The sequence below is a fragment of the Flavobacterium cauense R2A-7 genome (genome assembly GCF_000498475.1).
GTDB lineage: Bacteria > Bacteroidota > Bacteroidia > Flavobacteriales > Flavobacteriaceae > Flavobacterium > Flavobacterium cauense.
The window spans coordinates 173,014-229,500 of the sequence record NZ_AVBI01000012.1 but is presented as its reverse complement, the minus strand read 5'-3'; the positions used below and the strand labels follow the sequence as shown (position 1 = coordinate 229,500).

Here is a 56,487-nt window from a genome sequence, read left to right as displayed (position 1 = left end):
CGGCAACATCGTAGGCCTGGCGGTCTTCTTCGTCGTTGAAATCCACAAACAAAGACGATTTTTTCTTTCGAAGCATGTCGATGTGAACGTTTTTGGCAATAGCAATCAACCATGTGTTAAATCCGAATTCCGGATTGTAGGTGGCGATTTTATCAAATGCTTTGGCAAATGTTTCAATGGCGATGTCTTCGGTATCGGTTTCGTTTTCGGTACGTTTGAGCATAAAGCCGTACACCTCGTTCCAGAAAAAATCCAATAAAAAAGTAAAGGCTACCTGGTCGCCCATTTTAGCCTTTTCGATATTTTTCTGTATGATTTCCGAAGTTATTTCCAATGTACCGGTTTTGAAATTAAATTAGTAAAAAACACATTCAACTGTGTGAAGATAAGGATTATTTCGATGATTGGGAACCAATACATTACGTCTTTTTCTTTTAGTTTTCCTGCGGCATATCCTAAAGTCGTCCAAGTGAAAATGTATCGGAAAACAATCAGTCCGCCCACAATCATCCATTGAAATTGAAACGCCAACAGTAAAATAGCTAAAAGGATAAAGCTTAATTGTGAAAAATAGTATACGCCCAATTGAAATTTATCAAATCCTTTGTACAATTTGGCAGTTGATACATGACGACGTTTTTGGCGGAACCAGTCTTTCCAAGTCAATTTAGGTTCTGATATTGTAAAACTGTCTGGCGTATAGCAAACGGTGGTGTTGCTTCCTTTTGCGGCTTGGTTGATAAACAAATCATCGTCACCTGAGCGCACGTTCATGTGGTCGATAAATCCGTTTACTCTGAAAAACTCTTCGCGTTTGTAGGCTAAATTTCTTCCGACACCCATATACGGTCGGCCCATTTTTGCCCATGAAAAATACTGTGTAGCGGTAAGCAGGGTTTCAAAACGGATGATTTTATTTAGGAAAGAACCTTTGATTTTTTCGTAAGCGCCATAGCCTAAAACAATGGTTTTGTGCATGGTAAACTGTGCACTCATATTTAAAATCCAGTCTTTGGAAGTAGGATAACAATCCGCATCGGTAAACAATAAATATTCTTTGGAAGCAGCTTTGATTCCTAAGGTCAAAGCGAATTTCTTATTACCCCAAAAGGCTTCGTTATTTTGTACTTTAACCAGTTTAATGTTGGAGTATTGGCGTTCGAAAGCTTCGAATATTTCTAAGGTTTCATCGCTGGAGGCATCGTCAATTAAGACAATTTCGAAATCAGGGTAGTTTTGTTCGGCCAAAAGCGGAACAAATTTCTTTACGTTTTCCTCTTCATTTTTTGCGCAAACAATTACCGAAATCGGAATGCGTTTCGGAGTGATTTTTTGAGCTTTTGCAAATGCAAATTTTCCAAAAACCACTAGGTAGTAAAAAATCTGAAGGGCAATAATTCCAATAAAAATATAAAGTAAAATTAGCAGCATACGTAAGCCTGAATTGTGTTAAATTCCAGCGCAAATTTAGTGAAAAGTGTTTATTAAAACGGAATTAGTTTTTAACAATCCGGCAATTGTTTTCGTTGTTTTTTCATTTCCTCGGCAATGGCATGCGCATTTTCGTTTGGGCATTTTTTTAGTTCCGTAATAATAGCAGCATGGTTTTTATCGTCTCGGTTTTGAGAAAGTTTGTTAACGGCTTGGATTTCCGTGATTTCGATTTCAAAAGCCACAAATCCATTGGTTTGTCGCATGGTTTCTTTTGATAAATTTTCGATTCTCACCGGATTTTCGGAAGCGGATTCGTATTTGTCGACCAGTTTTTTTAAGGCGAAAAGCATTTCTTCTCCTTCAATGATTTTGATTTTTCCATACACGTGTACGGCAATGTAATTCCAAGTAGGAACATTCTCGTGATCGTACCAGGAAGAGGAAATATAACTGTGCGGACCCGAAAAAATAGCCAGCACCTCACTGTTGTTTTCAAAAGCCTGCCATTGCGGATTTTCTTTGGAAACATGCCCGAACAACACTTCTTTTCCTTGTGTATTGGTTTCCAGTTCCAACGGAATGTGGGTACCCCAAAGTTTACCTTCGGTTTGATTTACCAGAATACCGAAACTGTTGCTTTTCAGAAAATTTCTGATTGCTTCGGCGTTTTCGTTTTTGTAAAGTTCGGGAATGTACATGGAATAGTGTTTAGAAACCGTAATTTATTGCGGATTTATTTTTAGAGTGTCATTTCCAATAATTACGGCCAAGGTGTCTTTGATGTTTGCTTCACCGTTTTTAATTACTGTGGAGTCTATTTTTATATAATTCTGGTTCTCTATTTTGTAAAAATCGGCTTCTTCTTCTCTAGGTTGTGAAAAATAAGTATCATGAATTAGAAAGCCTGAAATTAAGAAAAAGAGGAGTGCAGGGAAACAAAGTAGCAGCATCAGGAATTTTTTGAGTTTTGATTGCGGGTAAGTGGTTGTATCGCTGTAAAACTTGTTAATCGATAAAAAAAAGTAGAAAAAATAAAAGATTGTCAGGAACCAAAACACTTCCAATACGATTGAAATTCTAAAAAATATCGATAAGCTTAACACGATCGACAGGGTGAAAACCTGAACGAATAAACTGAAATAGGCCAGATGTTTTAAATTAAGTTCCGATATTTTCATCTACGGTTGTTTAGTATTAAATAATATTGACTTCCGCTTCTATTGCAATCCCGTATTTTTCGAAAATGGTTTTCTGAATGTCTTTGGAAACATTTAAAATTTCCTGTCCGGTCGCGTTGCCGTAATTTACCAAAACAAGAGCTTGTAATGTGTGAACACCAGCGTCACCAAAGCGTTTTCCTTTAAAACCGGCTTGTTCAATCAACCAACCTGCAGGTACTTTGACTTCGTTTTCGCCAACCGTATAATGTGGCATGTCTGGAAATTGCGCGTGTGCTTTTTCGTAAACTGCTCTCGGAACAATCGGGTTTTTAAAGAAACTGCCACTGTTGCCCAATTCTTTCGGATCGGGTAATTTACTCTGACGGATTGTAATTACTGCATTACTGACGTCTTTTATAGTCGGATTGCTGATGCTGTGTTTGGCCAATTCCCCATCAATCGCACCGTAAGACGTATTGATTTTATGATTTTTCTTGGTCAGTCTAAAAACAACTGATGTAATCACGTATTGGTTTTTTGCTTCGTTCTTGAAAATGCTTTCGCGGTATCCGAATTTGCATTGTTCATTGGTAAAGGTTACGATTTCCTGGGTTTTGATGTTCATCGCCTCGCAGGAAACCATCGTGTCTTTTATTTCGGCGCCGTAAGCTCCGATGTTTTGGATGGGTGTCGTACCGACATTACCCGGAATCAACGACATGTTTTCGATTCCTCCGAAATTCTGGTCTAAATTCCACAACACAAATTCATGCCAGTTTTCGCCGGCATTGCCCTGAACCCAAACGAAATCATCGTCTTCTTTCAGGATGGATTTACCTTTCAGATTGACGTAAATTACCAAAGCATCGATGTCCTGCGTTAAAAGCATGTTGCTTCCACCGCCCAAAATGAATAATTTTTCGTTTTGATGTTCTTTCAGGATTTGAGCCAATTCGGAAGTATTACTGACTTCCACAAAAGATTTTGCTTTGGCTTCGATGCCGAAGGTGTTGTAGTTTTTTAAGGAGAAATTGTGTTTGATCTGCATAATGTTTTTGTTTTCCCGCAAGGTTTTTTAGAGCCTTGCAGGTTTTGTTTCCAGACAAAGAAATGGTTTATCTAATAGTCCCGATTGGAGGGGAAATCAGCTTTGTCAAAGTTCAAAACTTTGACAAAGTTGATTGTAACGGAAAGCGGGAACAGGGTATGCAAAAATGCCCGAACCATTCGCTCTAAATTATTTCAATTGCGCTTTTAGTTCTTCTTCAGAAACAAATCCGGTTTTTTTCCATACTTCTTTACCGTCTTTAAAAACGATTACCACCGGAAGTTCGCTGTAGCCTAATCCGTTAAAAAGGACTTTATTTTTATCGGCATCCACGCGTACGATTTTGGCTTTGCCTTCGTATTCTTTTTCCATTTTAGTCAGGTAAGGCGCCATTTTTTTACAAGGACCACACCATTCGGCGTAAAAATCGATTACCACCACTTTGTCGGAAGCAATCAGTTTTTCGTATTCTGATTTGCTCATGCCGATGTCGGCATTTTTTTGTGTGTTCGGGTGGGCTGCGCTCCATTTCATGTAACCGCCTTCCATGTCATACACCGTTGTGAAGCCTAACTCTTTTAGTTTGTTAGCCGCTTTTTTACTTCTTCCGCCGGCAAGGCAGTATACGAAAACCGGTTTCGATTTGTCCAGTTTTTGAACTTCGGTTTCAAACGAATTTCCGTTCCAGTCGATATTTTTGGAATTGTCTAGATGGCCTTCCGAATATTCTCCGGCGGTTCTTACGTCAAGCAATTGTGCGTTTTCAGTAGCTTTTAATTTTGTTTCAAATTCGGGAACCGCAATGGTAGCCACGTTTTGCCCTTTACTGCAATTGCTGAATAACAATGCGATGGTAAGGGTTGCTAAAATTCTAAGTGTTTTCATTTTTTTAAAATTTTTGTTGTGTAAAATTACAAATTAAATAGTTTGTAGGATTGATGCGTTGACTTTACGATGTTTTCGGTGCGTTCCGGATGCGTGTCGGAAATAAACAACTGTCCGAAAGTCTCGTCGTTAACCATTTCCACGATTTTGCTCACGCGGGTTTCGTCGAGTTTGTCGAAAATATCATCGAACAATAATATAGGTAAAACCCCGCTTTGTTTTTTGATGAATTCGAATTGGGCAAGTTTTAAAGCAATCAAAAAGGATTTTTGTTGGCCTTGAGAACCGAATTTCTTTATTGGAAACGTACCGATTTCAAACGACAAGTCATCTTTGTGAATACCGACACTGGTGTATTGTAAAACGCGGTCTTTGGCTAAATTTTCATCAAAAAGTTGTAATAACGGTTTTTCGGAAAGCTGGCTTTCGTAGACAATCTGCACCGTTTCGGCCGAATTGGTGATGGATTGATGGTGTTTGTTGAAAATCGGAATAAAATCTTCCAGAAACTGTTTTCTTTTTTTGAAAATCGAAGTACCTAAATCGTGTAACTGTTCGTTGTATATGGAAAGGGTGTCGCTTTCAAATGTTTGATTGGCGGCAAAATATTTCAGTAAAGCATTGCGTTGCGCGATGATTTTCTGGTACTGAATCAATTGCTGCAGATAGGTGTTGTCCAATTGCGAAATGACGCTGTCGATGAATTTCCGGCGGGTTTCACTGCCTTCAATGATCAAATCCTGATCGGAAGGGGAAATAATCACCAAGGGAATGAATCCGATATGATCCGAAAAACGCTCGTACGGTTTGTTGTTGCGTTTCAGGATCTTTTTCTGGCCTTTTTTGAGACTGCAAACGATTTGTTCGTCGCGGTTTTCTTTTTCAAAAACACCGTCTACCACAAAAAACTCTTCGCCGTGTCTTATGTTTTGTACGGCAAGCGGATTGAAATAGCTTTTTCCGTACGATAAATGATAAATGGCATCCAGAATATTGGTTTTTCCGATCCCGTTTTTCCCTACAAAACAATTGATTTTTGTGTCGAAGTCAAAATTGGCTTCGGCAATGTTTTTATAATTAAAAAGGGAAAGACGCTTTAGATACACGAGAAATCCGAATTATTTCAGAGAAATTAAATCATTTTTTTAAAGTGGGTGCAAATTATTGAAAAATATCGACAAAAAGGATTTCCATATATGAATAAAAATTTTATTTTTGCCGTTCATTAAATTAAAAATAGATGGCAACATATAACAAAAGAGGATATAAAGCTCCAAAACCAAAAGACGAAGCAGTTGAGAATCAAGTTGAAGTTGATGAGTTAGACAACATTCAGGAAGAAGACAGTGCTACGGCGGGGGTATTCAATACTTTGGATGAAAGCGCTAATAAACTTGAAGACTGGGTTGCTAAAAATCAAAAATATATTTTCGGGTTCGTAGGCGCTATTGCAGTTGCGGCAGCCGGATATTTAATGTACGATAAATTTATTGTTGAGCCGAAAGAGGATGAGGCGGCGAACGAAATGTTCCAGGCACAGCAATATTTCCAACAGGCAGTAGACGGTCAAACCGCTAATGATTCTTTATACAACCTTGCTTTAAAAGGAGGTGAAGGAAAATTAGGTTTTATCGGAATTGCTGATAACTATTCTGGCACTAAAGCGGCTAATCTTGCACATTATTATGCAGGTATGGCGTATTTGAACACCGGAAAATTCAAAGAAGCGGTGCAACAATTGGAGCAATTCAAATCAGAAGACATGTTCCTGAAAGCGATTGCTACCGGAGCTATCGGTGATGCTTTCTCTGAATTGGGTCAGAAAGAAGACGCTTTAAGCTACTACCAAAAAGCGGCAGAAGCTAATGCAAACGATTTTACTACGCCAAGATATTTATACAAAGCAGGTCAAATGGCTTTAGAAATGGGTAAAAAAGCAGAAGCGTTGAAATTCTTCACCCAAATTAAAGAGCAATACGAAACTTCTCAGGAAGGCGTTACAATTGACGCAATGATTGCAATGCTTGACTAATGAAATTAGAATTCAGAAATTAGAGTTCAGAAATCTGAAGGCTACTTCAGTTTTAAAAACAGTAACTTCTAATTTCCAACTTCTAAATTCTAAATTTAAAATATGGCAACAGCTAATAAAAATTTATCCAATTACGATAAAAACACAATCCCAAATGCGAAAGATTTTCGGTTTGGGATTGTTGTTTCAGAATGGAACGATAAAATCACCGAAGGATTGTATTCCGGAGCCGAAGCAGCGCTTTTAGACTGTGGTGCGTTACCGGAAAACATTATCCGTTGGAATGTTCCCGGCAGTTTTGAACTGGTTTACGGTGCACAACGCATGATTGTGACTCAGGAAGTGGATTGTGTGATTACTATCGGATGTGTGATTAAAGGCGAAACGATGCATTTCGAATTTGTTTGTGAAGGAGTTACGCAAGGGATTAAAGATTTGAATGTACAAACCGATGTGCCGGTAATCTTCTGTCTGTTAACTGATAACAACGAACAACAGTCTATTGATCGAAGTGGAGGCGTTCACGGAAACAAAGGAACCGAAGCGGCAATCGCAGCGATTAAAATGGCCGATTTACGCAGAAAAACAGCGCAATAAAGACCGCAAAATTTATAATATTAAAAACCTATTCGAAAGAGTAGGTTTTTTTATTTTTTATGATTTCTTAAACTATAAAAGCCAAGAGTTTTTCGTTAAATTTGTAGGCATTCGTTTAATAAGCCACAAACCCTAAACTTTTTTAATGTCAAGCATTATTCAATTACTACCCGATCACGTTGCCAACCAGATAGCTGCCGGAGAAGTCGTACAACGACCTGCTTCCGTGGTGAAAGAGTTGGTGGAAAACGCGGTCGATGCAGGTGCTACCGAAATCAAACTTATCGTAAAAGATGCGGGAAAAACTCTGATTCAGGTGATTGACAACGGAAAAGGAATGTCGGTTACCGATGCGCGTTTGTGTTTTGAGCGTCATGCGACTTCCAAAATCCGTCAGGCCGAAGATTTATTTTCATTGCATACTAAAGGGTTTCGTGGTGAAGCTTTGGCTTCCATTGCGGCGATTGCTCATGTGGAAATGAAAACCAAACAAGATCAGGAAGAGTTAGGCACGCACATTATCATTGAAGGAAGCAAATTTGTTTCTCAGGATGTGGCGGTGTTGCCGAGAGGCACTTCTTTTTCAGTTAAAAACTTATTTTTTAATATTCCGGCGCGTCGTAATTTCTTAAAATCCGATACGGTGGAATTTCGTCATATTGTTGATGATTTCGAGCGCGTGGCTTTGGCGCATCCCAATATTCATTTCATGTTGTATCATAACGGTAGTGAGATGTTTAATTTGCCGCAATCCAATCTGCGTCAGCGCATTGTGAATGTTTTTGGAGGAAAGACCAATGAAAAACTGGTTCCGGTTACAGAAAGTACTGAAATAGTCGGAATTCAGGGATTTGTGGGGAAACCCGAATTTGCCAAAAAGAATCGAGGCGAACAGTTTTTCTTCGTGAACGACCGATTTATCAAAAGTCCGTATTTGCACCACGCGATTATGGCAGCTTATGAAGGATTGTTGAAAGACGGAAGCCAGCCGAGTTATTTCTTATACCTTGATGTGCCTCCGCATACGATAGACATCAACATTCATCCGACCAAAACCGAAATCAAATTTGACGACGATCAGGCGATGTATGCGATTTTGCGCTCTTCAATAAAACATAGTTTAGGACAGTTTAACGTAGCACCGATATTGGATTTCGAACGTGATGCTTCGTTGGATATTCCTTACGAATACAAAGAAAAAGAAAGCGAAACGCCCTTAATTCAGGTCGATTCCAATTTTAATCCGTTTGCTGCCGAAATCCCTTCACGCGCATTTTCATCGTCATCGGGAAGTTCCCATTCTTTTGGTTCCGGCTATAAAAAGCAAGATTCTAATGCAAGTTGGGAAAGTCTCTATGTTGGTTTGAAAACGGCTGCCGATGAAATCGACGTAAGCGAAATTCAATTTGAAAGCGAAGAAGTCACCGGTTCTCTTTTCGGAGAAAGCGAAGTAGAAACCGCCGGAAACCGTACCTATCAGATTCAAAAAAAATACATCGTCAGTCCGATTAAATCCGGAATGATGATTTTATACCAGGAACGTGCGCATCAGCGTATTTTGTACGAGCAGTTTCTAACCAACATAACAATGCATCACGCCGCGAGCCAGCAATTATTGTTTCCCTTGGAATTGCATTTTTCGCCTTCGGAAATGGTTATGATAAAGGAATTGCAATCATCATTGGAAAATACCGGTTTTGTTTTCGACGCGATGACCACCGAAATTCTCGTGATTTCAGGATTGCCTGTAAATGTGGTTGAAAGCGAAGTGAAGGTGCTCCTGGAAGAATTACTGCATGATTTGCAGGGCGAATTGCCGGAGAACAGTTTCAGTCAGAGCGACCGTATTGCCAAGTCGATGGCGCGCAGTCTTTCGGTGAAAACCGGAACCTATTTAACCGAAAAAGAGCAGGAAAGCATCGTAAATTCGTTGTTTGCCTGTAAAGATCCTAATGTTTCGCCTTTTAATAAACCAACTTTCATCACCATGGGTGTGGAAGATTTAGACAAACGTTTTGCCTTATGATGAACATGACCGAAACTGTAAAACAGTTAATTATAATCAATGTGATTTTTTTTGTGGGTGCGATGTTTGTGCCTGCAGCTCAGGAATATTTAGCAATGTATTATTTCGAAAACCCAAATTTTAAAGTTTGGCAGCCCATAACGCATATGTTTATGCATGGTGGTTTGATGCATATTTTCTTCAATATGTTTGCGTTGTATTCCTTCGGAAGTACTTTGGAGCATTTTTGGGGCGGAAAAAAGTTTCTGTTTTTTTATATTTCATGCGGTTTGGGATCGGCATTGTTGCATACTGTTGTGAATTATTTCAGTTTTCATGACGGATTGAATTTCCTGATGGAAAACGGGTTTCAGAAACAGGAAATAATTTCGGTTTTAGCAGAAGGCAAGTTTAATCCCCGTTGGCAGGAAGTCATGGGACTAAATAACTTTAACGGGTTCTTACAAAGCTATATTGTTCCGGTTGTTGGTGCTTCCGGTGCTATTTACGGACTTTTGGTAGCCTTTGCATTCATGTTCCCTAATGCCGAATTGGCGTTGATGTTTATACCCGTACCCATAAAAGCAAAATATTTTGTGCCCGGATTGTTAATGGTCGATTTGTTTTTGGGAATTTCCGGAAAATCTATTTTTGGCGGAAGCAGCGGAATTGCGCATTTCGCCCATATCGGAGGTGCTTTAGTCGGTTTTTTTATGATGTGGTACTGGAAAAAGAATCAGTTTAATAACAATCGCTGGAATTAATTATGAATATTTTAGACGATTTTAAATTACAATACGCTACCGGAGGGATTGCCCAGAAACTCATTTTTTGGAATGTGGGTATTGCAATCCCATTCTTTATTTTAAGTGCTTTTGCGCCATCTTTTTTTCAGAATGTACTTGATTGGCTGAGTTTGTCTTCACCGGCTGTTACGGCTGTAATGAAACCCTGGACATTCATTACCTACGCGTTTTTGCATGCCGATTTCTGGCATTTGTTGTTCAATATGATTGTGCTGAATTTCTCCAGCCGTTTGTTTTTAACCTATTTCACACAAAAACAATTTTTTGGATTGTATTTATTGGGGGGGATTTTCGCGGGAATGGTGTTTGTACTGACAGATTTGTTTCTTCAGAATAATACCATTTTAGTAGGAGCATCCGGCGCGATTATGGCAGTTTTGATTGCTGCGGCGACCTATTCGCCTTTGTCGGAAATCCGCCTGCTGTTAATCGGAAATGTAAAATTATGGCATATTGCATTGGCTTTGTTTGTATTGGATCTGATTCAGATTCCGATGAACAATACCGGTGGACATCTGGCGCACATTGGCGGCTCGCTTTTCGGATTTTTGTACATCAAATTGCTGCAAAACGGAACTGATTTGAGTAAAATAGTGTCGAATATAATCGATTATTTTGTTTCTTTGTTTTCCCCAAGAAAATCTACCCCATTCAAAAAAGTTCATAAAAACGTGAACTCGCAACCGAAACCTGCCAAGCCGGTCGTTGAAAAAGACAGTACCCAAAAACAAATTGACGAGATTTTGGATAAAATCAGCAAGTCGGGTTATGACAGTTTAACGAAAGAAGAAAAAGAATTTTTGTTTAAAGTAGGGAAGTAGCAATATCGCGTGAAGAATTTATCAATCATCAATAAAATAGCTTTTTTTCTTAACATCGTTTTGGCGGTGCTGACAATCGTGGCTTATTTATTGCCTTTTCTTGCGCCTAAAATGTTTCCGTTTCTTTCGGTGTTAACATTGATTTTGCCGTTAATGCTGATTTTAAACCTGATTTTTTTGTTTTATTGGTTATTGCAGCTTAAAAAACAGGTGTTGTTGTCGGCATTTGTATTTTTAATTGGCATCACTTTTTTTAATAAATTTTATAAATTTTCCGGAAAAGATCTGATTGTGGAAGAGAATGACTTTACGGTGATGAGTTATAACGTTCGTCTTTTTAATGTTTTCGAGTGGATGAGCAAACAGAACATCACCGAAGATATTGTCGATTTTGTGGCTTCTCAGAATCCGGATGTGTTGTGTATTCAGGAGTATTCTACTTCTGCCGATGTGAAATTTGAGGGTTACAAATACAAATACATTCTGATGCAGGGCGACAATATTCGTACAGGTCAGGCTATTTTTTCAAAATTTCCCATCATCGAAAAAGGCGAAATTGATTTTCCGGGTTCGGATAACAATGTAATATTTGCCGATATCAAAATGCGTCGTGATACCATTCGGGTGTACAGTATTCACTTGCAATCGACGAAAATCAGTCCGGATATTCATGAAAAAATCGATGAAGCCAAATCAAAGAAAATTTTCCGCAGGATGAGTGAAGCTTTCGCCGAACAGCAATCGCAATCCGAATTAATTAAAGAGCACAAAACAGATTGCCATTACCCGAAAATCATTTGTGGTGATATGAATAACAGCGCGTTTTCCTATGTGTACCGAAACATTAAAGGAAATATGAAAGATACGTTTGAAGAAGCCGGAGAAGGTTTCGGAAAGACTTATGATTACGAATTCTATCCGGCCCGTATCGATTATATTTTGGCCGATAAACAATTTGAAGTGAAAAACTTTAAGAATTTTGACAACTTCGTCAATTCGGATCATTTTCCAATTACTACCCGATTAGCTCTAAAGGTAGAGGAATAAGCTTATAACTGCTGTTGTTTTAAATAATCGACCGCATAACGTCCTTCGTTAAACAGTAAATCCAAGATGCTCAGGTTGTTGATAAAACCGTGTTTGTCGTCGAAAACCTGCGTGTAGGGTTCAAAAAGTAAAGTGTCTTTTTTTCCGTTTGCCAAATGACGGAAATCCGTGAGTCCTTCCACTTCATGAAAATATTCTGTGGTTTTTTCGATTTCGAATTTCACGCCTAAACAGTCGGTAACCAATTCGATGGTTTCAAAATTCAGATCCATCATGAATTCGTGTTTTTTGCTGAACAACGCCCGGAAATCGTCTTCGAAATATTCAAAGAATGGTGAGGTGCGGTAGGCGGCTTCCAACGATTTAAAATGGTTTTTACGCCAATCGAAATCGTTTTCAATACGAACCTCTTTAAACTTTTGGTGCCCGTCTTTATTGTGTTTGATTGGGATGTTCAGCATCTGAATACCGTTCGGGGAATAAATATACATCCGGTTGCGATTGGTTTGTTTCTGGAAATTGTCTTCCATTTCAAAGGTAATCGAATCAGCTTGTACCATCGCTACAAAATGACTGATGGAAGAGAAGTAGGTGGGATGTATAATTATGTTCATTTCGTTGTTTTTTGCTCTGAAAGGATTAGATAATCGCCATTTGTTATGTCATTCCGACGTAAGGAGGAATCTCATAATTTAGGTTTCTAAATGGGATTCCTCCTTACGTCGGAATGACAAAATGATCTTAATCAATTTAATATTCTATACCGGTGTTGTTTTTAGCGATAGCGAAAGTAAAAAAGATACAAACTATGCTTTCTTCTTAGCTTGTCTTTTCTTGTAAAAATTATACCCAAAATAACCTAAAAGTGCTATAAGGAAGTATTTGAAATACGAAACAGGTTCGCCTTCTCCGCTAACGGTAGTAAATAATCTTTCCCATCTTATTTTGTCGATAGCTTTGCTCCAAGGAACGTCTTGGTCTAAACTCATCCAGATGAAAATCGGTTTTCCGACGATATGATCGGCAGGAACATAACCCCAATAGCGTGAATCTTCTGAACGATGACGGTTGTCTCCCATCATCCAGTAATAATCCTGTTTGAACGTATAACTTTTTGTAATTTGTCCGTTAATACGGATTTCGTCTCCGCTAACTTTTAAATCATTGTGTTCGTATTCTGTAATGGCATATTCGTAGAACGGCAACGTTTCTTTTGTAAGCGCCACTGTTTTTCCGGCTTCCGGAATGTAAATCGGTCCGTAGTTGTCGATACTCCAGTCTTTTGTGTGAGGGAAGCAATCGGTGTTTTTAGCGTCTTTCGGAAGAATCACGCGTACGATAGAATCATAAGCCTTACTGTTGCGTAATTCTTCAGCACCTTTCAGTGTCAAATTTACATCAGCTTTAGTGTCATAAAGTTCTTGAGCATATAACCCGATATTTGTGGTTACCGTCGATGGTAATCCTTGAGCATAAGTTACGACTGTCAAAGAGTTGTCTTTGTTTTGTGTAAAACTGGTAACATAAGGTTGAATGGCGTTTAACTGCTCCTGGCTGGTCGGTTTTACTATATATTTTCTGGAAAATTCCGTTGACCCTGTCTTTTTAATCAATTCCATGTTAACCCCGTTTTTAGCATAAACCATGTGCATAAACTGTGGTTTGGCTCTTTCGGGTAAAATCGATTCTTTTCCGTTGATGAAAACGATGCCGTCTTTAATGGAAAGACTGTCGCCCGGAATCCCCACGCAGCGTTTTACATAATTCGATTTTTTATCGATTGGTTTTTCGGCTCTTCTTCCGGATCGGTCAAAAAACTGATACACGGTGTCCATCGGCCAGTTGAAAACCACAATGTCGTTGCGTTGGATTTTCTGAATTCCCGGGAAACGGAAAGACGGTAATTGTGGAAATGTAGAATAAGATTTGGTTTTAACTAGTGGAAGACTGTCGTGAACCATTGGAGCTGCAACAGTAGTCATCGGCGTTCTTGCGCCATAATGAAACTTACTTACAAATAAGAAATCACCAATTAATAATGATTTCTCCAAGGAAGAAGACGGAATGGTAAACGGCTGAATGAAATAAGTATGTACCAAAGTTGCCACCACTAAAGCGAAAAGTAAGGCACTTACCGTATTTTCTGTTTTAACCGCATTCTTATTTGGAATATAGGTTACTTCCTGCGTGTAATTGATGTAGTAAATGTAGAAACCAAGTGTTACGATACCTAACGTGGTATCCATCTCTGATTTTTTGCCAAAAGCTCTCAAGGTTTCCACCCAAACTACCGGAAACATAATCAGATTCACCACCGGAACGAATAATAAAATGGTCCACCAGGTTGGACGGTCAATGATTTTCATCAATACAATGGCATTATAAACAGGAATAGCTGCTTCCCATCTTTTTCTGCCCGCTCTTTCATATAATTTCCATGTTCCTAAAAAGTGTACCACTTGAATAATCAGGAAAAAGATAAACCATTGTACTAGTGTCATATTGCTATTTTTTTAATCGTCCTTCGACAAGTTCAGGATGGACTAGTTATTTGTATTTTTAATTTTTTATTTCAAATTTAGAACGTCTTTCATTGTAAAAACGCCTTTTTTATTCTGAAGCCATTCAGCTGCAATAACCGCACCTAAAGCAAAACCTTCGCGACTGTGGGCCGTATGTTTGATTTCAATCTGATCCACTTCGGAATCGTAAAAAACAGTATGCGTCCCCGGTATGTTTTCAATGCGTTTTGCTTCGATGTGAATTTCATTGTCAGTTGGTTTTTCTAATGTCCAATTGGTGTACTTGGAATTTTCGATAATTCCGTTGGCCAATGAAATAGCTGTACCGCTCGGTGCATCCAGTTTTTGCGTATGATGGATTTCTTCCATTGAAACGTTATATTGTTCCAGATTTGCCATCATTTTTGCCAGATAATTGTTTAATTCAAAGAAGATGTTCACTCCCAAACTAAAATTTGATCCGTAAATGAAAGCGCCGTTTTTGGCGTTACAAAGCGCAACCATTTCGTCATAATGCTCCAGCCAACCGGTTGTTCCTGATACTATTGGTATGTTAGTATTCAAACATGCCGAAATGTTACTGACTGCCGCAGAAGGTACACTGAAATCAATGGCCACATCGGCTTTTTCTAACCCTTCATAGCCCATATCATGGTCTTTTCGCAGCACAATTTCATGACCTCTTTCCAAAGCAATGCGTTCGATTACTTTGCCCATTTTTCCATAGCCTAATAGTGCGATTTTCATGATATTCGGATTAGAAATTATAATTCAGTGTCAGCCCTACATTTTGTTTGTAGTTGATTTCATTTTGATAAATATCCGGGCGAACCGTAAGATTTTCATTTACGTTAAATTGCATTAAGTGCGCGTCAACATTGGCATCCACGACGTTTAAGATGTAAATTGCCGCTGTAATGAAAGCCGATAAATCCCTGTTTCTGCGGTAAAATTTTTGACCGTCAATCAAGCGACTGTTGTCCAAACGTCCGAAATATGGGTCATTAGGATCGGAAGTTCCATTCAGCCTTTTTTTGTATTCGTCGCGGAAACGATTGTATTTTTTATTGTTATCAGCATAAAAATAAATCCCAACTCCTAAGCCGGCATACACAATGGGAACTTTCCAGTATTTTTTATTATACACCTGTCCCAAGCCCGGTACTAAAGCTGAATAAAACGCCGCTTTGGAAGGTGCCAAAACGTCCATTTTATCTGATTTTACGGAATCCTTAGCAATTAACAGCGGAACTTCGGTTTGAGAAAAACCGGATTGCGGTGTCAAAAACAGCGTAAAGAAGATTATGATTAGGAACCTATTCACTATCCGTTGATTAGTTTGATAATTCGGTTGAAATCTTCCTCGGAATGGAACGGAATTGTAATTTTTCCTTTTCCGTTTCCGGCTACTTTTACATCTACTTTAGCTCCGAAGAAATCAGTAAAGGCTTTTTTCTTGTCGTTGCTTACTTCGAATGAAGTGCCTTTCGGTGCTTTTGCAGCAGCCGGTTTTAGGCTTTCGTGGTAAGCTTTAACCAAAGCTTCCGTTTCACGAACCGATAGATTCTGACTTACAATTTTCTGATAAATATCGGTTTGGATGTCATGGTCTTCTACGTTGATAATGGCTCGACCATGTCCCATAGTGATGAAGCCGTCGCGAATTCCCGTTTGGATAATCGGATCTAATTTTAACAGACGCAAATAATTGGCAATCGTAGAACGTTTTTTGCCCACACGGTCGCTCATTTGCTCTTGTGTAAGCTGAATTTCGTCAATCAAACGTTGGTAAGATAAGGCAATTTCGATGGGATCTAAGTCATGACGCTGGATGTTTTCCACTAAAGCCATTACTAAGGAATCGTTGTCGTTTGCCAAACGAATGTATGCGGGAACCGTTTTTAAACCGATTAATTTGGAGGCGCGTAAACGACGTTCCCCGGAAATTAATTGGTATTTGTTGAAGTCGGTTTTTCTAACAGTAATCGGTTGTATTACACCTAATTCACGAATAGATGAAGCCAATTCCTGTAACGACTCTTCGTTGAAATTGGTTCTCGGCTGAAACGGATTGATTTCAATCGCTTCAATTTCCAATTCGATTATATTTCCAACAACTTTATCTGCATTTTTGTCCTCTACCGATTTGATGTCGTTCTCCGGATCTTTTAATAGCGCCGATAATCCTCTTCCTAATGCCTGTTTTTTTATCGCTTTTGTCATACAACTACTAATTGCTGTTTTTCTTGATTATTTCTTCTGCCAAGTTCAGGTAATTTGTTGCGCCTTTGCTGGTTGCGTCATAATTAATGATGCTTTCACCAAAACTTGGAGCTTCACTCAGCTTGATATTTCTTTGAATTATGGTGTCAAAAACCATATTGTTGAAGTGTTTCTGAACTTCTTCCACGACTTGGTTCGATAAACGCAAACGCGAATCGTACATCGTTAACAATAACCCTTCAATATCCAATTCAGGATTGTGGATTTTCTGTACGCTTTTTATCGTGTTCAGCAATTTTCCAAGACCTTCCAAGGCGAAATACTCGCATTGAATCGGAATTACAACTGAATCAGCAGCCGTTAATGCGTTCAACGTCAGTAAACCTAACGATGGGGCACAGTCGATGATGATGTAGTCGTACTTATCTTTTACGCTTGCCAATGCCTGTTTCAGCATGTACTCGCGGTTTTCCTTGTCAACCAATTCGATTTCGATAGCCACCAAGTCAATATGCGCCGGAATTACCGAAACGTTCGGCGCCGAGCAGGAGATGGTTGCTTCGTCGGGTGTGTTGCTGTGTTCCAGAATCTGGTAGGTTCCGATTTCGACACTTTCCACGTCAATTCCTAATCCGGATGAGGCATTTGCCTGTGGATCAGCGTCAATTAGTAGTACTTTTTTTTCTAAAACGCCTAAGGAAGCCGCTAAATTAACTGAAGTCGTAGTTTTTCCAACGCCACCTTTCTGATTGGCTATAGCAATGATTTTACCCATTTTGTCTTTACAAATTTTGAAGCGTAAAAATACAATTTATTATGGTTTATGAAAATGTTATTTGTTAACAATGTTGTAAAGTTAGCAGCGTTCAGTGTTCAGTGTTCAGTTTGTTCGGTTTAAAAAAGAAAAGAGCGAAATTATTTCGCTCTTTTACTATATACTGACCACTGAATACTGACCACTATTATTTATTTCCTTTCGATTTAATCATCATTTCCAACATGTCCCATAATTCAGTTGGAACCTGTTCTAATAAATTGAATTGTCCGGCGCCTTGTAACCATTCACCTCCATCAATCGTAACGACTTCACCATTGATGTATGCAGAGAAATCAGAAACTAAATAAGCGGCTAAATTGGCCAATTCCTGATGATCGCCCACACGTTTCAACGGCACTTTTTTAGCCAAATCGAATTTTTCTTTCAAGTCACCCGGAAGCAATCGGTCCCATGCTCCTTTGGTTGGGAAAGGACCCGGTGCGATGGCGTTCATGCGGATACCGTATTTCGCCCATTCCACCGCTAAACTGCGGGTCATGGCTAAAACTCCGGCTTTTGCTGTAGCGGAAGGAACTACATAAGCTGATCCCGTCCAAGCATAAGTAGTAACTATATTTAAAACGTTGGTGTTTTGTTGTTTGGCTTCAATCCAGTGTTTACCAAATGCCAAGGTACAGTTTTTCGAACCTTTCAAAACGATATCGATAATTGTATCCCATGCATTAGCGGATAAACGCTCGGTTGGTGAGATGAAATTTCCGGCGGCATTGTTCAGTAAAACATCTACTTTTCCGTAAGCTTTTAAAACTTCGGCTAACATGGCTTCTACTTGGTCGTAATGACGCACGTCGCATTGAATGGCCAGACATTTTCCACCGGTTTCGGTTTCCAGTTCTTTGGCAGTAGTTTGTAATTTTTCCAAATCGCGGGAAGTAATGGCCACTTTTGCGCCCAATTCCATAAAATATTTGGTCATCGCTTTGCCCAAGCCGCTTCCGCCGCCGGTTACCACGATTACTTTATCTTCAAGTGCGTTATCGCGAAGCATTTTTGCTGAAAAGTTCATAATTGTTTGGTTTTTTTAGAATCGTAAAGATAATTAAATTTTATATGCACGCATAATAGGTAAATTAATTTTTGAGCAGATAATCTTCCAGTCGGTCAAAAGTACCTTTGAAGCCCAGTTCCATGTTTTGATGATTTTCGCCAAAGGTTTTCATCTCGTTATCGGATGCATTGTAAGGCGCAATAAGCAGTGTGAGGGTTGTTATGCCGTTTGTTTCTTCTAAAGTTAAAATATTAAACATTTCCAGCGGCCAGGTTTCACTGAAGGGAGCACGAATGACAGCCCCATTTTCATCGGAAAAACAATTCAGAAATTCAATCTTTTTATCAGGTATGATTTCTTTATAAACGAATCGTCCCCACATTTTCAAAGCGTCGGGAGATTCAATATAATAGAGGCAGTGGCCTTCGGGAAGGAATGTCATGTTAACAACATTTGTACTGAAACAGGCCGGTCCCCACCATTGCTGAAACCGTTCTGCTTCTGACCAGGATTTGAATACCAAATGCTTAGGGGCTTTGAAATCTCTTGAAATTACTAGTTTGTTATCAATATAAAGATTGTGATGCGACATGTTGTAATTGTTTGTTATTCTTAAAGATAAGAAAAAAATATTACAAAATGTTATTTTTACTTCATGATACTGTTCAGCTTTTCCGCTGCCGCAATCAACGTTTCATCTGTTTTGGCGAAACAAAAACGCAGCATGTGCCGGTCGGTCGCATCGTTATAAAATACCGAAATCGGAATCGCCGCCACACCGTGTTTGGTAATCAGTTCCCGGGCAAAATCAACATCATTCATTGTGCTGATTTTAGTGTAATTTACCACCTGAAAATACGTTCCGTCGCACGGCATCAATTCAAAACTACTGTTTTTAATTAAGCTCTGAAATAAATCGCGTTTTTGTCGGTACATTTTGGAGATTTCGTTAAAATCCACTACATCAAGGTATTCCGAAATGGCGTGTTGCGAAAAACTATTCACGCTGAACACCAAAAACTGATGTACTTTTTTCATTTCGGCCATGAGTTTTTCGGGCGCAATCAGATAGCCGACTTTCCAACCAGTAACATGCAGCGATTTCCCGAAAGACGAAGCGATAATGGTTCGCTCCATCAGCTTCGGACGCGTATGAAACGAAATGTGTGGGTGTGAAAACGAAATGTATTCATAGACTTCATCACCTAAAATCAGCACTTTCGGATGTTTTTCCAAAAGCAGTTCCAGTGCTTCAAACTCGGCATTCGTCCAAATTCTTCCCGTGGGATTGTGCGGATTGTTGATGACTATCATTTTGGTTTTTGATGATAACGCCGCTTCAATACGATTAAAATTCGGGGAATAATCATCATTCAATGAAATGCGTACCGGAATTCCGCCTGCCACTAAAACCGAAGGTTCATAACTGTCATAACTCGGATCCAGAATAAGCACTTCGTCGCCTTTATTCACAAACGTGTTGATTGCCGTAAAAACGCCCTGAGTCGCTCCCGCCGTAACCAGCATTTCGGTAGCGGTATTTATGTTTCGCTGGTACTGTTTTAGGGTAAGCGCCGCAATTTTTTCCAGTAACGAAGGCAAGCCCGCCATCGGAGTATATTGGTGAATGTTCTCGCGAATCAGGCGTTCCGAAATCTGCAGCAATCGCTCATCCACAGGAAAATTAGGAAATCCCTGCGAGAGGTTAATCGCGCCATGTTCGTTGGCCAATTGCGACATTACGGAAAAAATACTGGTGGTTATGTTGGGCAGTTTCGACATGCGTTTGTTTTTTACGAGCGTAAATTTAAGGATTTTTTGGAGCACCACCTCCGGCTTTTTTTAAACTTGGATTCCTGCTGTCCGTTCTATCTTTTTCCGGTGGCTGAGGCTCTCGAAGTCACCGGAAAAAGGATGCCGCTCCCATCAGGGCTATTCGAAATCTTTGGGCGCTTTTTAATTGCTTGACATTTAAGCCGCTATGTTTTATGTTGATCTCAATATTTCGTAACTTTAAGTAAGCTAATTTTTAAATATTGAAATCATGAAAATGCTAGTCAATGTTATTATGCCTATCGAACCGTTTAATTCCTTAGTACGGAATGGAAAAGCCGGTGAAATACTGGGACGTATTATAGAGGATATTAAACCAGAGAGTATTTATTTTACCGAAATAGAAGGCAATCGCGGTGCGGTTATAATTGTGGATATTAAAGACGCATCGACTATTCCTGCAGTCGCCGAACCTTGGTTTTTAAATTTCGAAGCCAGCTGCGAATTTAAAATCGCCATGACGCCCGACGATTTAATGAAATCAGATTTAGCCAAACTTGCCGCCAAATGGTATGATGTACATGTGATGTAAGTTGTATAAAAAAATATTTTTTGAAAAATAAGCACAAGTCAAGATCGACTTGCTAATTACTATTGCATTATAAATAATATGATGTTTTTATGCTGTTCTTTATACTAATTCAAATGCTTATTAAGTAACAATTTTATTACAATTTTTCCGTTTCTTTGAATATCGTAAAATAAAACAACATTCAATGAAACGTTCCTTTACTGCCTTCTTATTTTTGATTGCTTTTTCAGCAATTGCTCAAATTTCCAATACATTAACCCCAGCGGATAAAATTTACGGACTGTCGAAATTCTGGCAGGAAGTGAACTATAATTTCATTTATTTGGATAAGGTTGACCGGGCAATGTGGGACAATAAGTATAAAGAACTTATCGCATCGGTGCCAAACACCAAAAACGATTATGAATATTACCGCGAACTTCAAAAATTTTGTGCCTTATTGAAAGATGGGCATACTAATGTCTATTTTCCAAAAGGAATCGAACAAATGAATACCATGTTTGGGGATTATCGATTATTTTTAGAGAATATTGACGGAAAAGCCATAATTACCAGAACGAATTTGAGTAAGAAAGATGAAATTCCGTTTGGTAGTGAAATTATTGGTGTAAACGGAAAAAGTACGCAACAATATATTAAAGAAAATGTAGCACCTTATATTTCTTCTTCCACCGATTATGTATTGGCAGATTGGTCTGTTACCCGATTGTTGCAAGGGTTGGAAGGGGAAACTTATAGCGTAAAAATCAAAAAACCGGATAATAAGGTTATTAATTTGACTTTAACACACAAAAAAACCGAAGAAAAAGAAGTTTTTCCGCCTTTTGAAAAAAACAGAGAACTTTTAGACTTTAAGTGGATGAACAGTAAAATTGCTTACTTATCGCTTAATTCTTTTTCCGATCAGAAAATCGACAGTTTGTTTGTTCAAAAACTGCCTGAATTATATAATGCCAAAGCATTAATTGTCGACTTACGTTACAATGGTGGAGGCAGTACAAATATAGGAACTGAAATACTTAAATATCTAACAAAAGACACTATCCTCTACGGCTCCAAAAACAGTAGCAGACTTCATATTCCGGCATTTAAAGCCTGGGGAAAATTTACTGTCGAAAAAGACACGTTAAACAATGAATGGGCAAAGAAAGCCTACTTGACTTACAATGATAAATTTTATTATGATTTTGAGTATCAGCCCGACACAATAAAATTAGATGCCAAAAGAATTGTAGTTCCAACGGTGTTGTTATTAGGACACAACACGGCGTCTGCTGCAGAAGATTTCTTAATCTATGCCGACAACCAGAAACATATGATAAAAATGGGCGAAAAATCGTTTGGAAGTACGGGGCAGCCATTTCTTTTTGATTTGCCGGGAGGTGGTTCCGCAAGAATTTGTACTAAAAAAGATGCATACCCCGATGGTCGTGAATTTGTTGGATATGGCATAAAACCGGATGTCGAAGTAAAGCCAACTTTAAATGATTATTTAAAGAAAAAAGATCCGGTTGTGGATAAAGCCGTTGAATATTTGAAAAAGAAAATCTAACAAAAGAAGATTTATGGTGTAAGATGTTTCCGTTGTTAAGTATTTAATTTACAAGGGTTTTGTTGTTATTGTGTTATTCAGATTAATTTAAAACAATAAGAATTTGCTGTAAATATTTGGAAATTAGAAAAATAAAAATAAATCTTTGCGACAGAAATTAATAACCCTTTTAAAACGAAGAAAAATGTTTGTATTCAAATCATTACCTCAAAGCTTTACATCAGTTGGAACTGGTGAGGCTCTTCTTCGTGGCTTACCGCAATCATAGATAAAACAAAATATATGAAAAAGCCCGAAGACATTTAGTTTCGGGCTTTTTTTTGTTTATTCTAGACCTACAAAAAAATCCCGGAATGTATTCAAAATTACGCAATATGCGCTAACACTGCCTTTTGGCTTGTTTCGATGCATTGTTACGAATCATTTTAAAAAAAATCATGGGAAATAAATTATCCGGGAAAGACCTGATCAAGTTGGGCTTCCCAAAAAACAATGCCATAAACATTGCTTTAGGGCAAATTAATCGTTACCGAAAAAGAGAAAAAAAGGAACGTATTCTAACCGAAGCCAAAGAAGTGCTGTTGCATCCTGAAAAGTTCAGAGGCGACGGCACTTGGGGAAAAGTGGTGGAAGGACTGATGCATCCGGTTCAGGTAAAATTCAATGAATTAAAAAGCACCCGAGCGCCTTTTTCCATCTTCGGAGAAAACGAAATTGACGAACAGGCTAAGTTTCAGTTGTATGACGCTTTGAAATTGCCAATTGCGGTAAAAGGTGCTTTAATGCCTGATGCCCATTCCGGTTACGGATTACCAATCGGTGGCGTGTTGGCAACAGACAATGCGGTAATTCCGTATGGCGTGGGAGTCGATATCGGGTGTAGAATGAGTTTGTCGGTTTTCGATGTACCGGCGTCGTTTCTGAAAGGCAAAGACCATCAAGTGCAGGCGATTCTGAAAGACCATACGAAATTCGGCATGACCGAAACCCATAAAATCAAAGCTGATCACGAGGTGTTTTACCGAAACGAGTTCAAAGAAATTCCTGTGTTAAAGCAATTGCTAGACAAGGCTTATAAGCAATTAGGAACTTCGGGCGGTGGCAATCACTTTGTGGAATTCGGCATCGTGAAATTAAACAATCCGTTGCCGGAGTGGAAACTGGAACCGAAAGAATACCTGGCAGTTTTGTCGCACAGTGGTTCTCGCGGACTGGGTGCTAATATTGCAAAACATTACACCTATCTGGCCAGCAAACAGTGTCCGTTACCCAAAAATGTACAGCATTTGGCCTGGCTCGATCTAAATACGCACGACGGTCAAGAATACTGGTTGGCGATGAATTTGGCGGGGGATTATGCCAAAGCCTGTCACGAAGACATTCACCGCCGAATCGCGAAAGCTTTGGGCAAACGCATTGCGGTGACCATTGAGAACCATCACAATTTTGCGTGGAAGGAAATGGTGGACGGCAAAGAATGTATCGTACACCGAAAAGGGGCCACGCCGGCAGGAAAAGGACAACTCGGCATCATTCCGGGGTCGATGACTGCTCCCGGTTTTATCGTAATGGGTAAAGGGAATGCGGAAAGCATCAATTCAGCTTCTCACGGCGCGGGACGGCTGTTTTCGAGAGCGAAATGCAAAGCATCTTTTACGCAGAGTCAAATCAACAAGATTCTGACCGAGCACGATGTGAAATTGATCGGCGGCAATATTGATGAAGCACCAATGGCCTACAAAGACATCAATAAAGTAATGAATTTACAAACCGAATTGGTAGAAGTTCTTGGAACTTTTACGCCGAAAATTGTAAGAATGGACAGATAGTATGGAAAAAATAATTCAAATAACCTCTGGAAGAGGACCTGCTGAATGTACTTGGGTGGTGGCTCAGGTGCTGAAGAAAGTGTTGCAGGAAGCGGCGGCTTTTGATCTGAAAGCAAATGTCTTGCAACACGAAGCAGGTTCGGAAAACGGAACGGTGGAATCGGCTATCGTCTTGTTGGAAGGAAAAGAAGTGAACGACTTTGTGAAATCTTGGACCGGAACTATCCAATGGATTGGACAGAGCTCCTTCCGAAAGTTTCACAAACGTAAAAACTGGTTTATCGGAATTTTTGAAATTGAAAAAACGAAAGAAATGACTTTTTCGGAGAAAGAGATTCAGTATCAGGCAATGCGAAGTTCCGGTGCGGGCGGACAGCACGTCAACAAAGTGAGTTCGGCTATAAGAGCAACGCATTTACCAACAGGGTTGAGTGTGGTCAGCATGGATTCGCGCTCGCAGCATCAGAATAAAAAACTGGCAACCGAGCGGTTAGTGTTGAAAATACAGAAGGCCTCGCTTTCGAACATCAAAGCGCAATTTCAATCGCAATGGATGAACCAGATGCAGATTGAACGCGGCAATCCGATAAGAATTTTTGAAGGTTCCGATTTCAAAAAACAAAAAGAAACAAAGAAAAATAAAGTTGAACGACAGCGACTAAAAAGAGATTTAGAATATGAAATCAATAGATAAATACTTATTTCAGGCTTTGGACAATTATCCGTATTCCTTGGAAGAAACCGTGGAATCTTTGGATTATGCCTTGTCCTATGACGGAAAGAATACCATTGCTTTGTGCTTGTACGGACGTTTGTATTCCGAGCAATTGCAGCGTTATGAAGTGGCGAAAGACTATTTTCAGCAGGCGATTGGCATCGATATTCACGCTTTGGAAGTGTATGTACATTATATTCAGACGTTGATTTTGAATGAAGATACAGCCGAAGCAGAGAAGTTGATCGACTTCGCCTTAACCATCAAAGGCATCAATAAAGCCGAAATTTTGTTGAAGAAAGTGATGTTGTTGGAAAGTCAGCGGCAATTTAAAGAAGCGTTGAAAGTGATTAAGGAAGTGAAATTAACGGCTTTTACCAATGATATATCTTACGAAACCGATAATGCGGAAAAACGTTTGAAAGACAAACTCGAGTTGTTGAAAGACAAGAAGAAAGGTAAGGACAAGAAGAAGAAAGCTTCTAAGTCGGAAAAGAGTAAAAAGAAGAAAAAGTAATTACACTGCAATTTTAAAAGTGTATAAAATAAAATTAGAAAAATGGCAAAATTATTAGATAAAATAGTGGTGGTCGATATAGAAGCCACGTGTTGGGAAGGCAAATTACCAGAAGGGATGATCAGTGATATTATTGAAGTTGGCGTTTGTTTGCTGGATGTTGAAACCGGAGCGATAACAGATAACCGGGGCATTTTAGTAAAACCCGAGCGTTCCACCATCAGTTCGTTTTGTACCGAGTTGACAACGATAACGCCAGAATTGATTGAAGAAGAAGCAGTTTCTTTCGAAAAAGCCTTGCGGATTTTGAAAAATGATTATAAAACGCAAAGCAGAGCTTGGGCCAGTTTTGGTGCTTATGATTTACGACAGTTTCAGAAGCAATGTCAGGCATTGGGAAAAGCCTATCCTTTTGGTCCTTCACATATTAATGTTAAAACCTTGTTTGCACTTAAAAACAAATTGGGTCATGAATTAGGAATGGACGGCGCGCTGAAGTATTTTGGTATTCCGCTGGAAGGCACGCACCACCGTGGTGTGGATGATGCCAAGAATATTGCGAAGATTTTAAGCGCAATTTTGAAATAATCAGACCAGCTTTCGGGCTGGTTTTTATTTTGATAAACTACTTTTGCAAAAAAAAAGTCAAAATTTTGAAAGTAATCATTTTAACCCCTATGCAAATTGAACAAGAGAAAGTCTTGGCTGCATTAGCACGTATCGATAATTTGAAAAACAGTTACGAAGTTGTTGTTTCCGGAATCGGCAGAGAAAGCACTGCCAAAGCAATGATGCATTTGCCACCGCATGATGTTTGCGTATTGATGGGATTTGCTGCTGTAGTTGGAAAAGCAAGAGAATTACCCGATTATTTGCATTTAGGAAAACCAATTGAAATAACCGAAACATCCTTATATGGTTATGAAGGAGGGTTATTTGAAAATGGTAAACCGATAAAGGCGACTTCGAAATTAAGTTTGCCTTGTTTGTTTTCGCTGACTTCAGATAAATTTGTCAGAACCACAGACTTAGCAGAAAAAACGGTAGTAAATATGGAAGATTATACATTTATGTATCTGAAAAAACCACAAGATTTTATCCTGCGCATCATTTCCGATTTTTTGCCCCATGAAATCGAAATTGATTTCTTTGATGAGGTAAAAGGTATCGATTTTATGGAAGGCATTATGGCAATAGAAAACATGTAAAACAGAAACGCCAACGTATACGTTGGCGTTTCTTATTTTTAATCTTCCAGTAAAACCTCTAAAATGGTAATCGCCGCTTCACTAATCTTAGTGCCTGGTCCGAAAACCGCCACAGCGCCCGCATCAAACAAATACTGGTAATCCTGTGCCGGAATTACGCCGCCCACAATTACCATAATGTCTTCTCTTCCGTATTTTTTCAGTTCTTCAATTACCTGAGGAACCAAAGTTTTGTGTCCTGCTGCTAAAGAGGAAACGCCTAAAATATGTACGTCGTTTTCCACGGCTTGTTTGGCTGCTTCGGCTGGAGTTTGGAATAGAGGTCCGATGTCTACGTCGAAACCTACATCGGCATAACCGGTGGCTACTACTTTCGCGCCACGGTCGTGACCGTCCTGACCCATTTTGGCAATCATAATACGCGGGCGACGGCCTTCTTTTTTGGCGAAGTCGTCGGCTAACGCTTTTGCTTTTTCAAAGCTTTCGTCGTTTTTAATTTCTTTACTGTACACGCCGCTAAATGATCTGATTTGTGCTTTATATCTTCCGAAAACGGCTTCCAATGCATCACTGATTTCACCTAAAGTGGCTCTGTGTCTTGCAGCATCTACCGCTAAATCCAATAAGTTTCCTTCACCACTTTGTGCACAAGCGGTTAGTTTGGCTAAACATTCCTGTACTTTTTGTGTGTTTCGGGTCGCTTTTATCTGTTCCAAACGCTCAATCTGTTCTTTACGAACGGTTTGGTTGTCTACTTCTAAAATGTGTAACGGGTCTTCTTTTTCCAGGCGGAATTTATTCACCCCTACGATAATGTCCTGCCCGCTGTCGATACGTGCTTGTTTACGTGCCGCCGCTTCTTCGATTCTAAGTTTTGGAATCCCTTCTTCAATCGCTTTGGTCATACCACCTAATGATTCTACTTCTTCGATTAACGCCCAGGCTTTATCCGCGATTTCTTTGGTTAAGGTTTCCACGTAATAACTTCCTGCCCAAGGATCTACGGTTTTACAGATTTTGGTTTCTTCCTGTAAAAAGATTTGGGTGTTTCGGGCGATACGTGCGGAGAAATCGGTTGGTAAAGCAATTGCTTCATCCAAGGCATTGGTATGTAACGATTGTGTTCCTCCGAAAGCTGCTGCGGCTGCTTCAATGGCGGTACGCGCTACATTATTGAACGGATCCTGTTCGGTTAAACTCCAACCGGAAGTCTGGCAGTGTGTTCTTAAGGCTAATGATTTTTCGTCTTTCGGATTGAATTGCTTTAAAAGTTTTGCCCACAGCATACGTCCGGCTCTCATTTTGGCGATTTCCATAAAATGGTTCATTCCAATTGCCCAGAAGAAGGATAAACGCGGCGCAAATTCGTCGATTTTCATTCCGGCAGCCAAGCCGGTGCGGATGTATTCCAATCCGTCGGCTAAAGTATAAGCCAATTCAATATCGGCAGTAGCTCCGGCTTCCTGCATGTGATAGCCTGAGATGGAAATCGAGTTGAATTTCGGCATTTTTTTACTGGTATAGTCAAAAATGTCGGCAATGATTTTCATCGATGGTGTAGGAGGGTAGATGTACGTATTTCGTACCATGAACTCCTTTAAAATGTCGTTTTGAATCGTACCCGAAAGTAATTTGGCATCCACGCCTTGTTCTTCGGCAGCTACTATATAGAAGGCCATAATCGGTAACACGGCTCCGTTCATGGTCATGGAAACCGACATTTCGCCCAGTGGAATCTGATCGAAAAGAATTTTCATGTCTTCTACCGAATCGATGGCAACTCCGGCTTTTCCAACGTCGCCCACCACGCGCTCGTGATCCGAGTCGTATCCGCGGTGCGTGGCTAAGTCGAACGCTACGGATAATCCTTTTTGTCCGGCGGCCAAGTTACGTCTGTAAAAAGCGTTACTTTCGGTTGCTGTCGAAAATCCTGCGTATTGACGAATGGTCCAAGGTCGGCGAACGTACATGGTGGCATACGGTCCGCGTAAATTCGGTGCAAAACCGGCTCCGAAATCCAGGTGTTCCAAACCTTTCAGATCCGATTCGGAATAGGTTGGTTTTACTTCGATACCTTCAGCGGTTAAGAAGTTTTGGTCCTGCGACTGTGAACTTTTCACTTCTGAAGTTTCTAATTTGATATGTTGAATGTCTTTTCTCATTTGTTTTCGCAAAAGCGCAAAGATTAAAGTTTCTATTTTTTGAATTGTTTTAATATTAGTTCAATCAGAATATAATAAGGTAAATAGTAACATGAAACACTTATTATCAGACCAAAGATTGAAAGCAATATTTTTTTCCAATTTTTATAAGTAATGCCGATGATAAAATATATAATTCCAAAAACAGCAAAACCAAAAGATAATACCCAAGAAATGATGAATAAAATCGTCATTTAGGATTATTTCTCCGTTTCCAAACGTTCCTGTTCCATTTTCTCTGCCAATCGTTTTTCAATGATCGGAACAATCAATGTTTTTCTCGGATTGGTTTTTACGAACGGGAACAATTCCAAATCGTGATGCATACGGTCGTCTTTATTAGGATATTTGTTGGTTCCCAATAAGATTTCCTTTCCGTTATCGAACAATTCCTGTTCTTTTTCGGCACTTTCTTTAATTTTTCGTTGGATGTTTCCTTCGATTAATTGTGTGATGAAACCGCCTTTTGCTTCAATGTCTTTAAATACCACTAAAGCTTTTTCGGCCAATTGTTCGGTTAAGGTTTCGATGTAATACGCTCCGTCGGCCGGGTTGTTTACTTTGTCGAAATAACTCTCGTGTTTTAAAACCAGTAATTGGTTACGCGAAATTCGGTCACCAAATTCATTGTCTTTGTGGTAGATGGCATCGTAAGCCAAATTTGAAACCGCATCGGCTCCACCCAAAATAGCGCTCATGCATTCGGTTGTGGTACGAAGCATGTTTACATTATAATCGTATAAGGTTTTGTTGCGCTTGGTTGGTGTGGCAATGATATGACAACTGATTTCGTTGTTGTATTCTTTGGCTAAGGTGTTGAATAATAAGCGTAACGCTCTCAATTTGGCAATTTCAAAGAAATAGTTGGTTCCGACAGCGACTTTGATCGTCACTTGTTGGTTGAAATTTGAAATACGATTGAAATATTCGTTTGCATGCGCTAAAGTGTAGGCCAATTGCTGCACCATATTGGCACCTGCATTTTGATACAAAGCCGCGTTGATACTCAAAAACTGAATGTTAGCACAGCTTTTTGCAAGATTGTTTAATGTCGCAAAATCGCCTTCTACGTTGGAAAATAAGTTACCGTCTTTGGCGAATTGTCCGATTGGATCCGCTAAAACATAAATCGTGGCCGATTTTTTTGCCGCAATTTCGTCTATCTTCTTAATAAAAGCCTCCGATAAGAATTGCATCGAAATGTAAACCGGAGTTGTGTTAAGCGGAAGGGAAGTCAGTAATTTAGTGATGTCAACCGATTCATTTTCTAAAGTAAAACGAATGCTTTCGGCACCGCGCGATAAAGTTTCCAACGCTCTTGCAATGGATTTGTCTAAATCGTGCACGAAAATATCCTGTACGATTTTGAAATTAGTCGCTTGTGTATTGGCCGGAAACGATTTTTTATCTTCATCGGCATGGTAAAACGGGCGTACTTTAATGCCTTCCGGACTTTCCCATACCAAAGTTTCATTGTAATCAGCACCTTTCAGTTCATATTGAATCTGGTTTTTCCATTGTTTGGAGGAAATGCCTTCAAATTCAGTAAACAGCTTCTCGCTCATAATTTGTTTTTTGAGTTATTCCGCACCTTCAGCAGGAGTATCGTCTTCAAATTCTATAATATAAATGTCTTCGTTGTCGCGTTTCATATAGTATTTTTCGCGAGCATATTTTTCTACCTGACCTGGATTTTTCAGTTTTTTGATGTTTTCGTTATCTTTTCTGATTTCCTCCTGATAGTATTTTTTATTGTCTTCGAGTTCGTCAATTTCTTTATTCAGTAGCCGATGTTCCAAATAGGAATAATTGTCAAGAAAAAGCATCCAAACCGTAAAAAAAAGCAAGACCAATACGTAACGGTTTCCGAAAATTTTCAGAAACGGGTATCGGGTTACTAAATTTTGAAATGCTTTTCTCATCAGCTATAAAAGTACTGAAAAAATTATGAAATACGTTGGTTGATTACCGCACGTACCACGTCAATGGCTACGGTGTTGTATTTGTCGTTAGGGATGATGATGTCTGCAAAGGCTTTTGTTGGCTCTATAAATTGTTCGTGCATGGGTTTTAAAGTTGTTTGGTAACGGTTTAAAACTTCTTCCATGTCGCGCCCACGTTCGGCAATATCCCTTTTTAAACGACGGATTAAACGTTCGTCTGAATCCGCGTGAACGAAAATTTTAATATCGAACAGTTCGCGTAGTTCAGGATTGGTTAGGATTAAAATTCCTTCCACGATCATTACTTTTCTGGGCAAAGTATGAATCGTATCGCCGGTTCTGTTGTGCTGAACGAAGGAATAAAGCGGCTGGTCTATTGCCTTTCCGGCTTTCAAATCTTTTAAATGCTGGGTTAACAATTCAAAATCAATAGCTCTGGGGTGGTCAAAATTAATTTTTGAACGTTCCTCATAACTCAAATCGTGTGTTTCCTTGTAATAATGATCCTGTGAGATGATACCCACTTCAGTTTCTGGCAATTCGTTCATGATTTGATGAACAACAGTTGTTTTTCCACTTCCTGTTCCCCCGGCAATTCCAATAATCAGCATAAAAATGTTGTGTTAATTTGTATTGGCAAAAATAGGAATTTATCAATTGAAAAAACGATTATCTGAGAAGTAATGCAAACAAAAAATCCCTTCAGTAAAACTGAAAGGATTTGTTTGTCGGGGTGGCAGGATTCGAACCTGCGACCTCCTGGTCCCAAACCAGGCGCGATGACCGGGCTACGCTACACCCCGTGTAATTGTGGGTGCAAATATAGAACTAAAATTCTATTTCCAAAATATTTTTAAAGATAAAATCAATTTATTTTTGAATAGTTAAATCTGATATCTTTTTTGACCAACTTTTTTAATTAAAACTTACATTTGTGAACTTCAAAAATTAAAATACGATACGATTATGTCTGATACGATAGAAAAAATTAAATGCCTTATTATAGGTTCTGGTCCAGCAGGTTATACTGCAGCCATTTATGCAGCCAGAGCAAACATGTATCCGGTTTTATACCAAGGAACACAACCGGGTGGTCAATTAACCACAACCAATGAAGTGGAAAACTTTCCGGGATACCCGGATGGCGTAACCGGACCGGATATGATGATTCAGTTGCAAGAGCAGGCAAAACGCTTCGGAACCGACGTTCGCGACGGTTGGGTAACCAAAGTGGATTTTTCGGGTGAAATCCATAAAGTATGGGTAAATGATACCAAAGAAATTCACTGTGAAACCGTTATTATTTCAACAGGTGCGTCAGCAAAATATTTAGGATTGCCATCGGAACAACACTATTTGCAAATGGGTGGTGGTGTCTCGGCTTGTGCGGTTTGTGACGGATTCTTCTACAGAAATCAGGAAGTAGTGATAGTAGGAGCAGGAGACAGCGCTTGTGAAGAAGCGCATTATTTATCCAAGCTGTGTAAAAAAGTTACGATGTTGGTGCGAAGCGAAAAATTCCGTGCTTCCCGTATAATGGAAGAACGTGTGCGTAAAACCGAAAATATTGAAATCTTATTGCATACAGAAACCGATGAAGTTTTAGGCGACGGAAATGTAGTAACAGGAATCAGAGTGAAGAACAGAGCAACTGGCGAAACTTCTGAAATTCCGGCTACCGGATTCTTCGTAGCAATCGGTCATAAACCAAATACCGATATTTTTAAAGATTATCTGGCTTTGGACGAGACTGGATATATTATCAACGAACCGGGTACATCCAAAACAAGTGTTCCGGGAGTTTTTGTGGGTGGAGATGCAGCAGATCATGTATACCGTCAGGCGATTACTGCTGCAGGAACAGGATGTATGGCCGCTTTAGATGCCGAACGTTATTTAGCCGCTAAAGAATAATTACGATAAAATAAAGCGATATGGGATTAATGAAAGTGTTTTCGGGAAGTGAAATTTTGGCATTGGCTTTACAGGCTAAAATTGAAGCCGCAGGAGTGGAGACACTTTTGAAGAATAATATCCAATCGGCGAAATTGGCTGGTTTTGGGACCTCGGGCTCAGCAGTGGAACTGTTTATTCAGGAAACAGATTTTCATAAGGCAAATCCTGTGATTGAGGAATTCCGCTTGAGTATCTAAGTTTCGGGTAATTATTTAATAAAAAAGCTTCAACATTGTTGAAGCTTTTTTGTTTACTTTTTATATCGGTTGTATTTCTTTAAAATTGTTTGCAATACTTCGTGTGGTAACGCAAAAATTTTATTGTTGTTGATGCCTTCCATGTCTTCGGCCGCCACTAACGTGTTTATGATTGCTTCTTCGGTAGCTTGTACAGTAGCTTTAAAAATCGGATTCAATTGCTCTTTTGGCAACACATTCCATGTTTGCATCGTTTCTTTTTCATTGTTCACCGGTTCGGCAGTGGATAACGCCAAGAAAATTTCTCCCGAACTGTCGTTGGAAAAAGTTCCGGTTCGTGATATTCCATGCGCGACACGTTTGGCAACCAGTTTTAACTGATTCGGTAAAAGCGGTGCATCGGTCGCCACAATAACGATTGCCGAACCGTCTTTTCGTTTGGGGTTGTTGAAAACTGGTTTGTAGTCTTTGATTTCTTTTCCTACCGGAACACCGGAAATCATCAGATCCGAACGACCGCCAAAATTTGCCTGAATGAAAACACCAAGGGTGTATTGTTTTCCGTCGATGGTAAAGGTTCGGGATGCTGTTCCGCTGCCGCCCTTAAAATGATAAAGCGCCATTCCGGTTCCGCCGCCCACATTACCTTCCTGAACCGGTCCTGTTTTGGCATTGTCCAAGGCTTCCCAAACGTGTTCTTTTTTTATATGGAATCCGTTGATATCATTCAATAATCCGTCCCAGGTTTCGGCCACGATTGGTAATCCGAAGGAAAAATCGATAAAATCGCCTTCCGAAAATTTCCTGTAACTCCATTCGCCAATAGCATCTCTAACAGTTCCGACGCTGTTGGTATTGGTGATACCGATTGGGCCGTAACCTAAACCATAATCTTCAATGTTTGGGATTCCGGTCATTTCGCCATCGCCGTTCAGACTGTACCAGGCAGCAGGATAACTTTTGGCTGTTTTTCCTTTTGGAAGAATTACGGTAACCCCTGTTCGTACTGGACCTTTACCGGGTTCTAATTTTCCGGTGCCCTGAATGATGGTTTTGTAGCCTACTTCGATTCCGGGTACATCTGTAATGGCGTTGAGTGTTCCGGGAATACCTTCAAGCGGAACACCTAAATCCCGGGCTCGCGGTTTGGTTTGTGCAGTAACAATTAAAGTTGTTATGAATAATACGACTATTGAAATTCGTTTCATTTTTAAATTGTTTGATATGTCAAGCAATTTTACTGAAAATTCTAAAATGGTATTGCTAAAAGTTTGTTAATATTGAATTTATTACTTTAGATTTCGGTCAATTCTTTGACAATTTTTAAAGCCAACGGGAATTTTTCATTGAAATAATCCGAATACTCTTCTACAATATCCATTTCGACAGTAAGTATGGTAGTACCGTTTGCCTCAGACAAATGATAATTTTCGGTAGCACCCGACCAACTTTTTGAAATCTCGTCTTGGGGTAATTCTATTCCGTTTTTAACCATACCAAGATGTTTGAAATGCATGATTTCGTTATCGATTTTTTTAACGATAATGCTGTGCATGCCATCGTTGTTTTCGTTTACAAAGAGTATTTTACTTCCTTCGTTCCAATCGGAAACGGCTTTCGAACCTTCACTGAAAACCGCCGTCCATTTTGGGTACGAGTCGTCATTCCAAAGAATTTGCCATACTTTTTCTTTCGGGGCTTCTATAGAAACGGTGAACTTTGCTTTTTTCATGTCGATTTTTTTGATACTCTAAAGGTACTGAATTATTCATTTCGATAATCTAACAATCTGATTGTGCAATACGCTAATTCAACTATCTTTGCACCTTCAAAATTGAATTTCAGAACATAAAATATGATTACAGTAAACGATATTGCCGTAGAATTTGGTGGAACCACTTTGTTCAGCGACGTGACTTTCGCCATTAATGAAAATGATAAAATCGCCCTAATGGGGAAAAATGGTGCAGGAAAGTCAACTCTTTTAAAAATTGTTGCCGGCGAAAACAAGCCTACGCGTGGTGGAATTTCGGCGCCGAGTGATGCTGTAATCGCTTATTTGCCGCAGCATTTATTAACGGCCGACGATTGTACCGTTATGGAAGAAGCCTCCAAAGCTTTTGCGGATGTTTTGGATATGAAGAAAGAAATCGATGAAATCAACGAGCAATTGACCATTCGTACCGATTATGAAAGTGACGGGTACATGAAATTAATTGAACGTGTTTCCGAATTGAGCGAGAAATTCTATTCGATTGAAGAAGTGAATTATGAAGCCGAGGTTGAAAAAGTACTGAAAGGTTTAGGTTTCGAAAGAGAAGATTTTACCCGTCCCACATCAGAGTTTTCCGGTGGTTGGAGAATGCGTATCGAATTGGCAAAAATTCTTTTAAAGAAACCGGATTTGATTCTTTTGGATGAGCCTACAAACCACATGGATATCGAAAGTATTCAGTGGTTGGAGGATTTCTTAATCAATCAGGCGAAAGCCGTAATGGTAATTTCTCACGACAGGGCTTTTGTGGATAACATTACCAGCCGTACCATTGAAGTAACCATGGGAAGGATTTACGATTACAAAGCGAAATATTCCGATTATTTAGAGCTAAGAAAAGACAGAAGAATTCACCAACAAAAAGCTTACGACGAACAACAGAAATTCATTGCCGAAAATCAGGCGTTTATTGATCGTTTCAGAGGTACTTTTTCCAAAACAGAATCGGTGCAGTCGCGCGTGAAAATGCTGGAAAAAATTGTTCCGATTGAAGTAGATGAGGTTGATACATCAGCCCTGAAACTGAAATTTCCACCATCACCACGTTCCGGGCAATATCCTGTGGTGGTAGAAAGTTTGACAAAATCATACGGCGATCATGTGGTTTTCAAAGATGCAAATCTGGTTATTGAACGTGGACAAAAAGTTGCTTTCGTTGGAAAAAATGGTGAAGGTAAATCAACGATGATCAAGGCCATCATGAAAGAAATTGATATTGATGGCGGAAAACTGGAAGTAGGACACAATGCTCAGATTGGTTATTTTGCACAGAATCAGGCTTCGTTACTGGATGGCGAAATGACAATTTTTGAAACTATCGATCAGATTGCGGTAGGTGATATGCGTACGAAAATCAAAGATTTGTTGGGCGCTTTCATGTTCAAGGGCGATGATATCCAAAAGAAAGTAAAAGTGCTTTCCGGTGGTGAAAAAACGCGTTTGGCCATGATAAAACTATTGTTGGAACCGGTAAACGTGCTGATTCTGGATGAGCCAACGAACCATTTGGACATGAAAACCAAAGACATCATCAAAGACGCGTTAAAAGATTTCGACGGAACATTGATTTTAGTTTCCCACGACCGTGATTTCTTAGACGGTTTGGCGGAAAAAGTATTCGAATTCGGACACAAACGCGTGAAGGAGCATTTCGAAGACATTAAAGGTTTCCTTGCTCACAAGAAAATGGAAAGTTTGAAAGAAATAGAGAAATAGAAATAACCGATAAAAATAAAACCCTGAATTTTCAGGGTTTTGTTTTTTAAGAAAGTCAGGGACTTAATTCACCGATTCGACCAATCGCACAAATTCCGATTTATAACCTTCGTCATCGTTATTCAGCCCTTTTTTGGCAAGTTTGCGAATGTCATCCGAATTTGTATTGGATATTAGTTTCGAATCTCTCAGCTTCAGTCCAAACCAGGCTACTGCCGAACTGAATTTAAAATCGGGAGTAGCATTTTCCAATGCAATATTTTTGTTTTCAATGGTTTGTATTATTTCTATGCTTTTATCACCATCCGGTTTTTTGTATCGGAATTTGATGGTAGCCAATTCTTCATTGTAGTTGTCCTCGTTTTTTTCCGTCTTCGTATATTTTAATGCTGACGAGACGTACTGACTTTCTGTTCCGGTTGGGATTATTTCATATAAAGCCGTTACGGTATGTCCGCTGCCCAATTCACCGGCGTCAATCGCATCGTTTTTAAAATCTTCGGCGCGCAGTTTTCGGTTTTCATAGCCAATCAAACGGTAACTTTGCACGTGTTTCGGATTGAATTCTATTTGAATTTTTACATCTTTCGCAATCGCATACATGCTGCCTTTAAATTCTTTCCCTAAAAAGCGGTTGGCTTCCTGCATGTTGTCGACATAAGCATAATTTCCATTGCCTTTGTCGGCCAGAATTTCCATCTTGCTGTCTTTGTAATTACCCATTCCGTAGCCTAGGCAGGTTAAGAAAACACCTGATTTTCTTTTTTCTTCGATTAAGTCTTCCATGTCGCTGTCGGAAGAAGCGCCAACATTAAAATCGCCGTCAGTAGCCAAAACGATGCGGTTGTTGCCTTCTTTGATGAAGTTTTCCTCCGCGATTTTGTAAGCCAATTTAATGCCTTCTCCTCCGGCCGTACTTCCTCCGGCAGACAATTCGTTAAAGGCATCCATAATTTTATTTTTTTCATCACCCGAAGTTGGCGGTAAAACCAAACCAGCCGCACCGGCATAAACCACGATAGCAACTTTGTCCTTGGCGCGAAGTTCTTTTACCATGCGTTTCATGGATTGTTTTAGCAGTGGCAGTTTGTTGTCTTCATCCATCGAACCGGAAACATCGATTAGAAAGACAATGTTGGAAGCCGGTAAATTATCCATAGGAATGGTTTTTCCCTGCAATCCTATTTTTAACAGCTGATGGTTTTTATTCCACGGGCAATTGCTGTATTCTGTATGGATGGAAAACGGATGATTGTCTGTTGGTTGCGGATAACTGTATTTGAAAAAGTTCATCATTTCTTCCACGCGAACAGCATCTTTCGGAACCGTTTGGCCTTCATTGATAAAACGTCTGATGTTGGTATAGGAAGCATTATCCACATCTATGGAAAAAGTGGAAAGCGGGTTGGTTTTCGGGCTTTCAAATTGATTTTCTTCGAGTTCGGCGTAGCTTTCCTGATTTTCAGATTCGTCGGATACGTAACTTTCTTCGGTGTCAATCGAGTTGCTATCGGTCGATTCCAATACCAATTCGTCAATGGATTCTTCTCCACGGGACTGTTTGCAGCTCATTACGGATAGTAAAAGAACGCTGCCAAATAAAAGGAAGGCTTTTTTCATGTTGTTGCGATTTTAAATTGTTGGGATACTGTTGAAATCCGTAAATCAAATCGCGTGCCAATTTTCTGACTTTTATTTTTGTAAGATTTAATTTTTCAAATGGGTTGGCGGAAGCGTTTTCGCTTGGAACCATAAGTTGCAAAAGAAAATGGTTCTTAAATGTGTATAACCTTCTTGTTCAAGGGTAAATATAGGGTTTGAATGATGTTGGGAAATTCCGAATGCTGTTTGATGCTCTGTTATTTAGAGACTAAAATATTTTATAATTGTTGCATTATTTTTTCAAAGATAACTTGAAAATAGTAGCTTTTAATTCCTCCGTATCATTGTCCTCACAAAGTAAAAAACTGATTTCTTTATTTGTTTCTTTATACAACGTCAAGCCTTCAAATTTGTGGGTTTCGGTGATTTTTTTCGTGAAGTCGATTTTCATGGTTTCCAAATCGATACAACCGATAACACTTCCTGCCACTTCACCGTCATTGTAAGTGGAAGTGGTGTTTTCTGCGGTAGCTAAGAAGTACATTTTGTTGCCCGCTACAACCGCATCGGTAAAACTGGAACGGATGCCTTTTAATTTCGGTAGTTTGAATTCTGTCGAAATGATGTTAAATTCCTCAGTTAGGTTTTTGCCCTGAACCGTGAAAACAATATTTTTCCCTTTAGCCCCATTGCCGCGATTGAAGAAAAACCATTCTGATCCGTTAAAAGCAGCGCCTTCGATATTGAGGTCGTCTTGCGGTAACTCGGCAAAGGATTGCATGGCGAGGTATAAATCACTCAGGTCGGTTGTTGCGATGATTTCCTTTGATTTGGAATCTATTGTAACCATCTTGTTTCGATTTTCCGTGGAGCCGGAGCCGAAAATATAGGTTTTGCCGTCAAATTCGGTTATTGCTTCGAAATCGGGTTTGTCTTTTTTGGCGATGTTTTCCGATGGGTTTTCCGTTAACGGATGGCGTTTCAGTTCTTTGTTGTCGATGTCGTATTCATAAAGATAGCTGCTGTTGTCGCCAATGATGAACAGTTGGTTGTCTTTGTAAATAAGTCCGGATGCCGAACCGATTCCGATAATCTGAAACAGGATTTCCAAGGTGAATTTGTGCATAATCGTGTTATTGGTTTAGCCCTGATTGCAGTGAAAATCCTTTTCTTGCTTTCTTTAAGCAAGGAAAGATTGTAACGTAAAGCAGGAAAAAGCTCCTAAAATTACTTATATTTACGAATATAAAGCGAATGATTATGGCACTATTTAATCCCGACAACTTTAAAATCACCAAACCCTTTCAAATTAATGATTTCCCAACGGTATTGCAAACCTATATCGATGACGATGAAAAAGAGGAAAAACTGGATAAAGTTCAGGCCAAACTGAGCGAATTACAGGACGTGATGTATGCGCACAATCGCTACGGCGTATTGATTTGTCTTCAGGGGATGGATACGTCCGGGAAAGACAGTCTGATTCGGGAAGTTTTTAAGGAATTCAATCCGCGTGGGGTAGTGGTGCACAGTTTTAAGACACCGAATTCCACCGAATTGGAACACGATTATTTGTGGCGTCATTATCTGGCATTGCCCGAGAAAGGGAAATTTGCGGTTTTTAATCGGACACACTATGAAAATGTGTTGGTTACGCGTGTACATCCGGAATATATTTTAAATGAAAATCTGCCCGGAATTGAAAAAGTAGAAGACATTACACCCGAATTTTGGGAAAACCGTTTTGAACAAATCAATAATTTTGAGAAACACATTACCCAAAACGGTACGATTGTTTTGAAATTCTATTTTCATATGAGTAAGGAAGAGCAACGCAAACGTTTGTTACGTCGTTTGGAGGAAGAAGAACACCATTGGAAATTTTCCCCAGGCGATTTGAAAGAACGGGAGCGTTGGGATGATTATATGAAATACTATGAAGAAGCCATCAATAAGACTTCGAAACCACATGCGCCCTGGTATGTAATTCCGTCCGATGATAAAGAAATGGCGCGGTATATGGTAGCCAAAATTATCTGGGAAGAAATGCAAAAGTACACCGATATTAAAGAACCGGAACTCGATGAAAAAGTAAAAGCGAATTTTGCGATGTATCGCGAACAGTTAAAATAAGGGATAAGGTTGTTCGGTAAAGAACAACCTTATTTTTTTTCGGCTTCAAATTTTAAAAGCGGTGCCATTTTTGCCTTATTCATTTGTAGTCTGTTTTCCTTTAGGTTATAATTGTCAATCGTTTGCATCAATTTCAGAAACTGGGTTTCGGTTTCCATATCCGTACAGGCCATCATGGTGCCCATCATTTTGGAAAACGTGATGCGGTTTCCTTCCTGAAGTTCGTAATTTCCGCCAAAACCGTTGCAACCGCTGTGACCGTTGATTCTGTTTTCGTTGGCATCGAGATAAACATAAATGTTTTTACCATTTTTGGAAGGGGTGATTGGTTTTCCCATCATTTCAACTAAAATCCATTTTGTGCCTTTAAGCGGACTTTCGGTTACTGATTCCTGATTTTGTTTTGTTTTGCAGCCTGATAGCGTCAATAGTGTTAAAATAAGTAATGCTGTTATTTTTTTCATGATGCCCGTATTTTATTTTTTTGTCAGTATGTATTTTTCAGCCAGAGCTCCGGTAATTTTTTTGCCGCTCATGTCCAGTTGTGTCAATTGATTCTCACCCACAAAGAATTGATTCGGGCCATCGGTGATAGTGCTCAAAATGATAGTATTTCCTTCAGCATTCCAGGAAAAAGTACCTTTGCTTTCGTTGTTTTTTGTGCTTTTGCCTAAATATTTTGTGGTTAAAATATAGGAATTGTCTTTGTTAAGTGTGAGGGAAGTTTCGATGCCTTCACAATCGGCACAAGGTGTAATGCCGGAATATGTTCCGTTCCAGTCTAAAGAATTCATACTGTTGTCGGCAGTTGTTGTGGGAATTATTTCTTCAGCAGCCGTTTCATTAATAACTTCTGTTTTTACTTCTTTTTTGCAGGAGGTTAGCGAAAGAAACGTTGTTGAAATTGCGATAAACAGATGGAAAGTACTTTTCATAAACGTAAAATAAAGAGTTTGAAAAAAGGAAATACAAAATTACAGGATTTAATTTTTGCCAAGATTTCGACAATTGTTAAAAAAAAGCATTTTCAGATGAAGTGCTTTTAAAATTCGATGAACTACTTTTATAATTGGAATCCGTAGGCCAGACGCAAAGAAATTTGTCCGGTATCGTAATCGTTATAGTTTTCATAACGCAAACTCACATCGATATGTTTGGTGGCTACCCCAATTCCTGGTGTCCATAAAAAGGAATTTCCCAGTTCTTTGGTGGTTCCGAAAGCGCCACCGGCTTCCCCTAATACATAAAACTGATTGCCCAAAAAGGCTTTAAAACCCAATTTTGCAGGAATAAAACCGGCATCATCACCGGCACTGAACAAATGTGTGTATCCGGTAGTGGCGGCCAATGATGTTTTTGTGGTGAAATCATATTGCAGTCGGGCATCGGCGCCCAAACTGAAATTATACGATTCTTTAACAGGTATTCCACCATTGAGTCCGAATCCTATGCGCCAATGATTCAAATATTCCGATTGTTTGGTTTGCTCTTGAGCTTTTGTTTCCATCGAAAATAAAATTGCAATTACTGCAAAGAACAGGGTTGAAAATCTTTTTGCATTTTTCATACTAAATGACATTTAATAATGTTGATTCGGTATAAAAACAGCTTTCGGAAGGTTTTGTTTTGCTTAAAATGATAAACTTCTGTTAAATAGTTTTAAAATATCTTAACGGAATAATGTAAGTAGTTGAAAGGTAGTAGTTTGCGATGTTGTTGGGAATCGGTTATTTTTTTTATTCCGAATACAATTCCCCAAAATCTAGTGCTTACCTTTGCCCAAAATTTGAAAAAATGCATTTGTCAACTTATACCAAAGAGTTCTCCTATAATTTAAAATTAGCCTATCCGATTATTCTCGGAATGTTGGGGCATACTTTAGTGGGGATTGTCGATAACATTATGGTGGGGAAATTGGGGCCGACCGAGTTGGCAGCAGCCTCTTTGGCTAATAGTTTTGTATTTATTGCGATGTCGATCGGGATTGGTTTTTCAACAGCGATTACTCCTTTGGTGGCGGAAGCGGATGGAGAGAAAAACGTTGATAAGGAGCGTACTATTTTTCATCACGGACTTGTTTTGTGTACGCTTTTGGGAGTGGGTTTGTTTGCGATTATTTACTTTTCGAAACCACTGATCGTATATATGGGGCAACCCGAAGAGGTAGTGGAAATGGCCAAACCGTTTTTGGATATAGTGGCTTTTTCTTTGATTCCGTTGATTATTTTTCAAGGCTATAAACAATTTGCCGACGGTAAATCGGAAACAAAAGTGGCCATGTGGGCCAACTTACTTTGTAACGTAGTGCACATTTTTTTGAATGTGGTGCTGATTTACGGACTTTGGTTTTTTCCGAAATTAGGAATGTTAGGAGCTGCCTACGGAACCGTGATTTCCCGTTTCGTGATGCTGATTTTTATCCATTTTTCCTTAAAACACAAAGAGCGGTTTCAAACGTATTTCCATCAGTTTTCGTTTAAGGAATTGCAAAAAGACATTGTAAACAAAATTGTGAATCTTGGTTTGCCGTCGTCGATGCAGATGTTTTTTGAAGTGGCGCTGTTTACCGGAGCGGTTTGGCTTTCGGGCGTAATCGGAACCACCAGTCAGGCAGCAAATCAGATTGCGTTGAGCTTGGCCACGTTTACGTTCATGTTCGTGTCCGGATTTGGCGTGGCGGGAATGGTTCGTGTTGGGAATTTCAAAGGATCGCAAGATTTTATCGGGTTGCGAATTGTGGCCCGTTCGATATTTTTACTGGCGATTCTTGTTCAAGTCGTTTTTGCCTTGATTTTTGTGGTTTTCCATCAATATTTGCCTGAATTGTTTATGAATGCCGAAAAACTTTCGCAATTAAAAGATAATGCCGAAGTAATTTCAATCGCGTCCCAACTAATAATCATCGCCGCAATTTTTCAGATTTCCGACGGGATTCAGGTGGTGGTACTAGGAGCACTTCGCGGCTTGCAGGATGTGAAAATCCCCATGTACATTACCTTCATTTCCTATTGGATAATTGGTTTCCCGATTTCTATCTATTTGGGATTGTACTCCGATTTGAAAGCAGTCGGCATCTGGATCGGACTTTTAGCCGGATTAACCGCAGCGGCAATATTTTTGTATCTTCGCTTTAATCATCTGACGAATAAATTAATTTTAAATAATCATACCCATAAATAGAAGCACATGGAATTACCAAAATTTGTATTAGCAGACAACACCGATTTTCCGGACGATATTTTCATCATTCACTTAGATTACCCAAGATTCATTATCAATTTGAAAGACGATGAAATCGAGTTTTTGGAGGAATTGGATGAAGAGGAAGAGGAGGAAATCGAAGCCGAAATGGAAAAACTGATTAACCTAGCAGGAGAGTTTTACGACAGGGAGATGAAATTGTATGAGGAGTAGTTTTCAGATAGCAGACAGCAGGTTTCAGGTTTGAAACTGATTTTTTTCTGCCTTCTGCTCACTGACAACGGTAATCTGTTACTCATCACTTTTATAAGCTTTCAAAAGCAACTGAGCGGCAGCAAACGGTGAGATTTCATTGTTTTGCACCGCTTTTTTATTGTCTTCCAGTAGTTTCTGAATTTCCGGATGGTTGTAGAAATTCAGTTTTAACTGTTCGTTGATGGTTTCCAGCATCCAATATTGGTTTTGCTCCTTACGTTTTTTATCGAAATAACCGTTTTCTTTGGTTAGCGTAAAATACTCGGTAATCGTTTCCCAAACTTCTGAAATGCCTTCTTTGGTTATAGCGCTACACAAGGTTGCTTTTGGCGACCAACCGGAATTTTTCTGCGGAAACAAATGCAATGCTCTGTTGAAATCGACTTTCGCCAAACGTGCCCTTTTGATGTTATCGCCATCCGCTTTGTTAATCACAATCGCATCAGCCATTTCCATTATACCGCGTTTGATACCTTGTAATTCATCGCCCGCACCGGCTAAATTGAGCAGTAAAAAGAAATCGACCATACTGTGAACGGCAGTTTCACTTTGGCCAACGCCTACAGTTTCAATCAGAATGGTGTCAAATCCACAGGCTTCACATAAAATAATTGCTTCACGGGTTTTTCGCGCCACGCCACCTAAACTTTCTCCCGAAGCACTCGGACGGATATAAGCATTTTCATCTTTCACCAATTCTTCCATTCGGGTTTTATCGCCCAAAATACTGCCGTGTGAAATCGAACTGCTTGGGTCGACAGCTAAAACTGCGACTTTTTTTCCAATTGACGTCAGATATTTTCCAAAAGCTTCAATAAAGGTTGATTTTCCAACTCCCGGAACACCTGTAATGCCAATTCGGATGGAATTATTTGCGAAGGGCAAACAACCTTTAATGACGTCATTCGCTTTTTCAAGATGATTAGTGCTGGTGCTTTCCACCAAAGTGATGGCTCGGCTTAGGGCTACTTTATCGCCTTTCAGAATGTTGCTGATTAATTCCTCGGCAGAAGGCTGTTTTCTGCGGAACTGCTGAATGTGTTCCACGGAAGAAGTACTGATGCTTTCCGGTTGTTCAATACCGTCATTTTCTTTCAACGCCGAAGGATGTGTTTTCTTAAGTGCCACTGGAATCAATTAGTGCAGTAAAAATAAGGAAAAAGTGCACAATGTTCAAGGATATTTAAACATTGTGCACTTTTCACATTACGAAATCAAAAATCAATAAGCTGCTGTAAAGCGAACCTGATGATGTTTTGGTGTTTCCACTTCATCAGCAATCACCACGGCTAAATCTTCTCCGGATAAAATACTTCTGTTGTTTTCATCAAAAACCGGAGTATCTAATCCCAAACGATAGTTCCCGGTTCTTCCGGTGGTAATTCCCTGATGCATTTCGAAAGCCGGACTGAAAAACGCCCAATCCAATTCTTTTTCTTCTTTTAAAATGTTCAGATAATCACGGGCAGCTGTTGCGCCGGCATGGTATTCTTTAGGAAAATCCGGAGTATCAACCGCTTGTAAATTCGGAGCCACAAATAAACTTCCGGCACCACCAATAGTGATGTATCGTTTAACACCCGATTTTTTTACCGCTTCCTGAATCGCTTTCGAACCCGCAAGAAAATCATCATAAATGTTCGGATTTGTCCATCCCGGATTGTAAGCACTGATAACAACATCGTTTCCTTTTAATACGTTTGCTAATTCGTCGGTGTTAAAAACATCGGCTTTTACCCAATTTACCTTTTCCGAAGTTTTCGGGTTTCGTACAATCGCCGTTACTTCGTGATTGCGATTCACGATCTCGTTTAAAATGTTGGAGCCTACAAATCCTGTTGCTCCGATAATGGCTACTTTCATAAGGTTAAATTTAAAATATAATAAAAAATGTTACAGTTTTATGTAAAAAAAACGATTAGAATTTTTCTGTGAATTCCGCTAAAGTCACCGATTGCAATTGTTTACTAATGGTTTGGTTTATTCCTTCATACAAATCATTCAGATTGGAATTGATGTTTTTCCCAACAGGACATTCCGGATTGGGTTCATTTTTTGAAAAACCTAACGTGGCTTTATCAAAGGTGATTTTAAAAACATCTTCCAACGTAATTTTTTCAGGTGAGGCAATCAGTTTCACACCACCGTTTTTTCCTTCTTTGCTTTCTACTAAGTTATGTTTCTTCAGATTGGCAATTTCCTTCCGCACTAAAACAGGATGAATGTTCAAACTGCCGGCAATGTAATCGGAAGCCATAAATTCGTTGGGGAATTTGGCTAGCAATGTTAAAATGTGCGTCGTAATGGCAAACTTACCGGAAATCATAACTGTAATAAAATATATTGCAAATGTAAAAGAGATTTTGATGCTGATACCAAAATAGACCCTAAAATTTCGTTAAAAAATGAAAATCGCCCTCAGTTAGGCGATTAACTCGTAATTTTGTCCTGCTTTAAATCAGTATGGAAAACATTTTACTCATTTTTGTCTGCATGCTTTTGGGCTTTTTGCTCAAAAAAAGTGCAGCTTTTCCTCCGCTAAGCTACAAAACGCTCAATCAGTTTGTGATTTACATTTCACTTCCTGCCATCGCATTGTATTATATCCCGAAACTGGAAATCAGTTCTAAATTATTGTTTCCGCTGGGAATTGCCTGGTTGGGTTTTGCACTTTCCTATATTTTCTTTACGGCTTTTGGTAAGCGCTTCGGTTGGTCTAAAAAACTTACCGGATGCCTGATTATAACCGCCGGATTAGGGAATACGTCTTTCGTAGGTTTCCCGATAATCGAAGCGGTATACGGAAAGCAAGGTTTAGAAACCGCAGTTATTGTAGATCAGCCGGGTTCGTTTGTGGTGGTTTCCACTTTAGCGGTTTTGGTTGCCACCATGTATTCCAGAGGAACAACAAGCTCGAGTGCAATTTTCAAAAAAATAGTATTTTTTCCGCCTTTCATCGCTTTTGCCATTTCCTGTGTGTTGAACGTTTTGCACCTGGATTTTCCGGAAATACTGCAATCGGTTTTTCAGCGTTTGGGCAGTACGGTAACTCCAATAGCACTCGTGTCAGTTGGGATGCAGCTGGAATTCGACAGTAAAAGCAAACATTGGAAGTTCTTAACGTTAGGGTTGTTTTTCAAACTGTTCATCACGCCCGCTTTTTTCTATTTACTGTACGTGATGCTTTTAGGTGGAAACGGGTTGGAAGTTCAGGTCTCCATATTAGAAGCAGCCATGGCGCCCATGATTACGGGAGCAATCGTGGCTTCCAGTTACAGTTTAAAACCCAAACTCAGTAACATGATGATTGGTTTCGGAATCCCGATTTCCTTTGTCACCTTAATTTTTTGGTATTTTATTTTACAGCATATCTAATGAAAACAACAACAGCCACAGCTTCAATTGAAACTAGAGATACGGCCCAAACCACAGTATATTCCATCTTGTTTTCCATTTGTTTTGCGCATCTGTTAAACGATTTACTGCAAGCGGTTATTCCGGCGATGTATCCGGTTTTGAAAGCAAATTATGCGCTGACGTTCACTCAGGTCGGATTAATCACATTTACGTATCAGGTAACAGCGTCGTTATTACAGCCTTTCGTCGGGATTTATACCGATAAACATCCCAAACCATATTCATTGGCCTTCGGAATGTTATTTTCGTTAGGCGGAATCATCATGTTATCACAAGCATCAAGCTTTCCTTTGATATTGGCTTCGGTGGCTTTGGTCGGAATCGGTTCGTCCATCTTTCACCCGGAAGCCTCACGTGTAGCATTCTTGGGTTCGGGCGGGAAACGCGGACTGGCGCAATCAATTTTCCAATTGGGCGGCAATACCGGAACGGCAATCGGACCGTTATTAGTGGCTTTAATCGTAATTCCGCGCGGACAATCACACATACTTTGGTTCGTATTGGTGGCTATCGTTGGAATTGTAGTTTTAAGCCGAATCGCCGTTTGGTACAAGCAAAAACTGATTTCCATCCAAGGAAAGAAAAAAAGCGGCGAACGCTTGCACAATCTTTCTCCTGCGAAGGTTAAAATTTCAGTAGCGTTATTACTTATTTTAATCTTCTCGAAATCGTTTTACACCACTTCCATGTCGAGTTACTTCACGTTTTACCTGATCGAAAAATTCCATATATCGGTCTTGCAGGCACAATACCATTTGTTTGCTTTCTTGGGCGCTGTGGCAGTAGGAACCTTAATTGGCGGACCATTAGGCGATAAATTCGGAAGAAAATATATCATTTGGTTTTCCATTTTAGGTGCCGCTCCGTTTACCTTAATGCTCCCGTTTGCCAATTTATTCTGGACCGGAATTCTATCGGTAATTATCGGAATTGTTATCGCTTCGGCTTTCTCGGCCATTTTAGTCTACGCACAGGAATTAATGCCCGAAAGAGTCGGGATGATTTCCGGATTGTTCTTCGGTTTCGCTTTTGGAATCGGTGGTTTGGGTTCAGCGGTTTTAGGTTATTTGGCAGATCAAACGTCCATCGAATTCGTTTATGCGATTTGTTCGTTCCTGCCTTTAATCGGAATTATTGCTTATTTCTTGCCGAATTTAAAGAAGAAATAATGTCATTCTGAGCACTGTCGAAGGGAGGAGCTGTTTCCTGCTATCCGCTATATCTTTTCAAAACGGACATTTCGAGAGCCTCAATGTCCGTTTTGAAAAGGATGCCGCTACTATCAGGGCTAAGGTTTGCTATTTGAAGAAATAACTTTGTAACTTTGACACTTAACATACTTTGTAGCTTAGTTATGACAATGCAAATCACACCCGAAATACTTCAAAAACTTCAAAATATAGTCGGCACAACCTTCGTATTCACCGACGACGAAACCCGAAACCAATACGGTCACGACGAAACCGAAGATTATGTTTTTCCGCCAAGTGTTGTGGTAAAACCGGCTTCGGCTCAGGAAATTTCCGAAATTATAAAAGTGGCCAACGAATACAAAATCCCGGTAGTTCCAATCGGAGGAAGAACAGGATTGAGCGGTGGCGCATTGAGCATTCATCAAGGCATCGGTTTATCCACAGACCGACTCAATAAAATCATCGAAATCGACGAAAAAAACCTTCAGGTAATAACTGAACCGGCTGTAATTACGCAGGTTTTACAGGACACCGTTCTGGAAAAAAGTCTGTTTTATCCGGTAGATCCCAGTAGCCGCGGCAGTTGTTTCATTGGTGGTAACGTGGCCGAAAACGCCGGTGGTGCCAGAGCCGTAAAATATGGTGTTACCAAAGATTATGTCTTAAATCTTGAAGTGGTTTTACCGACAGGAGAAATCATCTGGACCGGTGCCAATACCTTAAAAAACTCCACAGGTTATAATCTGACACAATTAATGGTCGGCAGTGAGGGAACGTTGGGCATCATTACTAAAATTGTGTTGAAACTGTTGCCTAAAAATTCCCATAACGTATTAATGTTGGTGCCGTTTTACAAAGCAGAACAAGCGTGTGAAGCGGTTTCAGCGATTTTCAGAGCGGGCATTGTACCAAGTGCGTTGGAATTCATGGAGCGCGATGCCATCGATTGGGCAATCAAATTCATTGAAGGTGTAAACGTAGACATCAAGCCCGAAATTCAGGCACATTTGTTAATTGAAGTCGACGGTAATTATCCGGAAATCTTAATGCTCGAAGCCGAAAAAATAATGACGGTTGTGGAAGGTTTCCAAATCGATGAAATCCTTTTCGCCGATACCGAAGACCAGAAAAACGCGCTTTGGAGAATGCGTCGCGGAGTAGCAGAAGCAGTGAAATCGAATTCGGTTTACAAAGAAGAAGACACGGTGGTACCAAGATATGAATTGCCAACATTGCTAAAAGGAATCAAAGAAATAGGAGATAAATACGGCTTTAAATCGGTGTGTTATGGTCATGCCGGCGATGGAAATTTACACGTAAACATCATCAAAGCGGATATGACCGACGACAACTGGAAAACCGAAGTTCCGAAAGGCATCCGTGAAATTTTCGAACTGACTGTGGCGTTAAAAGGAACACTATCCGGTGAGCACGGCATTGGTTATGTACAGAAGAATTTTATGGATATCGCGTTTAGTACGTTGCAATTACAGTTAATGAAAAACATCAAACAGGTTTTTGATCCAAATAATATTCTCAATCCGGGGAAGATTTTTCCGGATAATATTTAGTTTACTGTTTATAACTGTCATTCCGACGTAAGGAGGAATCTCATGATTTGAATAACAAATGGTATTCCTCCTTACGTCGGAATGACAAAAGCAGTGCTTTTATTTCAGATTAAATAGTATTTCCGTTTCTAAAGTCGGCTAAAGTTGCATCCGGATTTTTAAAAGTGGGTGGTTGCTCGGTAATGTTGGCAATGCGTTTTTTGTTTAGTTTCATGGTTACATCGGCTTCCGTGGTAAACAACAGTACCCACATAAACGGATTGTTGATGTAAGGGATTAATTCCGCTTCCATGTCATCCATTTCAACAATTTTTTCAATTTCCTGTAATCCTTCGTTATAGATTTTATGGATAACCGATAATTTTAAAATACCGTTTTCCACCGTAGTTCTCACATAAATATTCTGTAATTCCGGTTGGCCAATCGTTTTTGTCAGCGTTAATTTGGCGAAAGTCCCGTTGGTAATGCTTGATTTTACAGCGTCGAAAAAAGTGGTAAAGGTTTGAGTATTTGGCATTTTGTATTTTCTGAAATGAATGGATAATCATAAATAGTATGCAAAAGTAGGTTTTTGATTTAGATAGGAGAAGCTTTGCGGTTCTTTTTTAAAAAAGGAAAGAAAACGGATAATTTTTGGAAATCTGATAAAAATCAGGTTTGACATTGGAATTATGAAGTATCTTTGGTTTATGAAATCGCCATAAAAACTGTTTGCGTCAGCAAAAATCAAATAAATAAAAGCGATACCATATATGACCTCTGGTAAATTAATTTTACATATATGAAAAATGCAATTGTAATTATAGTATTCCTCTTCGTGATGAAACCGATTCTTCCGGTTTTGGAATACGTATTGAATTACGATTACATTGTAAAAGAACTTTGTGAAAACAAAGCCAAACCCGAAATGAAGTGTAACGGAAAATGTCATTTGATGAAAGAATTGGCAAAAGCTTCCGAAAACGACACTCCGGTTTCTTCTGATAAAAAAGTTTCGCATTCGGAATTCGAAGTTTTATTCATCCAAAAACTGACTTCGCTCGAAGTGGTTATGTTGAATTTTCCAATTCAGAAATCGATCAATGCGAAGTATTCCGATTCTTATTTTTACGAAAACAGCAAACCTGCTTTTCATCCGCCTACTGTATAATTATTGTTTACTGTTTTAATGCTGTTGTATTGACAACGGTATACTTTCTTGCTTTGGTTTAGCCGAAGAAGAGCATTATGCAATCATTATACTTATCAAAATGAAAAGAATATTCCTTGCCTTATTGGTTATAGGGCAACTATCTTATGGACAGGCTCCAAAAGATACCGTAAATGTAAAACAACTGGAAAATGTTGTGGTTACAGCAAGTCGCAGTGTTACACTAAAAAGAGAAGTGCCTGTTGCGATTTCAAAAATCACTCAAAAAACAATTAACGAAACCAAAGCTACAGCGGTTTACGAAATCATAAACAAAACGCCCGGTGTTTTAATGGTGAATTTAGGAAACGAGCAGCATTCGATGGCGATTCGTCAGCCGATGACCACCAATTCTTATTATTTATACCTCGAAGACGGTTTACCGATTCGTCCGATGGGGATTTTCAATCACAATGCGCTTTTGGAAATCAATCAGTTCAACCTTCAGAGCATTGAAGTGGTGAAAGGTCCGGTTTCTTCTTTGTATGGTCCGGAGGCAGTTGGCGGTGCCGTCAATCTGATTTCTTTAAAACCATCGTTACAACCCGAGTTTAAAATCGGAATTCAGGCGGATCAGTGGGGTTATAAACGATTTCAGGCGGCCGGAGGGACAACTATCGGGAAAGTCGGTTTTCATATTGCGGGATTATCAAGTGCGCAACGCGATTCCTGGATGACGTATTCCGATTATAACAAAGACAATATCAACGCCAGAATCGATTACAATATCAACACCAAAACCCGATTGATTGGAACTGTTTTTTACGGGAAATACAATTCCAACATGAGTGGAAGTATCAACGAAAACGATTTTTATAACCGAACCTACAAAAGTCAAACCGACTTTGCTTACAGAAAATCAGACGCCTTACGAAGTAAACTGACTTTCGAGCGCGATTGGAACGACAATTCGCATTCTTCTTTAACGGCATTCACTCGAGATAATAAATTAGGTCAGAATCCAGCTTACGGAATTCGTTGGACACAAGGGCAAACAACAGCAAAAGGTGAAATCAATACCAATAATTTCAAAAGTTATGGGGTTATCGGACAGCACAATCAGAAGTTTGATTTTCTGTCGACATCATTGGTGGCAGGCGGATTGTTCGATTATTCTCCGGTGACTTATAATGCATATCAAATTGATTTGAAATCAAATCTGAATCCGGGAGGACAAACCGTAAGCAGTTATGAAATCACAGCCGAACGACCAGATATTCGCCTTGCCGATTATGATGCAAAAATATACAACAAAGCCGTTTTTTCTCAGGTCAGTTTTAAACCGATCAATAGAGTTTTGGTTACGCTTGGCGGTCGCTACGATAATATGAGTCTGGATTATACGAACAATGTTGATGTTTCCAGCGGAAGCAAAACCTACGATCAGTTTACGTTTAAATCGGGTGTGAATTACAATCCGTTTGATTTTGCCGGTTTTTACGGAAATTATGCTCAGGGCTTTGCGCCTCCGGGACTGACTTCCATTTTCAGAGCGAAACCGGGAACGGGTGGAAGCACCGGTGTTCCGGCCGAGTTTTATTATAACTTAAAATCTGCCGAATTTGACAATTACGAAGTAGGCGGTTGGTTGAGTTTCTTCGGAAAAAAACTAAATCTTGAATATTCACTTTATTATATGGAAGGAAAAAACGAGCTGTTAAACATTCGTCAGCCCGACAATTCCACCGATTACCAATCTGCAGGAAGAACCCGTCACAAAGGAATTGAGTTTGCAGTAAATTACTGTCCGAACGAACAATTCCGAATCAGAATGGGAGGCACAACGGCGCAACATACCTTCATCGATTTTAAAGTTTCGGATAAACCTTCCGATCCGGTTAAAAATCTGAATGGTTTTGAAATGCCTTTTGCTCCAAAATGGACCGGAAATTCAGAGGTAAGTTATTACCCGAAATGGCTGCCAAAATTGAGAACTTCGGTAGAATGGCAATTTGTTTCAAGCTGGTTCCAAAATCAGATAAATACCGTAAAGTATGACGGCTACAACGTTTTTAATGCCCGAATCGGTTACCAATGGCGCGGATTGGAATGCTATGTAAATGCAATGAACTTAACCGATAAGTTGTATGCTTATAACGTAACCCGCGGAAATAATGCAACTTCAGCACCAACTTATACAGCCGCAGCACCAAGAACTTTTGTTTTTGGCTTGCAATACCATCTTAAACTTAACAAGAAAAACAATGAACAATAAGCTTTTTTTGATTTTTGTAATGACGTTGTTTTCATTACAGAAAAGTAATTCGCAGACAATGTCAAATTCGGTAATCCCAATAACTACGGCAACCGGAACCATAACTACTTGTCCGTTTATCACATCGGATGCCAATGGAAAAGTGGTGATGAGTTTCGGAAAAGAAATAAAAGGAGAAACAGCGATTTTGTGCTACGCCTTTTTTGATGAAAAGTTGAAAATATTTGGACAACCTATAGAAATTCCATCCAGTAAAGGAGTAGAGTTGCACGGGGAAAACGCTCCTAAAATGCTTTTTAAACCCAATGGGGAAATCATTGCGGTTTGGGGTATTGACAATCCTACTCCAAAGAAAAAGTATGGCGGACTCATTCAGTATTCGCAATCGTTTGATGAAGGAAAAAGTTGGACGCCGGCCACGCAATTGGTGAAAGATACTGCCGGAATCGATCAGCGTTATTTTGACATCGATTTGCTTCCAAATGGCGAAGCGGCAATAATCTGGCTGGACAACAGGAGTAAAACCGATTTGCAGGGTTCGTCTTTGTATTATGCAGAAACCAGAGGGAAAAATGGTTTTCAAAATGAAAAATCCATTGGAGAAACTACCTGTCAGTGTTGCCGAACGGATTTGTATATTGGAAAAAACGGCGTTATTTATACCGCTTACAGAGATATCATCAACGATGAAATTCGTGATATGGTGCTGAGTTACTCTTCGGATAACGGGAAGACCTTTTCTGAGCCGAAACGCATCAGTCCGGATGATTGGAAAATCAATGGTTGTCCGCACACAGGTCCGACGATGACGCAAAATAAAGAAGGATTGCATTTTGCATGGTTTACCATGGGAGGAGGAGCCGGTGTTTTTTATGCCAATTCAGCCGATAACGGCAATACTTTTTCAAAAAGGAACAGTGTTAGTGACAATCCTTCGGCAAAGCATCCCCAAATTACGGTTGTCAACGATAAAGATGTGGTAATTGTATGGGATGAAACGGCGGAAATTGAGGGGAATTATTTCAATCGAATTGGTTTGCAGCGCAGAGCGAAAAACGGTGAAATTGTTACGACAAGCTTTGTTTCGGAAGACAATGTGATGGCAACCTTTCCGATTATAAAAACGTTGAATGATTCAGAAGTATTGGTGGCCTGGAGTCAGGGAAGTAAAGAGGAAAAGGTTTGTTATAAAATTGTTCGACTGGAGAAGGAACCGAAGAGCAATACAACGAAGTTATAAACCCAGTTGTTTTCTGGTTTTTTCTGTGATAACAGCATCTAACAATTCTTTGTATTTGGGGTCAAAGCTGATGAATTTCCACTTTCCGTCGGTAAAATCATCAGCAATGGCTACCAGTTTGTCGTTTTTAACGATGTAAAAAGCATTGCGGTCTTTTTCGAAAGTAACAATAGAATTTGGAAAGTTCTTATGGATGGATTCGGTTATTTTTTCTTTTACAGTCTCAGAAGTAAGCGGTTTTTCATAGGTCATCCTGATGGCATTTTCATAACTCACCACACAATACAGTCCGTTGTCTAAAACTTTGATATCGGAAAAATCAAAATGAGGCGTTGTATAGACATAGCGAATGCTGTAAGTGTCATTTTGAAAAGCACTGTCCATGGCTCCATACATATCAGCCCGTTCCATAAACTTGAATACTAAAGGGTGGGTGAAATCCAGTATGGCATCAAAAGCCATAGTGTAAGTTGCTTCATAGAGTGTTTTGGTATCACGTTTTAAGTCATCGATAGTCTGCGCTGTGGTAACAACGGAAACTAACAATGTTAACAATGTGATTTTGAACCTCATGGAGTGATTTTTTTTATAAATATAGAAAAACCAATTCAATTCAACCGTTGCCTGACGATTTATTCTTCAGTACTGCGCTGTTTTTTTGATTTAAAAACCCAGCTCGGTTTTTGTTTTTTCATTAAAAATCATGCTGAAAAGCTGTCCGCTTTTATCGTTGTTCAAAAACTTCCATTTGTTTTTGGTCAACTCATCGGCAACGGCAATCATGGTGGAGCGCATCTTGATTGAGAACGTATTGGTGGCTTTATCGTATGTTACATCGTCCGCCTTCATGGATGTTTTGAATGTTTCGGTCAGGTTTTCCGCGTTTTCCATGGGCTTGTTGAATTTCATGGTCATGGCGTTATCGTGTTCCACAACACAGAAAAACTTATTGTCGATTTTTTTTATTTCACCGAATTTGAAGTTAGGAGCGACAGGAATGAGTTTAATGGAGAAATTTTCATTTGCCATCATCTGGTCGAACATTTCTTTCATCTGTTCTTTGGGAACGATATCAAAAACTTTCGGGTAAGTATGTTCAAAAATGGCATCAAAATTCAAATTGGCAGACGCTTCATACGTTTTTTTTGCCTCGGTTTTTAAGGAAGCCAAATCCTGTGCGTACAGTTCTGAAACAAATGATGCGGCAAGCAATAAAAGAAGTGCTATTCTGTTTTTCATGATTTATTTTTTTCAAATATAAAAAAATCCCCGACCTGAGCCGGGGATTTTTAATGGTTTCTTTTTTGAAACTTATTCATTAACCACAATCCATTCACCAGAAGCCAGCATTGGCTCGGCTTTTTTGAATTTCATGGTTTCGGTTTTTCCGCTCATAACGTGTTTGATTGTTACGTTATCGTTACGGTTGATTTTTGGCTGATCGCGTACGATGGTTTCAGTAACATGCTGTTGTTGCTGTTGCATTTGCCCCGCTTCACGGTTTCTTGCCGCTAATTCATCCGTATTTAAAACTTCTTCTTTCGAAATGGTGTAATCTTCCTGAACCGGGATTTCCTGTGCTTCCTGAATGTTATTCGGGTTTTGCGATGGTAAATCACCTTTGAATAAGAATGAAATCACTTCTTTATTGATACCGTCCAACATGTTTTTAAACAAATTGAAGGCTTCGAATTTATAAATCAACAACGGATCTTTTTGCTCGTGAACGGCCAACTGAACCGATTGTTTCAATTCGTCCATTTTGCGTAAGTGTTTTTTCCATGCTTCGTCCACAATGGCCAAAGTGATGTTCTTTTCGAAATCGGCCAATAAGGTTTTCCCTTCTGTTTGATAAGCTTTTTCCAAATCGGTAACCACATTAAGGGTTTTGATACCATCTGTAAACGGAACCACAATACGCTCAAACTGACCGTTATTGTTTTCGAAAACGTTTTTGATAACAGGGAAAGCTTCTTTAGCATTGCGTTCCTGTTTTTCGTTGTAATGTACTAAAGCTGATTTGTATACTTTACCGGTGATTTCCATTTCGGTAAGTTTGTTGAAATCACTTTCGGAAACCGGCGATTCGATG

The 56,487-nt window shown here is 39.5% G+C and carries 59 protein-coding genes and 1 tRNA gene (2 of these 60 cut by a window edge); 25 read left to right on the top strand and 35 right to left on the bottom strand.

Annotated features, from left to right (window positions below; all coding sequences use genetic code 11):
- The 7 genes from FCR2A7T_RS04875 to recF all read right to left on the bottom strand — a co-directional run.
- Positions 1-286 carry the 5' portion of an RNA polymerase sigma factor gene (locus FCR2A7T_RS04875; RefSeq protein ID WP_023570175.1) on the bottom strand. The gene continues 233 nt to the left of window position 1, outside the view, so 286 of the gene's 519 nt are visible here — the first part of the coding sequence; the start codon lies at positions 284-286; the stop codon falls past the left edge of the window.
- A gap of 38 nt (positions 287-324) precedes the next feature.
- Positions 325-1,431, bottom strand: a complete 1,107-nt coding sequence (locus FCR2A7T_RS04870; RefSeq protein WP_023570174.1) for a glycosyltransferase — start codon at positions 1,429-1,431, stop codon at positions 325-327.
- A 71-nt stretch (positions 1,432-1,502) separates the two neighbouring features.
- A complete protein-coding gene (locus FCR2A7T_RS04865) occupies positions 1,503-2,132 on the bottom strand; it encodes an FMN-binding negative transcriptional regulator (RefSeq protein ID WP_023570173.1) in 630 nt (209 codons plus the stop codon).
- A gap of 24 nt (positions 2,133-2,156) precedes the next feature.
- Positions 2,157-2,612, bottom strand: coding sequence for a hypothetical protein (locus tag FCR2A7T_RS04860; RefSeq protein WP_023570172.1), 456 nt, complete (start codon positions 2,610-2,612; stop codon positions 2,157-2,159).
- A gap of 16 nt (positions 2,613-2,628) precedes the next feature.
- Positions 2,629-3,642 (bottom strand): UDP-N-acetylmuramate dehydrogenase, encoded by a 1,014-nt coding sequence (murB, locus tag FCR2A7T_RS04855; RefSeq protein ID WP_023570171.1) that lies wholly within the window; start codon positions 3,640-3,642, stop codon positions 2,629-2,631.
- A 189-nt stretch (positions 3,643-3,831) separates the two neighbouring features.
- The gene (locus FCR2A7T_RS04850) at positions 3,832-4,527 is read right to left on the bottom strand and encodes a thioredoxin domain-containing protein (protein WP_023570170.1); all 696 of its coding nucleotides are present in this window, start codon (positions 4,525-4,527) and stop codon (positions 3,832-3,834) included.
- Positions 4,528-4,553: 26 nt separating this feature from the next.
- Positions 4,554-5,633, bottom strand: a complete 1,080-nt coding sequence (recF, locus tag FCR2A7T_RS04845) for a DNA replication/repair protein RecF (protein ID WP_023570169.1) — start codon at positions 5,631-5,633, stop codon at positions 4,554-4,556.
- Positions 5,634-5,767: 134 nt separating this feature from the next.
- Between recF and FCR2A7T_RS04840 the strand changes: the two genes are divergently transcribed.
- From FCR2A7T_RS04840 to FCR2A7T_RS04815, 6 genes are all read left to right on the top strand, one after another.
- Entirely contained in the window at positions 5,768-6,559 is a 792-nt protein-coding gene (locus FCR2A7T_RS04840) for a tetratricopeptide repeat protein (RefSeq protein ID WP_023570168.1), read from the top strand.
- 102 nt (positions 6,560-6,661) lie between these two features.
- Complete coding sequence (gene ribH, locus FCR2A7T_RS04835) at positions 6,662-7,156, top strand: 6,7-dimethyl-8-ribityllumazine synthase (protein ID WP_023570167.1); 495 nt, start codon at positions 6,662-6,664, stop codon at positions 7,154-7,156.
- A 145-nt stretch (positions 7,157-7,301) separates the two neighbouring features.
- Positions 7,302-9,182 carry a DNA mismatch repair endonuclease MutL gene (gene mutL / locus FCR2A7T_RS04830; protein ID WP_023570166.1) on the top strand — a complete coding sequence of 627 codons (1,881 nt, stop codon included), beginning with the start codon at positions 7,302-7,304 and terminating at the stop codon, positions 9,180-9,182.
- Positions 9,179-9,925, top strand: a complete 747-nt coding sequence (locus FCR2A7T_RS04825) for a rhomboid family intramembrane serine protease (protein ID WP_117614382.1) — start codon at positions 9,179-9,181, stop codon at positions 9,923-9,925. Before mutL ends, FCR2A7T_RS04825 begins: the two co-directional genes overlap by 4 nt.
- A gap of 2 nt (positions 9,926-9,927) precedes the next feature.
- A complete protein-coding gene (locus tag FCR2A7T_RS04820) occupies positions 9,928-10,788 on the top strand; it encodes a rhomboid family protein (protein WP_023570164.1) in 861 nt (286 codons plus the stop codon).
- Between the two features lie 9 nt (positions 10,789-10,797).
- Positions 10,798-11,835, top strand: coding sequence for an endonuclease/exonuclease/phosphatase family protein (locus tag FCR2A7T_RS04815; protein WP_023570163.1), 1,038 nt, complete (start codon positions 10,798-10,800; stop codon positions 11,833-11,835).
- Positions 11,836-11,837: 2 nt separating this feature from the next.
- Here the strand turns inward: FCR2A7T_RS04815 and FCR2A7T_RS04810 are convergent, their stop codons facing one another.
- The 9 genes from FCR2A7T_RS04810 to FCR2A7T_RS04770 all read right to left on the bottom strand — a co-directional run bounded on the left by FCR2A7T_RS04810 (position 11,838) and on the right by FCR2A7T_RS04770 (position 20,188).
- Complete coding sequence (locus FCR2A7T_RS04810; RefSeq protein WP_023570162.1) at positions 11,838-12,449, bottom strand: WbqC family protein; 612 nt, start codon at positions 12,447-12,449, stop codon at positions 11,838-11,840.
- Between the two features lie 192 nt (positions 12,450-12,641).
- Entirely contained in the window at positions 12,642-14,336 is a 1,695-nt protein-coding gene (gene lepB, locus FCR2A7T_RS04805) for a signal peptidase I (RefSeq protein ID WP_023570161.1), read from the bottom strand.
- Between the two features lie 66 nt (positions 14,337-14,402).
- Positions 14,403-15,104 (bottom strand): 4-hydroxy-tetrahydrodipicolinate reductase, encoded by a 702-nt coding sequence (gene dapB / locus FCR2A7T_RS04800; RefSeq protein WP_023570160.1) that lies wholly within the window; start codon positions 15,102-15,104, stop codon positions 14,403-14,405.
- A gap of 10 nt (positions 15,105-15,114) precedes the next feature.
- Complete coding sequence (locus FCR2A7T_RS04795; protein WP_240471513.1) at positions 15,115-15,681, bottom strand: DUF5683 domain-containing protein; 567 nt, start codon at positions 15,679-15,681, stop codon at positions 15,115-15,117.
- Positions 15,681-16,580 (bottom strand): ParB/RepB/Spo0J family partition protein, encoded by a 900-nt coding sequence (locus FCR2A7T_RS04790; RefSeq protein WP_023570158.1) that lies wholly within the window; start codon positions 16,578-16,580, stop codon positions 15,681-15,683. The genes FCR2A7T_RS04795 and FCR2A7T_RS04790 overlap by 1 nt, the downstream gene beginning before the upstream one ends.
- A gap of 7 nt (positions 16,581-16,587) precedes the next feature.
- Complete coding sequence (locus FCR2A7T_RS04785; protein ID WP_023570157.1) at positions 16,588-17,355, bottom strand: ParA family protein; 768 nt, start codon at positions 17,353-17,355, stop codon at positions 16,588-16,590.
- Between the two features lie 187 nt (positions 17,356-17,542).
- Positions 17,543-18,424 carry an SDR family oxidoreductase gene (locus FCR2A7T_RS04780; protein WP_023570156.1) on the bottom strand — a complete coding sequence of 294 codons (882 nt, stop codon included), beginning with the start codon at positions 18,422-18,424 and terminating at the stop codon, positions 17,543-17,545.
- A gap of 64 nt (positions 18,425-18,488) precedes the next feature.
- Positions 18,489-18,998 carry an SRPBCC family protein gene (locus FCR2A7T_RS04775; RefSeq protein WP_023570155.1) on the bottom strand — a complete coding sequence of 170 codons (510 nt, stop codon included), beginning with the start codon at positions 18,996-18,998 and terminating at the stop codon, positions 18,489-18,491.
- Between the two features lie 56 nt (positions 18,999-19,054).
- The gene (locus FCR2A7T_RS04770) at positions 19,055-20,188 is read right to left on the bottom strand and encodes a methionine aminotransferase (protein WP_035117356.1); all 1,134 of its coding nucleotides are present in this window, start codon (positions 20,186-20,188) and stop codon (positions 19,055-19,057) included.
- A gap of 262 nt (positions 20,189-20,450) precedes the next feature.
- Between FCR2A7T_RS04770 and FCR2A7T_RS04765 the strand changes: the two genes are divergently transcribed.
- The 7 genes from FCR2A7T_RS04765 to FCR2A7T_RS04735 all read left to right on the top strand — a co-directional run bounded on the left by FCR2A7T_RS04765 (position 20,451) and on the right by FCR2A7T_RS04735 (position 26,592).
- Positions 20,451-20,771, top strand: a complete 321-nt coding sequence (locus tag FCR2A7T_RS04765) for a hypothetical protein (RefSeq protein WP_035117354.1) — start codon at positions 20,451-20,453, stop codon at positions 20,769-20,771.
- Between the two features lie 184 nt (positions 20,772-20,955).
- A complete protein-coding gene (locus tag FCR2A7T_RS04760) occupies positions 20,956-22,323 on the top strand; it encodes a S41 family peptidase (protein WP_023570152.1) in 1,368 nt (455 codons plus the stop codon).
- A 437-nt stretch (positions 22,324-22,760) separates the two neighbouring features.
- Entirely contained in the window at positions 22,761-24,152 is a 1,392-nt protein-coding gene (locus FCR2A7T_RS04755) for an RtcB family protein (RefSeq protein WP_023570151.1), read from the top strand.
- Position 24,153: 1 nt separating this feature from the next.
- The gene (prfH, locus tag FCR2A7T_RS04750) at positions 24,154-24,846 is read left to right on the top strand and encodes a peptide chain release factor H (protein ID WP_023570150.1); all 693 of its coding nucleotides are present in this window, start codon (positions 24,154-24,156) and stop codon (positions 24,844-24,846) included.
- Positions 24,830-25,384: a tetratricopeptide repeat protein gene (locus FCR2A7T_RS04745; RefSeq protein ID WP_035117352.1), complete on the top strand. Its 555-nt coding sequence runs from the start codon at positions 24,830-24,832 to the stop codon at positions 25,382-25,384. Before prfH ends, FCR2A7T_RS04745 begins: the two co-directional genes overlap by 17 nt.
- A 42-nt stretch (positions 25,385-25,426) precedes the next feature.
- Positions 25,427-25,972, top strand: coding sequence for a 3'-5' exonuclease (locus FCR2A7T_RS04740; RefSeq protein ID WP_023570149.1), 546 nt, complete (start codon positions 25,427-25,429; stop codon positions 25,970-25,972).
- A gap of 65 nt (positions 25,973-26,037) precedes the next feature.
- The gene (locus FCR2A7T_RS04735; RefSeq protein WP_240471514.1) at positions 26,038-26,592 is read left to right on the top strand and encodes a hypothetical protein; all 555 of its coding nucleotides are present in this window, start codon (positions 26,038-26,040) and stop codon (positions 26,590-26,592) included.
- 38 nt (positions 26,593-26,630) lie between these two features.
- Here FCR2A7T_RS04735 and scpA read toward each other — a convergent pair whose 3' ends face one another.
- From scpA to FCR2A7T_RS04705, 5 genes are all read right to left on the bottom strand, one after another.
- Entirely contained in the window at positions 26,631-28,754 is a 2,124-nt protein-coding gene (gene scpA / locus FCR2A7T_RS04730; protein WP_023570147.1) for a methylmalonyl-CoA mutase, read from the bottom strand.
- Positions 28,755-28,993: 239 nt separating this feature from the next.
- Positions 28,994-30,358 (bottom strand): methylmalonyl-CoA mutase subunit beta, encoded by a 1,365-nt coding sequence (locus FCR2A7T_RS04720; RefSeq protein WP_023570145.1) that lies wholly within the window; start codon positions 30,356-30,358, stop codon positions 28,994-28,996.
- Positions 30,359-30,373: 15 nt separating this feature from the next.
- Positions 30,374-30,715, bottom strand: coding sequence for an FtsB family cell division protein (locus FCR2A7T_RS04715; protein ID WP_023570144.1), 342 nt, complete (start codon positions 30,713-30,715; stop codon positions 30,374-30,376).
- 23 nt (positions 30,716-30,738) lie between these two features.
- Complete coding sequence (udk, locus tag FCR2A7T_RS04710; RefSeq protein WP_023570143.1) at positions 30,739-31,347, bottom strand: uridine kinase; 609 nt, start codon at positions 31,345-31,347, stop codon at positions 30,739-30,741.
- Between the two features lie 117 nt (positions 31,348-31,464).
- Positions 31,465-31,539: transfer RNA gene (locus FCR2A7T_RS04705), tRNA-Pro, on the bottom strand.
- Between the two features lie 163 nt (positions 31,540-31,702).
- Here FCR2A7T_RS04705 and trxB point away from each other — a divergent pair.
- A complete protein-coding gene (gene trxB / locus FCR2A7T_RS04700) occupies positions 31,703-32,650 on the top strand; it encodes a thioredoxin-disulfide reductase (protein WP_023570142.1) in 948 nt (315 codons plus the stop codon).
- Positions 32,651-32,670: 20 nt separating this feature from the next.
- Positions 32,671-32,889 carry a putative signal transducing protein gene (locus tag FCR2A7T_RS04695; RefSeq protein ID WP_023570141.1) on the top strand — a complete coding sequence of 73 codons (219 nt, stop codon included), beginning with the start codon at positions 32,671-32,673 and terminating at the stop codon, positions 32,887-32,889.
- A gap of 53 nt (positions 32,890-32,942) precedes the next feature.
- Here the strand turns inward: FCR2A7T_RS04695 and FCR2A7T_RS04690 are convergent, their stop codons facing one another.
- Both FCR2A7T_RS04690 and FCR2A7T_RS04685 read right to left on the bottom strand, forming a co-directional pair.
- Positions 32,943-34,097 carry a DmpA family aminopeptidase gene (locus tag FCR2A7T_RS04690; RefSeq protein WP_023570140.1) on the bottom strand — a complete coding sequence of 385 codons (1,155 nt, stop codon included), beginning with the start codon at positions 34,095-34,097 and terminating at the stop codon, positions 32,943-32,945.
- 86 nt (positions 34,098-34,183) lie between these two features.
- Positions 34,184-34,621, bottom strand: a complete 438-nt coding sequence (locus FCR2A7T_RS04685) for an actin of Hsp90 ATPase-like protein (RefSeq protein ID WP_023570139.1) — start codon at positions 34,619-34,621, stop codon at positions 34,184-34,186.
- A 123-nt stretch (positions 34,622-34,744) separates the two neighbouring features.
- Between FCR2A7T_RS04685 and FCR2A7T_RS04680 the strand changes: the two genes are divergently transcribed.
- Complete coding sequence (locus FCR2A7T_RS04680) at positions 34,745-36,379, top strand: ABC-F family ATP-binding cassette domain-containing protein (protein ID WP_023570138.1); 1,635 nt, start codon at positions 34,745-34,747, stop codon at positions 36,377-36,379.
- 63 nt (positions 36,380-36,442) lie between these two features.
- Here FCR2A7T_RS04680 and FCR2A7T_RS04675 read toward each other — a convergent pair whose 3' ends face one another.
- Both FCR2A7T_RS04675 and FCR2A7T_RS04670 read right to left on the bottom strand, forming a co-directional pair.
- Positions 36,443-37,999 (bottom strand): vWA domain-containing protein, encoded by a 1,557-nt coding sequence (locus FCR2A7T_RS04675; protein WP_035117349.1) that lies wholly within the window; start codon positions 37,997-37,999, stop codon positions 36,443-36,445.
- A 274-nt stretch (positions 38,000-38,273) separates the two neighbouring features.
- Positions 38,274-39,107: a DUF6929 family protein gene (locus tag FCR2A7T_RS04670; protein WP_023570136.1), complete on the bottom strand. Its 834-nt coding sequence runs from the start codon at positions 39,105-39,107 to the stop codon at positions 38,274-38,276.
- Between the two features lie 134 nt (positions 39,108-39,241).
- On the opposite strand from FCR2A7T_RS04670, the gene FCR2A7T_RS04665 reads away from it, so the two are divergent.
- The gene (locus FCR2A7T_RS04665; protein WP_035117347.1) at positions 39,242-40,114 is read left to right on the top strand and encodes a PPK2 family polyphosphate kinase; all 873 of its coding nucleotides are present in this window, start codon (positions 39,242-39,244) and stop codon (positions 40,112-40,114) included.
- Between the two features lie 29 nt (positions 40,115-40,143).
- Here FCR2A7T_RS04665 and FCR2A7T_RS04660 read toward each other — a convergent pair whose 3' ends face one another.
- From FCR2A7T_RS04660 to FCR2A7T_RS04650, 3 genes are all read right to left on the bottom strand, one after another.
- Complete coding sequence (locus tag FCR2A7T_RS04660; RefSeq protein WP_023570134.1) at positions 40,144-40,578, bottom strand: META domain-containing protein; 435 nt, start codon at positions 40,576-40,578, stop codon at positions 40,144-40,146.
- Between the two features lie 12 nt (positions 40,579-40,590).
- Positions 40,591-41,049: a copper resistance protein NlpE gene (locus FCR2A7T_RS04655; protein WP_023570132.1), complete on the bottom strand. Its 459-nt coding sequence runs from the start codon at positions 41,047-41,049 to the stop codon at positions 40,591-40,593.
- A 128-nt stretch (positions 41,050-41,177) separates the two neighbouring features.
- On the bottom strand, positions 41,178-41,681 hold the full coding sequence (locus FCR2A7T_RS04650; protein ID WP_023570131.1) for a hypothetical protein: 504 nt from the start codon (positions 41,679-41,681) through the stop codon (positions 41,178-41,180).
- Between the two features lie 227 nt (positions 41,682-41,908).
- Between FCR2A7T_RS04650 and FCR2A7T_RS04645 the strand changes: the two genes are divergently transcribed.
- Together FCR2A7T_RS04645 and FCR2A7T_RS04640 are read left to right on the top strand one after the other, a co-directional pair.
- Positions 41,909-43,294, top strand: coding sequence for an MATE family efflux transporter (locus FCR2A7T_RS04645; protein WP_035117513.1), 1,386 nt, complete (start codon positions 41,909-41,911; stop codon positions 43,292-43,294).
- 6 nt (positions 43,295-43,300) lie between these two features.
- Positions 43,301-43,528, top strand: a complete 228-nt coding sequence (locus tag FCR2A7T_RS04640; RefSeq protein WP_023570129.1) for a hypothetical protein — start codon at positions 43,301-43,303, stop codon at positions 43,526-43,528.
- A gap of 78 nt (positions 43,529-43,606) precedes the next feature.
- On the opposite strand, the gene meaB is transcribed toward FCR2A7T_RS04640, so the two are convergent.
- The 3 genes from meaB to FCR2A7T_RS04625 all read right to left on the bottom strand — a co-directional run bounded on the left by meaB (position 43,607) and on the right by FCR2A7T_RS04625 (position 45,896).
- Positions 43,607-44,698 carry a methylmalonyl Co-A mutase-associated GTPase MeaB gene (meaB, locus tag FCR2A7T_RS04635; RefSeq protein ID WP_035117511.1) on the bottom strand — a complete coding sequence of 364 codons (1,092 nt, stop codon included), beginning with the start codon at positions 44,696-44,698 and terminating at the stop codon, positions 43,607-43,609.
- A gap of 93 nt (positions 44,699-44,791) precedes the next feature.
- Complete coding sequence (locus FCR2A7T_RS04630) at positions 44,792-45,433, bottom strand: NAD(P)-dependent oxidoreductase (RefSeq protein ID WP_023570127.1); 642 nt, start codon at positions 45,431-45,433, stop codon at positions 44,792-44,794.
- A 55-nt stretch (positions 45,434-45,488) separates the two neighbouring features.
- Positions 45,489-45,896 (bottom strand): RrF2 family transcriptional regulator, encoded by a 408-nt coding sequence (locus tag FCR2A7T_RS04625; protein WP_023570126.1) that lies wholly within the window; start codon positions 45,894-45,896, stop codon positions 45,489-45,491.
- A 137-nt stretch (positions 45,897-46,033) separates the two neighbouring features.
- Between FCR2A7T_RS04625 and FCR2A7T_RS04620 the strand changes: the two genes are divergently transcribed.
- The 3 genes from FCR2A7T_RS04620 (at position 46,034) to FCR2A7T_RS04610 (ending at position 49,751) form a co-directional block, all read left to right on the top strand.
- Positions 46,034-46,945: an AEC family transporter gene (locus FCR2A7T_RS04620; RefSeq protein WP_023570125.1), complete on the top strand. Its 912-nt coding sequence runs from the start codon at positions 46,034-46,036 to the stop codon at positions 46,943-46,945.
- Positions 46,945-48,156 carry an MFS transporter gene (locus FCR2A7T_RS04615; RefSeq protein ID WP_035117345.1) on the top strand — a complete coding sequence of 404 codons (1,212 nt, stop codon included), beginning with the start codon at positions 46,945-46,947 and terminating at the stop codon, positions 48,154-48,156. The genes FCR2A7T_RS04620 and FCR2A7T_RS04615 overlap by 1 nt, the downstream gene beginning before the upstream one ends.
- Before the next feature lie 191 nt (positions 48,157-48,347).
- Positions 48,348-49,751 carry an FAD-binding oxidoreductase gene (locus FCR2A7T_RS04610; RefSeq protein ID WP_023570123.1) on the top strand — a complete coding sequence of 468 codons (1,404 nt, stop codon included), beginning with the start codon at positions 48,348-48,350 and terminating at the stop codon, positions 49,749-49,751.
- A gap of 109 nt (positions 49,752-49,860) precedes the next feature.
- Here FCR2A7T_RS04610 and FCR2A7T_RS04605 read toward each other — a convergent pair whose 3' ends face one another.
- On the bottom strand, positions 49,861-50,268 hold the full coding sequence (locus FCR2A7T_RS04605) for a hypothetical protein (protein ID WP_023570122.1): 408 nt from the start codon (positions 50,266-50,268) through the stop codon (positions 49,861-49,863).
- 264 nt (positions 50,269-50,532) lie between these two features.
- Between FCR2A7T_RS04605 and FCR2A7T_RS04600 the strand changes: the two genes are divergently transcribed.
- The 3 genes from FCR2A7T_RS04600 (at position 50,533) to FCR2A7T_RS14690 (ending at position 54,395) form a co-directional block, all read left to right on the top strand.
- On the top strand, positions 50,533-50,901 hold the full coding sequence (locus FCR2A7T_RS04600; RefSeq protein ID WP_023570120.1) for a hypothetical protein: 369 nt from the start codon (positions 50,533-50,535) through the stop codon (positions 50,899-50,901).
- A gap of 100 nt (positions 50,902-51,001) precedes the next feature.
- Complete coding sequence (locus FCR2A7T_RS04595) at positions 51,002-53,155, top strand: TonB-dependent receptor (RefSeq protein ID WP_023570119.1); 2,154 nt, start codon at positions 51,002-51,004, stop codon at positions 53,153-53,155.
- Positions 53,145-54,395, top strand: a complete 1,251-nt coding sequence (locus tag FCR2A7T_RS14690) for a sialidase family protein (protein ID WP_051369504.1) — start codon at positions 53,145-53,147, stop codon at positions 54,393-54,395. Before FCR2A7T_RS04595 ends, FCR2A7T_RS14690 begins: the two co-directional genes overlap by 11 nt.
- Here the strand turns inward: FCR2A7T_RS14690 and FCR2A7T_RS04585 are convergent.
- From FCR2A7T_RS04585 to secA, 3 genes are all read right to left on the bottom strand, one after another.
- Complete coding sequence (locus FCR2A7T_RS04585; RefSeq protein ID WP_035117341.1) at positions 54,390-54,968, bottom strand: hypothetical protein; 579 nt, start codon at positions 54,966-54,968, stop codon at positions 54,390-54,392. The genes FCR2A7T_RS14690 and FCR2A7T_RS04585 overlap by 6 nt on opposite strands.
- A 90-nt stretch (positions 54,969-55,058) precedes the next feature.
- A complete protein-coding gene (locus tag FCR2A7T_RS04580) occupies positions 55,059-55,634 on the bottom strand; it encodes a hypothetical protein (protein ID WP_023570117.1) in 576 nt (191 codons plus the stop codon).
- Between the two features lie 72 nt (positions 55,635-55,706).
- Positions 55,707-56,487, bottom strand: partial view of a preprotein translocase subunit SecA gene (gene secA, locus FCR2A7T_RS04575; RefSeq protein WP_023570116.1) — the end only. 2,579 nt of this gene lie beyond the right edge of the window; the window shows 781 of its 3,360 coding nt (coding positions 2,580-3,360); the start codon falls outside the window, past its right edge; it ends in the stop codon at positions 55,707-55,709.

What these genes read in the sequence shown, in the direction of transcription:
- FCR2A7T_RS04870 (WP_023570174.1), bottom strand. Translation starts at nt 1,431, where the DNA reads ATGCTGCTAATTTTACTTTATATTTTTATTGGAATTATTGCCCTTCAG.
- FCR2A7T_RS04865 (WP_023570173.1), bottom strand. Translation starts at nt 2,132, where the DNA reads ATGTACATTCCCGAACTTTACAAAAACGAAAACGCCGAAGCAATCAGA.
- FCR2A7T_RS04860 (WP_023570172.1), bottom strand. Translation starts at nt 2,612, where the DNA reads ATGAAAATATCGGAACTTAATTTAAAACATCTGGCCTATTTCAGTTTA.
- murB (WP_023570171.1), bottom strand. Translation starts at nt 3,642, where the DNA reads ATGCAGATCAAACACAATTTCTCCTTAAAAAACTACAACACCTTCGGC.
- FCR2A7T_RS04850 (WP_023570170.1), bottom strand. Translation starts at nt 4,527, where the DNA reads ATGAAAACACTTAGAATTTTAGCAACCCTTACCATCGCATTGTTATTC.
- FCR2A7T_RS04840 (WP_023570168.1), top strand. Translation starts at nt 5,768, where the DNA reads ATGGCAACATATAACAAAAGAGGATATAAAGCTCCAAAACCAAAAGAC.
- ribH (WP_023570167.1), top strand. Translation starts at nt 6,662, where the DNA reads ATGGCAACAGCTAATAAAAATTTATCCAATTACGATAAAAACACAATC.
- mutL (WP_023570166.1), top strand. Translation starts at nt 7,302, where the DNA reads ATGTCAAGCATTATTCAATTACTACCCGATCACGTTGCCAACCAGATA.
- FCR2A7T_RS04825 (WP_117614382.1), top strand. Translation starts at nt 9,179, where the DNA reads ATGATGAACATGACCGAAACTGTAAAACAGTTAATTATAATCAATGTG.
- FCR2A7T_RS04820 (WP_023570164.1), top strand. Translation starts at nt 9,928, where the DNA reads ATGAATATTTTAGACGATTTTAAATTACAATACGCTACCGGAGGGATT.
- FCR2A7T_RS04810 (WP_023570162.1), bottom strand. Translation starts at nt 12,449, where the DNA reads ATGAACATAATTATACATCCCACCTACTTCTCTTCCATCAGTCATTTT.
- lepB (WP_023570161.1), bottom strand. Translation starts at nt 14,336, where the DNA reads ATGACACTAGTACAATGGTTTATCTTTTTCCTGATTATTCAAGTGGTA.
- dapB (WP_023570160.1), bottom strand. Translation starts at nt 15,104, where the DNA reads ATGAAAATCGCACTATTAGGCTATGGAAAAATGGGCAAAGTAATCGAA.
- FCR2A7T_RS04790 (WP_023570158.1), bottom strand. Translation starts at nt 16,580, where the DNA reads ATGACAAAAGCGATAAAAAAACAGGCATTAGGAAGAGGATTATCGGCG.
- FCR2A7T_RS04785 (WP_023570157.1), bottom strand. Translation starts at nt 17,355, where the DNA reads ATGGGTAAAATCATTGCTATAGCCAATCAGAAAGGTGGCGTTGGAAAA.
- FCR2A7T_RS04780 (WP_023570156.1), bottom strand. Translation starts at nt 18,424, where the DNA reads ATGAACTTTTCAGCAAAAATGCTTCGCGATAACGCACTTGAAGATAAA.
- FCR2A7T_RS04775 (WP_023570155.1), bottom strand. Translation starts at nt 18,998, where the DNA reads ATGTCGCATCACAATCTTTATATTGATAACAAACTAGTAATTTCAAGA.
- FCR2A7T_RS04770 (WP_035117356.1), bottom strand. Translation starts at nt 20,188, where the DNA reads ATGTCGAAACTGCCCAACATAACCACCAGTATTTTTTCCGTAATGTCG.
- FCR2A7T_RS04765 (WP_035117354.1), top strand. Translation starts at nt 20,451, where the DNA reads ATGAAAATGCTAGTCAATGTTATTATGCCTATCGAACCGTTTAATTCC.
- FCR2A7T_RS04760 (WP_023570152.1), top strand. Translation starts at nt 20,956, where the DNA reads ATGAAACGTTCCTTTACTGCCTTCTTATTTTTGATTGCTTTTTCAGCA.
- FCR2A7T_RS04755 (WP_023570151.1), top strand. Translation starts at nt 22,761, where the DNA reads ATGGGAAATAAATTATCCGGGAAAGACCTGATCAAGTTGGGCTTCCCA.
- prfH (WP_023570150.1), top strand. Translation starts at nt 24,154, where the DNA reads ATGGAAAAAATAATTCAAATAACCTCTGGAAGAGGACCTGCTGAATGT.
- FCR2A7T_RS04745 (WP_035117352.1), top strand. Translation starts at nt 24,830, where the DNA reads ATGAAATCAATAGATAAATACTTATTTCAGGCTTTGGACAATTATCCG.
- FCR2A7T_RS04740 (WP_023570149.1), top strand. Translation starts at nt 25,427, where the DNA reads ATGGCAAAATTATTAGATAAAATAGTGGTGGTCGATATAGAAGCCACG.
- scpA (WP_023570147.1), bottom strand. Translation starts at nt 28,754, where the DNA reads ATGAGAAAAGACATTCAACATATCAAATTAGAAACTTCAGAAGTGAAA.
- FCR2A7T_RS04720 (WP_023570145.1), bottom strand. Translation starts at nt 30,358, where the DNA reads ATGAGCGAGAAGCTGTTTACTGAATTTGAAGGCATTTCCTCCAAACAA.
- FCR2A7T_RS04715 (WP_023570144.1), bottom strand. Translation starts at nt 30,715, where the DNA reads ATGAGAAAAGCATTTCAAAATTTAGTAACCCGATACCCGTTTCTGAAA.
- udk (WP_023570143.1), bottom strand. Translation starts at nt 31,347, where the DNA reads ATGCTGATTATTGGAATTGCCGGGGGAACAGGAAGTGGAAAAACAACT.
- trxB (WP_023570142.1), top strand. Translation starts at nt 31,703, where the DNA reads ATGTCTGATACGATAGAAAAAATTAAATGCCTTATTATAGGTTCTGGT.
- FCR2A7T_RS04695 (WP_023570141.1), top strand. Translation starts at nt 32,671, where the DNA reads ATGGGATTAATGAAAGTGTTTTCGGGAAGTGAAATTTTGGCATTGGCT.
- FCR2A7T_RS04690 (WP_023570140.1), bottom strand. Translation starts at nt 34,097, where the DNA reads ATGAAACGAATTTCAATAGTCGTATTATTCATAACAACTTTAATTGTT.
- FCR2A7T_RS04685 (WP_023570139.1), bottom strand. Translation starts at nt 34,621, where the DNA reads ATGAAAAAAGCAAAGTTCACCGTTTCTATAGAAGCCCCGAAAGAAAAA.
- FCR2A7T_RS04680 (WP_023570138.1), top strand. Translation starts at nt 34,745, where the DNA reads ATGATTACAGTAAACGATATTGCCGTAGAATTTGGTGGAACCACTTTG.
- FCR2A7T_RS04675 (WP_035117349.1), bottom strand. Translation starts at nt 37,999, where the DNA reads ATGAAAAAAGCCTTCCTTTTATTTGGCAGCGTTCTTTTACTATCCGTA.
- FCR2A7T_RS04670 (WP_023570136.1), bottom strand. Translation starts at nt 39,107, where the DNA reads ATGCACAAATTCACCTTGGAAATCCTGTTTCAGATTATCGGAATCGGT.
- FCR2A7T_RS04665 (WP_035117347.1), top strand. Translation starts at nt 39,242, where the DNA reads ATGGCACTATTTAATCCCGACAACTTTAAAATCACCAAACCCTTTCAA.
- FCR2A7T_RS04660 (WP_023570134.1), bottom strand. Translation starts at nt 40,578, where the DNA reads ATGAAAAAAATAACAGCATTACTTATTTTAACACTATTGACGCTATCA.
- FCR2A7T_RS04655 (WP_023570132.1), bottom strand. Translation starts at nt 41,049, where the DNA reads ATGAAAAGTACTTTCCATCTGTTTATCGCAATTTCAACAACGTTTCTT.
- FCR2A7T_RS04650 (WP_023570131.1), bottom strand. Translation starts at nt 41,681, where the DNA reads ATGAAAAATGCAAAAAGATTTTCAACCCTGTTCTTTGCAGTAATTGCA.
- FCR2A7T_RS04645 (WP_035117513.1), top strand. Translation starts at nt 41,909, where the DNA reads ATGCATTTGTCAACTTATACCAAAGAGTTCTCCTATAATTTAAAATTA.
- FCR2A7T_RS04640 (WP_023570129.1), top strand. Translation starts at nt 43,301, where the DNA reads ATGGAATTACCAAAATTTGTATTAGCAGACAACACCGATTTTCCGGAC.
- FCR2A7T_RS04630 (WP_023570127.1), bottom strand. Translation starts at nt 45,433, where the DNA reads ATGAAAGTAGCCATTATCGGAGCAACAGGATTTGTAGGCTCCAACATT.
- FCR2A7T_RS04625 (WP_023570126.1), bottom strand. Translation starts at nt 45,896, where the DNA reads ATGATTTCCGGTAAGTTTGCCATTACGACGCACATTTTAACATTGCTA.
- FCR2A7T_RS04620 (WP_023570125.1), top strand. Translation starts at nt 46,034, where the DNA reads ATGGAAAACATTTTACTCATTTTTGTCTGCATGCTTTTGGGCTTTTTG.
- FCR2A7T_RS04615 (WP_035117345.1), top strand. Translation starts at nt 46,945, where the DNA reads ATGAAAACAACAACAGCCACAGCTTCAATTGAAACTAGAGATACGGCC.
- FCR2A7T_RS04610 (WP_023570123.1), top strand. Translation starts at nt 48,348, where the DNA reads ATGCAAATCACACCCGAAATACTTCAAAAACTTCAAAATATAGTCGGC.
- FCR2A7T_RS04605 (WP_023570122.1), bottom strand. Translation starts at nt 50,268, where the DNA reads ATGCCAAATACTCAAACCTTTACCACTTTTTTCGACGCTGTAAAATCA.
- FCR2A7T_RS04600 (WP_023570120.1), top strand. Translation starts at nt 50,533, where the DNA reads ATGAAAAATGCAATTGTAATTATAGTATTCCTCTTCGTGATGAAACCG.
- FCR2A7T_RS04595 (WP_023570119.1), top strand. Translation starts at nt 51,002, where the DNA reads ATGAAAAGAATATTCCTTGCCTTATTGGTTATAGGGCAACTATCTTAT.
- FCR2A7T_RS14690 (WP_051369504.1), top strand. Translation starts at nt 53,145, where the DNA reads ATGAACAATAAGCTTTTTTTGATTTTTGTAATGACGTTGTTTTCATTA.
- FCR2A7T_RS04585 (WP_035117341.1), bottom strand. Translation starts at nt 54,968, where the DNA reads ATGAGGTTCAAAATCACATTGTTAACATTGTTAGTTTCCGTTGTTACC.
- FCR2A7T_RS04580 (WP_023570117.1), bottom strand. Translation starts at nt 55,634, where the DNA reads ATGAAAAACAGAATAGCACTTCTTTTATTGCTTGCCGCATCATTTGTT.